Annotated in this window: 60 protein-coding genes (2 of these 60 cut by a window edge); 39 read left to right on the top strand and 21 right to left on the bottom strand. The window is 44.2% G+C overall.

Features of this window, described 5'->3' with window-relative positions:
• On the bottom strand, positions 1-538 hold the 5' portion of the coding sequence (locus tag B0I27_RS14835; RefSeq protein ID WP_106294746.1) for a lamin tail domain-containing protein. 1,040 nt of this gene lie to the left of the window's left edge; 538 of the gene's 1,578 nt are visible here — the first part of the coding sequence; the start codon lies at positions 536-538; its stop codon lies beyond the left edge, outside the window.
• Positions 539-585: 47 nt separating this feature from the next.
• Between B0I27_RS14835 and B0I27_RS14830 the strand changes: the two genes are divergently transcribed.
• The 3 genes from B0I27_RS14830 to B0I27_RS14820 all read left to right on the top strand — a co-directional run bounded on the left by B0I27_RS14830 (position 586) and on the right by B0I27_RS14820 (position 5,954).
• Entirely contained in the window at positions 586-1,581 is a 996-nt protein-coding gene (locus B0I27_RS14830) for an aspartate-semialdehyde dehydrogenase (protein WP_106294744.1), read from the top strand.
• A gap of 102 nt (positions 1,582-1,683) precedes the next feature.
• Complete coding sequence (gene dacB / locus B0I27_RS14825) at positions 1,684-3,093, top strand: D-alanyl-D-alanine carboxypeptidase/D-alanyl-D-alanine endopeptidase (protein WP_106294742.1); 1,410 nt, start codon at positions 1,684-1,686, stop codon at positions 3,091-3,093.
• Between the two features lie 86 nt (positions 3,094-3,179).
• On the top strand, positions 3,180-5,954 hold the full coding sequence (locus B0I27_RS14820; RefSeq protein WP_106294740.1) for a S8 family peptidase: 2,775 nt from the start codon (positions 3,180-3,182) through the stop codon (positions 5,952-5,954).
• On the opposite strand, the gene B0I27_RS14815 is transcribed toward B0I27_RS14820, so the two are convergent.
• Positions 5,955-6,530 carry a thymidine kinase gene (locus B0I27_RS14815; RefSeq protein ID WP_106294738.1) on the bottom strand — a complete coding sequence of 192 codons (576 nt, stop codon included), beginning with the start codon at positions 6,528-6,530 and terminating at the stop codon, positions 5,955-5,957.
• A gap of 93 nt (positions 6,531-6,623) precedes the next feature.
• On the opposite strand from B0I27_RS14815, the gene B0I27_RS14810 reads away from it, so the two are divergent.
• A complete protein-coding gene (locus B0I27_RS14810; RefSeq protein ID WP_106294736.1) occupies positions 6,624-7,538 on the top strand; it encodes a hypothetical protein in 915 nt (304 codons plus the stop codon).
• Position 7,539: 1 nt separating this feature from the next.
• On the opposite strand, the gene rodA is transcribed toward B0I27_RS14810, so the two are convergent.
• From rodA to purN, 7 genes are all read right to left on the bottom strand, one after another.
• Positions 7,540-8,799 (bottom strand): rod shape-determining protein RodA, encoded by a 1,260-nt coding sequence (gene rodA, locus B0I27_RS14805; protein WP_106294734.1) that lies wholly within the window; start codon positions 8,797-8,799, stop codon positions 7,540-7,542.
• Positions 8,792-10,726: a penicillin-binding protein 2 gene (gene mrdA / locus B0I27_RS14800; protein ID WP_106294732.1), complete on the bottom strand. Its 1,935-nt coding sequence runs from the start codon at positions 10,724-10,726 to the stop codon at positions 8,792-8,794. The genes rodA and mrdA overlap by 8 nt, the downstream gene beginning before the upstream one ends.
• Positions 10,726-11,241, bottom strand: a complete 516-nt coding sequence (locus B0I27_RS14795; protein WP_106294730.1) for a rod shape-determining protein MreD — start codon at positions 11,239-11,241, stop codon at positions 10,726-10,728. The genes mrdA and B0I27_RS14795 overlap by 1 nt, the downstream gene beginning before the upstream one ends.
• On the bottom strand, positions 11,234-12,073 hold the full coding sequence (gene mreC / locus B0I27_RS14790; protein ID WP_106294728.1) for a rod shape-determining protein MreC: 840 nt from the start codon (positions 12,071-12,073) through the stop codon (positions 11,234-11,236). Before mreC ends, B0I27_RS14795 begins: the two co-directional genes overlap by 8 nt.
• An 89-nt stretch (positions 12,074-12,162) precedes the next feature.
• Complete coding sequence (locus tag B0I27_RS14785) at positions 12,163-13,185, bottom strand: rod shape-determining protein (RefSeq protein WP_106294726.1); 1,023 nt, start codon at positions 13,183-13,185, stop codon at positions 12,163-12,165.
• 56 nt (positions 13,186-13,241) lie between these two features.
• Complete coding sequence (gene purH / locus B0I27_RS14780) at positions 13,242-14,768, bottom strand: bifunctional phosphoribosylaminoimidazolecarboxamide formyltransferase/IMP cyclohydrolase (protein ID WP_106294724.1); 1,527 nt, start codon at positions 14,766-14,768, stop codon at positions 13,242-13,244.
• Between the two features lie 513 nt (positions 14,769-15,281).
• Positions 15,282-15,869 carry a phosphoribosylglycinamide formyltransferase gene (purN, locus tag B0I27_RS14775; RefSeq protein WP_106294722.1) on the bottom strand — a complete coding sequence of 196 codons (588 nt, stop codon included), beginning with the start codon at positions 15,867-15,869 and terminating at the stop codon, positions 15,282-15,284.
• A gap of 477 nt (positions 15,870-16,346) precedes the next feature.
• Between purN and rplC the strand changes: the two genes are divergently transcribed.
• The 29 genes from rplC (at position 16,347) to rplQ (ending at position 31,179) form a co-directional block, all read left to right on the top strand.
• Positions 16,347-16,964, top strand: a complete 618-nt coding sequence (gene rplC / locus B0I27_RS14770; protein ID WP_106294720.1) for a 50S ribosomal protein L3 — start codon at positions 16,347-16,349, stop codon at positions 16,962-16,964.
• Between the two features lies 1 nt (position 16,965).
• Complete coding sequence (gene rplD / locus B0I27_RS14765) at positions 16,966-17,595, top strand: 50S ribosomal protein L4 (protein WP_106294718.1); 630 nt, start codon at positions 16,966-16,968, stop codon at positions 17,593-17,595.
• Between the two features lies 1 nt (position 17,596).
• The gene (gene rplW, locus B0I27_RS14760) at positions 17,597-17,887 is read left to right on the top strand and encodes a 50S ribosomal protein L23 (RefSeq protein ID WP_106294716.1); all 291 of its coding nucleotides are present in this window, start codon (positions 17,597-17,599) and stop codon (positions 17,885-17,887) included.
• 7 nt (positions 17,888-17,894) lie between these two features.
• Positions 17,895-18,719: a 50S ribosomal protein L2 gene (gene rplB, locus B0I27_RS14755; RefSeq protein WP_106294714.1), complete on the top strand. Its 825-nt coding sequence runs from the start codon at positions 17,895-17,897 to the stop codon at positions 18,717-18,719.
• Positions 18,719-18,985: a 30S ribosomal protein S19 gene (rpsS, locus tag B0I27_RS14750; protein WP_106294712.1), complete on the top strand. Its 267-nt coding sequence runs from the start codon at positions 18,719-18,721 to the stop codon at positions 18,983-18,985. The genes rplB and rpsS overlap by 1 nt, the downstream gene beginning before the upstream one ends.
• 3 nt (positions 18,986-18,988) lie before the next feature.
• Complete coding sequence (gene rplV / locus B0I27_RS14745; RefSeq protein ID WP_106294710.1) at positions 18,989-19,351, top strand: 50S ribosomal protein L22; 363 nt, start codon at positions 18,989-18,991, stop codon at positions 19,349-19,351.
• Positions 19,352-19,357: 6 nt separating this feature from the next.
• Positions 19,358-20,281 (top strand): 30S ribosomal protein S3, encoded by a 924-nt coding sequence (gene rpsC, locus B0I27_RS14740; protein WP_106294708.1) that lies wholly within the window; start codon positions 19,358-19,360, stop codon positions 20,279-20,281.
• A gap of 40 nt (positions 20,282-20,321) precedes the next feature.
• Positions 20,322-20,744: a 50S ribosomal protein L16 gene (gene rplP, locus B0I27_RS14735; protein WP_106294706.1), complete on the top strand. Its 423-nt coding sequence runs from the start codon at positions 20,322-20,324 to the stop codon at positions 20,742-20,744.
• Positions 20,745-20,831: 87 nt separating this feature from the next.
• A complete protein-coding gene (rpmC, locus tag B0I27_RS14730; protein WP_106294704.1) occupies positions 20,832-21,059 on the top strand; it encodes a 50S ribosomal protein L29 in 228 nt (75 codons plus the stop codon).
• 13 nt (positions 21,060-21,072) lie between these two features.
• Entirely contained in the window at positions 21,073-21,327 is a 255-nt protein-coding gene (rpsQ, locus tag B0I27_RS14725; protein ID WP_106294702.1) for a 30S ribosomal protein S17, read from the top strand.
• A complete protein-coding gene (rplN, locus tag B0I27_RS14720; protein WP_106294700.1) occupies positions 21,327-21,695 on the top strand; it encodes a 50S ribosomal protein L14 in 369 nt (122 codons plus the stop codon). Before rpsQ ends, rplN begins: the two co-directional genes overlap by 1 nt.
• 1 nt (position 21,696) lies before the next feature.
• Positions 21,697-22,041, top strand: a complete 345-nt coding sequence (rplX, locus tag B0I27_RS14715) for a 50S ribosomal protein L24 (protein WP_106294698.1) — start codon at positions 21,697-21,699, stop codon at positions 22,039-22,041.
• Complete coding sequence (gene rplE, locus B0I27_RS14710) at positions 22,038-22,607, top strand: 50S ribosomal protein L5 (RefSeq protein ID WP_106294696.1); 570 nt, start codon at positions 22,038-22,040, stop codon at positions 22,605-22,607. The genes rplX and rplE overlap by 4 nt, the downstream gene beginning before the upstream one ends.
• On the top strand, positions 22,600-22,869 hold the full coding sequence (gene rpsN / locus B0I27_RS14705; RefSeq protein ID WP_106294694.1) for a 30S ribosomal protein S14: 270 nt from the start codon (positions 22,600-22,602) through the stop codon (positions 22,867-22,869). The genes rplE and rpsN overlap by 8 nt, the downstream gene beginning before the upstream one ends.
• Before the next feature lie 98 nt (positions 22,870-22,967).
• The gene (gene rpsH / locus B0I27_RS14700) at positions 22,968-23,366 is read left to right on the top strand and encodes a 30S ribosomal protein S8 (RefSeq protein WP_106294692.1); all 399 of its coding nucleotides are present in this window, start codon (positions 22,968-22,970) and stop codon (positions 23,364-23,366) included.
• A 16-nt stretch (positions 23,367-23,382) separates the two neighbouring features.
• Positions 23,383-23,940: a 50S ribosomal protein L6 gene (gene rplF, locus B0I27_RS14695; protein ID WP_106294690.1), complete on the top strand. Its 558-nt coding sequence runs from the start codon at positions 23,383-23,385 to the stop codon at positions 23,938-23,940.
• A 5-nt stretch (positions 23,941-23,945) separates the two neighbouring features.
• Positions 23,946-24,299 carry a 50S ribosomal protein L18 gene (rplR, locus tag B0I27_RS14690; protein ID WP_106294688.1) on the top strand — a complete coding sequence of 118 codons (354 nt, stop codon included), beginning with the start codon at positions 23,946-23,948 and terminating at the stop codon, positions 24,297-24,299.
• An 11-nt stretch (positions 24,300-24,310) separates the two neighbouring features.
• Positions 24,311-24,829 (top strand): 30S ribosomal protein S5, encoded by a 519-nt coding sequence (rpsE, locus tag B0I27_RS14685; RefSeq protein WP_106294686.1) that lies wholly within the window; start codon positions 24,311-24,313, stop codon positions 24,827-24,829.
• Between the two features lie 4 nt (positions 24,830-24,833).
• The gene (gene rpmD / locus B0I27_RS14680) at positions 24,834-25,013 is read left to right on the top strand and encodes a 50S ribosomal protein L30 (protein ID WP_106294684.1); all 180 of its coding nucleotides are present in this window, start codon (positions 24,834-24,836) and stop codon (positions 25,011-25,013) included.
• Positions 25,014-25,015: 2 nt separating this feature from the next.
• Complete coding sequence (rplO, locus tag B0I27_RS14675; protein ID WP_106294682.1) at positions 25,016-25,462, top strand: 50S ribosomal protein L15; 447 nt, start codon at positions 25,016-25,018, stop codon at positions 25,460-25,462.
• 7 nt (positions 25,463-25,469) lie between these two features.
• Positions 25,470-26,810 carry a preprotein translocase subunit SecY gene (gene secY, locus B0I27_RS14670; protein WP_106294680.1) on the top strand — a complete coding sequence of 447 codons (1,341 nt, stop codon included), beginning with the start codon at positions 25,470-25,472 and terminating at the stop codon, positions 26,808-26,810.
• 9 nt (positions 26,811-26,819) lie between these two features.
• Positions 26,820-27,599, top strand: a complete 780-nt coding sequence (gene map / locus B0I27_RS14665) for a type I methionyl aminopeptidase (RefSeq protein WP_106294679.1) — start codon at positions 26,820-26,822, stop codon at positions 27,597-27,599.
• Between the two features lie 98 nt (positions 27,600-27,697).
• Positions 27,698-27,916 carry a translation initiation factor IF-1 gene (gene infA / locus B0I27_RS14660; protein ID WP_016196832.1) on the top strand — a complete coding sequence of 73 codons (219 nt, stop codon included), beginning with the start codon at positions 27,698-27,700 and terminating at the stop codon, positions 27,914-27,916.
• A gap of 1 nt (position 27,917) precedes the next feature.
• Entirely contained in the window at positions 27,918-28,034 is a 117-nt protein-coding gene (gene rpmJ, locus B0I27_RS14655; RefSeq protein WP_008506259.1) for a 50S ribosomal protein L36, read from the top strand.
• Between the two features lie 22 nt (positions 28,035-28,056).
• Positions 28,057-28,434, top strand: a complete 378-nt coding sequence (gene rpsM / locus B0I27_RS14650; RefSeq protein WP_106294678.1) for a 30S ribosomal protein S13 — start codon at positions 28,057-28,059, stop codon at positions 28,432-28,434.
• A gap of 8 nt (positions 28,435-28,442) precedes the next feature.
• Positions 28,443-28,832: a 30S ribosomal protein S11 gene (gene rpsK / locus B0I27_RS14645; RefSeq protein ID WP_106294677.1), complete on the top strand. Its 390-nt coding sequence runs from the start codon at positions 28,443-28,445 to the stop codon at positions 28,830-28,832.
• 63 nt (positions 28,833-28,895) lie between these two features.
• Entirely contained in the window at positions 28,896-29,504 is a 609-nt protein-coding gene (gene rpsD / locus B0I27_RS14640; RefSeq protein ID WP_106294675.1) for a 30S ribosomal protein S4, read from the top strand.
• 70 nt (positions 29,505-29,574) lie between these two features.
• Positions 29,575-30,567 carry a DNA-directed RNA polymerase subunit alpha gene (locus tag B0I27_RS14635; protein WP_106294673.1) on the top strand — a complete coding sequence of 331 codons (993 nt, stop codon included), beginning with the start codon at positions 29,575-29,577 and terminating at the stop codon, positions 30,565-30,567.
• An 84-nt stretch (positions 30,568-30,651) separates the two neighbouring features.
• Positions 30,652-31,179, top strand: a complete 528-nt coding sequence (gene rplQ / locus B0I27_RS14630) for a 50S ribosomal protein L17 (protein ID WP_106294671.1) — start codon at positions 30,652-30,654, stop codon at positions 31,177-31,179.
• A 179-nt stretch (positions 31,180-31,358) separates the two neighbouring features.
• Here the strand turns inward: rplQ and B0I27_RS14625 are convergent, their stop codons facing one another.
• The 3 genes from B0I27_RS14625 to B0I27_RS14615 all read right to left on the bottom strand — a co-directional run bounded on the left by B0I27_RS14625 (position 31,359) and on the right by B0I27_RS14615 (position 34,566).
• Positions 31,359-32,261 carry a nucleotidyltransferase family protein gene (locus B0I27_RS14625; protein WP_106294669.1) on the bottom strand — a complete coding sequence of 301 codons (903 nt, stop codon included), beginning with the start codon at positions 32,259-32,261 and terminating at the stop codon, positions 31,359-31,361.
• Between the two features lie 84 nt (positions 32,262-32,345).
• Positions 32,346-33,662 carry a cryptochrome/photolyase family protein gene (locus tag B0I27_RS14620; protein WP_106294778.1) on the bottom strand — a complete coding sequence of 439 codons (1,317 nt, stop codon included), beginning with the start codon at positions 33,660-33,662 and terminating at the stop codon, positions 32,346-32,348.
• Entirely contained in the window at positions 33,655-34,566 is a 912-nt protein-coding gene (locus B0I27_RS14615; protein ID WP_106294667.1) for a TIGR01777 family oxidoreductase, read from the bottom strand. Before B0I27_RS14615 ends, B0I27_RS14620 begins: the two co-directional genes overlap by 8 nt.
• A gap of 37 nt (positions 34,567-34,603) precedes the next feature.
• Between B0I27_RS14615 and B0I27_RS14610 the strand changes: the two genes are divergently transcribed.
• Complete coding sequence (locus tag B0I27_RS14610; RefSeq protein WP_106294665.1) at positions 34,604-34,936, top strand: (2Fe-2S) ferredoxin domain-containing protein; 333 nt, start codon at positions 34,604-34,606, stop codon at positions 34,934-34,936.
• Between the two features lie 3 nt (positions 34,937-34,939).
• Here the strand turns inward: B0I27_RS14610 and B0I27_RS14605 are convergent, their stop codons facing one another.
• A complete protein-coding gene (locus B0I27_RS14605; protein WP_106294663.1) occupies positions 34,940-35,368 on the bottom strand; it encodes a CBS domain-containing protein in 429 nt (142 codons plus the stop codon).
• Between the two features lie 237 nt (positions 35,369-35,605).
• Here B0I27_RS14605 and B0I27_RS14600 point away from each other — a divergent pair, with 237 nt between their 5' ends.
• The 5 genes from B0I27_RS14600 (at position 35,606) to lpdA (ending at position 44,313) form a co-directional block, all read left to right on the top strand.
• Positions 35,606-36,856 (top strand): deoxyribodipyrimidine photo-lyase, encoded by a 1,251-nt coding sequence (locus B0I27_RS14600; RefSeq protein ID WP_181276795.1) that lies wholly within the window; start codon positions 35,606-35,608, stop codon positions 36,854-36,856.
• A 97-nt stretch (positions 36,857-36,953) separates the two neighbouring features.
• Positions 36,954-39,746, top strand: coding sequence for a 2-oxoglutarate dehydrogenase E1 component (locus tag B0I27_RS14595; RefSeq protein ID WP_106294659.1), 2,793 nt, complete (start codon positions 36,954-36,956; stop codon positions 39,744-39,746).
• Between the two features lie 19 nt (positions 39,747-39,765).
• Entirely contained in the window at positions 39,766-41,313 is a 1,548-nt protein-coding gene (gene odhB, locus B0I27_RS14590) for a 2-oxoglutarate dehydrogenase complex dihydrolipoyllysine-residue succinyltransferase (RefSeq protein ID WP_106294657.1), read from the top strand.
• A 385-nt stretch (positions 41,314-41,698) separates the two neighbouring features.
• A complete protein-coding gene (locus B0I27_RS14585) occupies positions 41,699-42,859 on the top strand; it encodes a hypothetical protein (RefSeq protein ID WP_106294655.1) in 1,161 nt (386 codons plus the stop codon).
• A 50-nt stretch (positions 42,860-42,909) separates the two neighbouring features.
• Positions 42,910-44,313, top strand: coding sequence for a dihydrolipoyl dehydrogenase (gene lpdA, locus B0I27_RS14580; RefSeq protein ID WP_106294653.1), 1,404 nt, complete (start codon positions 42,910-42,912; stop codon positions 44,311-44,313).
• Positions 44,314-44,376: 63 nt separating this feature from the next.
• On the opposite strand, the gene B0I27_RS14575 is transcribed toward lpdA, so the two are convergent.
• The 8 genes from B0I27_RS14575 to B0I27_RS14540 all read right to left on the bottom strand — a co-directional run.
• A complete protein-coding gene (locus tag B0I27_RS14575; RefSeq protein ID WP_106294651.1) occupies positions 44,377-45,117 on the bottom strand; it encodes a ThuA domain-containing protein in 741 nt (246 codons plus the stop codon).
• Positions 45,118-45,285: 168 nt separating this feature from the next.
• Positions 45,286-47,259, bottom strand: coding sequence for a RagB/SusD family nutrient uptake outer membrane protein (locus B0I27_RS14570; RefSeq protein WP_106294649.1), 1,974 nt, complete (start codon positions 47,257-47,259; stop codon positions 45,286-45,288).
• Positions 47,260-47,283: 24 nt separating this feature from the next.
• Positions 47,284-50,688, bottom strand: coding sequence for a TonB-dependent receptor (locus B0I27_RS14565; protein WP_219905029.1), 3,405 nt, complete (start codon positions 50,686-50,688; stop codon positions 47,284-47,286).
• Between the two features lie 221 nt (positions 50,689-50,909).
• Complete coding sequence (locus B0I27_RS14560) at positions 50,910-51,887, bottom strand: FecR family protein (RefSeq protein WP_106294645.1); 978 nt, start codon at positions 51,885-51,887, stop codon at positions 50,910-50,912.
• A gap of 77 nt (positions 51,888-51,964) precedes the next feature.
• Complete coding sequence (locus tag B0I27_RS14555; RefSeq protein ID WP_106294643.1) at positions 51,965-52,552, bottom strand: RNA polymerase sigma-70 factor; 588 nt, start codon at positions 52,550-52,552, stop codon at positions 51,965-51,967.
• Positions 52,553-52,799: 247 nt separating this feature from the next.
• The gene (locus tag B0I27_RS14550) at positions 52,800-55,958 is read right to left on the bottom strand and encodes an efflux RND transporter permease subunit (RefSeq protein ID WP_106294641.1); all 3,159 of its coding nucleotides are present in this window, start codon (positions 55,956-55,958) and stop codon (positions 52,800-52,802) included.
• 11 nt (positions 55,959-55,969) lie between these two features.
• Positions 55,970-57,034, bottom strand: a complete 1,065-nt coding sequence (locus B0I27_RS14545) for an efflux RND transporter periplasmic adaptor subunit (RefSeq protein WP_106294639.1) — start codon at positions 57,032-57,034, stop codon at positions 55,970-55,972.
• Positions 57,035-57,098: 64 nt separating this feature from the next.
• Positions 57,099-57,671, bottom strand: partial view of a TolC family protein gene (locus B0I27_RS14540; RefSeq protein ID WP_106294637.1) — the final stretch only. 792 nt of this gene lie beyond the right edge of the window; the window shows 573 of its 1,365 coding nt (coding positions 793-1,365); the start codon falls outside the window, past its right edge — the gene reads right to left on this strand; it ends in the stop codon at positions 57,099-57,101.

The following is a 57,671-nucleotide window of genomic DNA, read 5'->3' as shown; positions in this document are numbered from 1 at the left end:
CTTTCCCCTCCAATGTAAAGGCAGATTCAGATCTGTTCTTGCTGTACAGCTGCCAGGAGCCGTCTTCCGCGCGGTTTACCAGGATACGGGTACTCAGGGTTGAAGCGGAGGCCCTCCCGTCAATGCCGTTGATCAGCAACTGTACGTTTCTCCCGGATTGCCTGTAAAGGTCATAAGAATCTTTCGATCCGTTCTCCCCAATTTCTACGAAATAGCCGTTTAATGAGCCGCTCAAATCAGCCTTTTCTGCCGCCAGGTAGACGCGTACATAATTTGAAGATGTAGGAGAGAAGCCCAATTCTACGCTGAACTCCCAACTGCATGCCGCCGGAAGGCTCAGGCTCGTCGACAAATACTTCGCCGAAGCAGAATCGTTCTTGACAGTCTGTAACTTACCACTTGAGTTCACTTTAAATGCTGTCACATCACCGGCCCAAACCGGCGAACTTGTAAAGTTCCCGTCATTAAATGACTCCTTTAACTGAGCTATAGCAAAATTCCAGTAAAAAAAAGTGAAAAGCAGTAAACATTTTTTCATATTTGCCGGATTAGTAATTATGTAACAAATATTTATACCAAAAAAAGATGAAAGTTGCAGTTGTAGGCGCTACTGGTCTTGTAGGATCGGTGATGTTAAAAGTTTTAGCAGAGCGCAATTTCCCGGTTACCGAATTAATTCCCGTTGCTTCGGCGAAAAGTGCTGGTAAGGAACTTGAATTCAAGGGTAAGAAGTATAAGGTGGTAACAGTGGATGAAGCAATTGCAATGAAACCTGACGTAGCTCTTTTCTCTGCAGGTGGAAGTACTTCGCAGGAACAGGCTCCCCGCTTTGCGGAAGCTGGTATCGTTGTTATTGACAATTCGTCTGCTTGGCGCATGGATCCTACTAAAAAATTGGTAGTTCCTGAAGTAAACGCTGATACGCTTACCCCGGAAGACAAAATAATTGCCAACCCAAATTGTTCTACCATTCAAATGGTGGTTGTATTAAAACCACTGCACGAGAAATATAAAATAAAGAGAGTTGTTGTATCAACATATCAATCAGTAACCGGTACAGGAGTTAAAGCTGTAGAGCAGTTAATGAATGAAAGACAGGGAATAGAAGGGCCAATGGCTTATCCGTACCCAATTGATCTAAACGTTATTCCACAGATAGATGTTTTTCAGGATAACGGTTATACCAAGGAAGAAATGAAAATGATCCTCGAAACCAAGAAAATCATGGGCGACGATTCTATCCGTGTTACCGCTACAACTGTGCGTATCCCGGTAATGGGCGGACACTCAGAGTCTATCAACCTGGAGTTTGAGAATGATTTTGACCTGGCCGAAGTTCGTTCCCTGCTTGCACAGCAAGAGGGTGTTCTTGTAGTGGATGATCCTGCTAACCTGGTTTATCCGATGCCAAAAGACGCACACGAGAAAGATGAGGTCCTTGTAGGTCGTATCCGCAGGGATGAGTCGCAAGATAAGGCCCTGAACTTATGGGTAGTTGCAGACAACCTTCGTAAAGGCGCTGCTACCAATGCGGTTCAGATTGCAGAGTACATGTTGAAGAACGGACTGCTTCCGGCATAATTTAAAAACACTTTAACAAAAGGCGGTGTATATAAAAACATCGCCTTTTTTGTGTGCTTTATATCTGAGTTAACGAGTTTTGAATCTTTTTCCTATTAGCCCATGAAGTCATTCTTTCTGCCTCTACTGTTGCTTGTATCACAAATTATCGTCGGCCAGACACTGGAAGAAAAAATTTCCGATGCTTACCTCCTTTTTGAGAGAGACAGTCAGCTGCAGTACGGTTTAAGCTCACTTACTGTTCTCCATGCCGAAACGGGAGATGTGATTTTTTCAAAGAACGGGTCAACGGGACTGGCTCCCGCCTCCACACTGAAAACAATCACCAGCATTACAGCTTACAGCTTGCTGAAGCCGGGATATAAATGGGAGACCTCATTGAGATATAGCGGTACGCTCACGGGAGGAGTACTAAAAGGCGATCTGATCATTAAAGGAAGTGGTGATCCTTCTCTGGGCAGCGATCGCTACAATGAAACCAAATCAACAGCCTTACTCGCCCGCTGGCTGGAAGCGGCTAAAAAGGCAGGCATCAATAAAATAGAAGGAAATATAATTGCGGACGACCTGTTGTTTGGGACCCAGACTTTACCCGATGGGTGGATATGGGGTGATATAGGTAATTACTATGGGGCAGGTTCAACAGCCATGACGTGGCGGGAAAATGAGATAGGCGTTAATTTTACTCCGGGAAGCAGGAGCGGTATGCTCACTTCATTAAGAAGCACAGACCCTCAGGTGTCGGGCGTTCGTATTGTCAATGAAGTAATTACCGGTAGTCCTGGAAGTGGAGACAAGGTATATGCTTACTCTGCACCTTTCGGCGATATCATTTATCTGCGTGGCAGCTACGGGATTGATCTCAAAAAAGAGATAAAAATTTCTATGCCTGACCCGGCTCTGTTTCTTGCTCAGGAGCTCCGTAGCCAGTTTAGCAAAGCAGGAATCGCCATTTCAGGAACAGCCACAACTGCCCGGAAAATGGGGCTGGATCAAATGCCTGTAAAGGCAGCAGCAACCATTATTGACCGTTACCAGTCGCCGGATATTTCCAGGATTGTATACTGGCTCAACCAGAAGAGTCTTAACCTGTATACCGAGAATCTGCTGAGGTCTGCCTCCATTGTGGATGGAAACACCGGCTCCTTCGACGATGCCACGAAGACCCTGGCCAGTTACTGGGATAAAAAGCTCGGCATTGATAAGAACGCTATTTCCATCCTCGACGGGAGTGGATTATCGCCCGAAAACAGGGTTACCACCCTCGCCATGGCTAAGATCCTCCATTCCGCCAGATCCGAAGCATGGTTTCCCCAATTTTACGAAAGTCTTCCGTTATATAATAATATGAAGATGAAGAGTGGCAGTATCCGCCGTGTTCTTGGCTATACCGGATATCAGAAAAGCTCCGACGGCACGCCGCTTGTTTTCTCATTTATTACCAATAATTATAACGGAGGTGCGTCTGCTATCCGGCAAAAAATGTTCAGGGTGCTGGATACGCTCAAATAGGGTGCGACTTATCAGGGGCTGAATCTTTTTTAGCAGCTGCTATTTTACATACGAAGTCTGCTATATTCGTCTATCATTTTGACTGGATGAATAGACTTATACTTCTAATCGTATTCCTTGGCTTCCACCACGCATTATATTCCCAGACCAACTATTACGGAGATCCTGCATCTGCCGGAGATGCGGCCGACAGGGCCGACTATTTGCCAAATACAGTAATTGTAAAATTTAAAGAGTCTTCTGCCACGGTTACCAAGACCCGTGCATTGAGACCACAACCGACATTAAAAGTCGCTAGAGTACAGAGCCTCGTTTCCAAGTTTCCGCAGGCCGCGCTGCGTTCGGGGATCAGCCGTCCCGCAAATACAAGCAAAATCGGCCTCGACCGCATTTATGAACTCAAATACACTGGCCCAGCCGACATCGGCAGCGTTTTGCGCGAGCTTCGCTCGATGAAGGACGTTGAATATGCTGAACCTGCCTACATCCACCACACCCGGTTGATCCCCAACGACCCCTATTATACTCCCAGACAAAGTTACCTCACACAGGTCGGAGCGCCCCGGGCCTGGGATCTCATCCGCAATGCATCCGGTGTACTCATTGGCATAGTCGACTCAGGCTCTGATCTTGATCATGAAGATCTGATGGGAAATATCATCCCACGGGGCAAGGACCTGATTGGTGCCTCTGCAGGAAATATCACAGAGGATGATGATCCGAACGTGAAATCGGCGGCCAACGATCATGGCGTGCACGTAAGTGGCCTGGCCTCAGCCCTGACGGGTAATGGAAAAGGGATCTCCAGTATTGCCGGGTCTGCACCCTTACTTATTGTAAAGGTAGCAGCAGATGACTCCCCGGAAGATATATACAATGGATATGAAGGGATCCGCTACGCCGTGGATCAGGGAGCGAAAATTATTAACTGTTCCTGGGGAACAAGTGCACGCAGCCTTTTCGGCGAGGATGTGATCAATTACGCCATAAGCAAAGACTGCCTCGTGATTGCTGCAGCCGGAAACCAGGGTAATGATGTTCCGGACTATCCTGCCGGATACAAGGGCGTACTGGCAGTAGCAAATATTTTGGACAACGATACCCGGGCCGGCACTTCCAACTTTGGTGGCTACGTCTCCATCAGTGCGCCGGGTAGTTCCATTTTCAGTACGACGTATAACAGCAGCTATGGCGTGAAATCCGGTACCTCAATGGCTGCACCCATCGTGTCCAGTGCCGCCGCACTGCTCAAATCCTACTACCCCGACCTGTCCATGGCGCAGGTAGGAGAACTGCTGCGCGTTACCGCCGATAATATCGACAATCTCAACCCATCCTACGCCGGCAAGCTGGGGAAGGGGAGACTCAATATCTTTCGTGCACTCACGCAGACAGCGCCGGCACTACGTACTACGGCTATCCGCTTCGATGATCCGGGCAGTGGAACATTCCGTGCGGGCGCTGAAATAGAAATGCATATTGATATCCGTAATTACCTGATGCCTGCTGATGGTATCGAAGTGACGTTACGCACGGAGAACCCCTACATACAAATCAAGGCAGACAGACACCAGGCGGGTGATATCGGCACCATGGAAGACCAGACCGGAATCGGTGCATTCAAATTTACAGTGGCGGCGGGCGCCCCCGATAATATGCCCGTAGAGTTTATCGTCGGTTTCAGGGCTAACAACGGACAGTATCAGGATTACGAAGCCTTTACGCTCATGGTAGCGCGGGATTATCTGAATATCATTACCGACGACCTGCAGACTACTGTCACGAGTGTAGGAAAGATCGGATACGCCTCAAAGGGCCAGAACAACGGATTGGGATTCAGTTACAAAGGAAAGCAGATGCTCTACGAATCTTCACTCATGATTGGTTACTCCGCCCGTTTGGTTTCCAATAATGCGCGCAGCACTGCGGGTGATGCCGATGCGCATTTCATCAAGCGCACTTCTATTGCCGGGACATCCCAGGAAGATCAAATCGTTGCCGAGGCAAGATTTGATGATAGTGCTCAGCCGGAAGGAGCTTTGGTAGACGTAAAGCATACCGTTACGGCCAGTAAGGATCCAGGCAAAGACAATTATATCATCGCGGAATACGAAGTCATCAACAGGAGTACGCAAAATATCGCCGGAACCTATATTGGGATGTTTACTGATTGGGACATCGACGGTGGAAGCTCCAACTATACCGCTTATGACGGGGCCGGCAAACTTGCCTATGTATCATCCAATACAACGGATGCTCCTTTCGCGGGTGTAAAGTTATTGAGTAGTTCCGCACAGCAACAGTATTATCCGCTATCCCTCACCAGCGGTATACTCGCGGACGATAATTTTACTACGGCGGAAAAGTTTCAAACGTTATCGTCCGGGGTACAGTCCCCGGGAATCGGTTCTCCAGGCTCAGGTTATGATGTTTCCTTTGTTTCCGGATACGGGCCCTATACCATCCCTTCTAACGGCTCCGTGAAAGTGGCGTTCGCATATATAGGAGCCGGCAGCCTGGAGGAGTTGCGACGTTCTTCTTTAAATGTTCAGTCGGATTATAACATAATAAACGACGACAAAGAAACAACCGAAACCCTCTCGACATATCCTAATCCGATAACCTCAAGAAATAACAGCAATATGGCGGTGGTGGTGAATCTCCCCGACGACGTCTATATAAGCCTTTCGCTTTTTAATATGATGGGCCAGAAGGTAGAAAGCCTGCTGCAGAATCAAGCTTATTTTAAAGGGAGCCATACGCTGTACTTTAACGTTGCCTCTTTGAACGCGGGAATGTATGTACTTCAGCTGACGTTTAACGGCAAAAGTTACACCCATAAAATTAGCGTGGTCAAATAACTATTTTGTATTGAAACAAGCTCTGCATCGAGGTTCGTAACTTTCCTTCTCTCCCAGGAAAAAAGTATCGCCATTGGTCGCGGTACGGTAGGAGTAAGAGGCGGGGGCGCCACATTGCGCACATATCGCGTGAACCTTGGTGACGTCTTCTGCAACGGCCATCAGAGAAGGCATGGGGCCAAACGGTTCGCCCTGAAAATCCATATCCAGTCCGGCGATGATGACGCGTATGCCACGGTTGGCCAGAGCTATGCAGACGTCTGTAAGTCCCTCATCAAAAAACTGCGCTTCGTCTATCCCAACAACATCGGTATTGGAACCATAAAGGAGAATGGCCGATGAATGTTCAACCGGGGTAGAGGCGATAGAGCTGGAGTCATGTGAGACAACCTGCGTTTCGTGGTACCGAACGTCTGTTGCAGGTTTAAAGATTTCGATGTTCAGTTTGGCTATTTTTGCCCGTCTCAAACGACGGATAAGTTCCTCGGTCTTACCGGAGAACATGGAGCCGCAGATTACCTCTATACTGCCATTACGCTCGTTTTTAGACCGGAAATGGAACTCACTAAACAACATATCCCTTTTTTGAGAGCGGCTAATATCAGAATTTAATGGTACTTTTGAGAACCTAGTTACCAACAAAACATTATCTAAATTTGTCTATTAGCCATGATCAATAAAGCAGAGATTTTTAAAAAAGCAGGTAATATCTTATCAGAGCTGACTGAACAATACCAGTATATCGAAGAAAATCCGCAGGACCTGAATGACCTGGAACTTGAGCTTCTTTCTGCTAATGCCGACTTCCTGGCCGAAAACCTGAGAGTACTTAAGAAACTCAATGCAAAGAAGCGATCTGCAGAAGCAGCTGAATCTGAAAAACCTAACGAGAATACGGATTATCTGGAGCTACCTTCTAATGATAAAGCTACGAATGAGATTTCCCTGGGCACTTTGCTGAATACGACTGTAAACAAAGCTAAGGAAGAGGAACAGCCTGTGGTTGAAAACGTAGAATTGAAATCAGTGCCGCAAATACATGATAGGCAACAGGAGAGCAAACCCTCGGCACAGGGCCCGGTACCCGGACTTCTGACGGATGTGCAAACCAGCAAGCCAGAGCCTCTGTATGTTCCTGTACCCGAACCGGTGATAGTTCCTGAAGTGCAGCCCGCACCCGAACCGGTGAAGGTCTCTGCACCCGAGCCCTCCTATCCATCCGTACCTGTCCCACCTGCTGTCGCCCCTCCGGTAAGCTACCAGCAGCCCAGAGCGCAAAGCATTAATGACATGATCTCCTCTCAAAAGGCGCAGCTCGCAGGGGCCGGCCAGTACAAGCAGCCGCCTATTACTGATCTTAAATCAGGCGTGAATTTAAACGACAAGCTTTTATTTATTAAGGAACTATTCAACGGTTACAGTCTGGCATATAGCGAAGCCATGGAGATTCTGAATCGCTTCGATACCTTCGACTCGGCAGACAACTTCCTGAAGTCTAATTATGCAGCCAAAAACAACTGGGCCGCCAAACAAGCGACCGTGGATAAGTTCTATGAAGTTCTTCGCAGAAGGTTCGTGATCTGATCTAGATAACTCCCATCCTGTTTGAATCCAGCTTTAGCAGGATGAAAAGCAGGATGGTGAAACTCCAGAGTGATGAGCCCCCATAGCTTAAGAAGGGCAGAGGGATACCAATGACCGGAACCAAACCGATTGTCATTCCTATATTGATAAAGAAGTGGAAGAATAGGATCGACGCCACCCCATAGCCATAGATCCTCGAGAAGGAAGACCGTTGCCTTTCTGCAATGTTGACAATGCGTAAAAGCATGGTCAGATACAACGCGATGACGACAAGGCTGCCTGCGAAGCCCCACTCTTCACCCACTGTACAGAAAATGAAGTCGGTGCTCTGTTCAGGAACAAAGTCATATTTCGTTTGAGTCCCCTGCAGGTAACCTTTCCCCCAAAGGCCTCCAGACCCGATCGCTATCTTAGACTGGTTCAAATTGTAGCCCTGACCGCGGGGATCGTCCAGTTTACCTAAAATCACATCAATTCTATTTCGCTGATGGCTTTGCAGGATATTCTGATAGGCAAAGTTCACACAGAAAATAAATGCGATAGATACCACTACGGAAACAGCGATAGGCTGAATGTACTTTCGGCTTTCTCTCGATAGCATCACCACCAGAATAGTCACGCAGATGATGATCCCTATCAGTATAAATTTGTTAATGACAAGGGCAAGTATAAAGAGCGCGATGAGGATAGTGCCAATAACCAGCACATAGCCGGAGAGGCCTTCCCGGTAAAGGGCAAAGATTAATGCTGTAAAGGTTAGCGCAGAACCGGTATCCGGTTGCAGCATGATCAGACTCGTCGGTATCAGCAAGATGAGCACACAGGTACCGATCATCTTGAACTCATGCATCTTCAGGTTGGTTGAGCTGATGTAGTGAGCCAGCAGCAAGCAGGTTGAGAACTTGGCAAACTCCGAGGGCTGCAGCCTGAAGCTACCTATAGGTATCCATGCCTGATTTCCACCAACATTACGGCCAACAATCAGTACGGCGATGAGCAGTAGTAGAGTTATGCCATAAAATACCGGCGAAAAAGTGCTGAAGAATTTGGAGTCGAGCAGCAAAATGATAGCACCCAGGATAACAGCAGAAATAATGAATATAAGCTGCTTGCCGTAGTTGGTATTCATATCCATAATGCCCGGATAAAGCGGGTCATAAACGGCAGCATGAATATTGAACCATCCAATAACGCAAAGGCACAGATAGATCAGAATCAGGATCCAGTCAACGTTGAAAAACAGGCTGCGTTGATTAATCATTTGTTGTCGTTAAGGTTGGAGTAATTTGTTCAACTGGTTTGAGCTCAACTTTTGGCAGGCTGTCAACCTTTGGTCGCTGCACCGGTCTCGGTTTTGGTTTTGCGCCGGGAAGCAGGTTTGCGTTATATAACCTTTCGGTATAGTATTTCGGCCGCTTGATGGTATCGGTGAGGTACTGCTCCATGATCAAACTTGCAATCGGGGCTGACCATGTTGCGCCATAGCCGGCGTTTTCAACCATCACGGCAACCGCAATTTTAGGGTTGTTCCGCGGAGCAAAGGCAAAGAAAACGGAGTGGTTCTCACCATGCGGATTTTGCACCGTCCCCGTCTTTCCACAGGCTTCGAAGCCCGGAACTTGCGCAATGGGGTAGGCTGTTCCGCCCGGCGCATTGACAGCTCTGCTCATTCCTTCGATCACCGGATCATAATACCGTGCGTCTACACCAGCACTGTTTTTCTTGGTGTATTCAGGTTTTACCACATGATCTTCTCCGATGCCTCTGATCAGGTGGGGTGTATAATAGAAACCTCTGTTGGCGACAGTAGCGACGACATTTGCCATCTGAAGAGGCGTCATCCCTATTTCGCCCTGCCCGATGGAAAGAGATATATTGTAGCCTGAGGTCCACTTATCACTCTTGAAGTGCTTAGTATAAAATTCAGCAGTGGGGAGTATTCCCTTACGTTCATTTGGCAGATCGACACCTAACTTGGAACCTATGCCGAAGCGGGTAACGGCGTCGTGCCACTTACGGTAACCATTAACAGATCGCATACCCGAATGGTCTACCATGCGGTTGTAAATATAGCCGTAGTACGTATTACAGGAGTATTGTATAGACTCGATGAGGCTGGTCGAGCCGTGCATGTGTGTACAACCCATCTTTCCTCTTCGGCCGTAGTAGTAGGCTCCGGGACAATAGAAGCGCGTTTCTGCGTTGATTTTTCCCATTTGCTGAGCAACCAGGGCGTTAACAACCTTAAAAATCGAACCCGGTGGATACTCCGCCATCGTGGGCCGGATGAAAAGCGGTTTATGAGGGTTTCTCAATAGCTTCATGTAATTGTTACCCTTATCCCGTCCAACCATCAGATTCGGATCGTAGCCGGGACTGCTGACAAATGCCAGTATCTCTCCGGTCGAGGGTTCAATAGCCACAATACTGCCTATCTTATTATGCATGAGCTTTTCGCCGAGTCGTTGAAGGTCTCTGTCCAGTGAAGAGATCAGCTTTTTTCCTGTGACAGCTAAGGTATCGTAGGCCCCGTCTGCAAAATGTCCTTTAGGCCGGTTAAAAGCATCAACCATTTGATTTTCTACGCCTCTTTGTCCCCTGAGCAATTCCTCATAGGATTTTTCGACACCCGTTCTGCCAATATAGTCTCCCGCTTTGTAGTAGCCTCCCGAACGTTTAATGTCAGACTCGACCACTTCGTTGATGTAGCCGAAGAACTGAGAAGCGATAGTATCCGGATACCGTCTGACGGATCTTTTCTGTACATAGAAGCCCGGAAATTTGGTAAGCTTTTCCTGAAAGGATGCAAAGGTATGAGCTGACAGTTGTTTCTCAAACACGGATGCCCGGTACGGAGAATAGCTGCGCGCCTTATTGAAACGCTGGTAAAAACCTTTTTTATCTAGATTAATGAGCTTAATGAATTCAAGTGTGTCGAACGGTTTTACTTCCCTTGGAACGACCATCAGATCATAGACTGGTTCGTTTTGTACCAGGATTCTGCCTTTTCGATCATAGATAACGCCTCTGGCGGGGTATATCGTTACCTTACGGATGACATTATTGTTGGCCGACAGGAAATAACTCTTGTCGATTACCTGAATATAGAACAGGCGAGACAGCAAAATAAGTGCTATTACAATAAAAATTCCCTGGACGACATATTTACGCTGAAATAAACTGTTCATTAACGCTCTTTCTTACGGAAGAATATAAACTCTGAGATAATTATTAAAAATATAGTAAAGAGAGAACTGAAAAGAAAGCGGATTAGTACATATTTAATATCAAAAAATCCAAACGACTCCAATAGGATTAACGTAAGGTGATGAAATAGAGTCAAAACCACGGTATAAATAAAGAACCACCGAAATCCCATTATGCCCAGCCGGGGTTCAGGCTCGTTCTCAAACCCCTGGCGTTCTACAGTTACGTTAATGAATATCACCCGTACCAGAGCAAGCATCGAACATGCCGCGGCATTAACACCTACCGTATCATAAAACGAGTCAACAGTGAGCCCCGTAAGTATCGCCAACAAAAAGAGCAGCCAGTTAGGTGTCTCAAATGGCAGCAGCATGATAAACAGGATATACGGAAAGGGAATTGACAAATTGTAAAATCCCATATTCTTCAGCAGAAATGTCTGAATGAAGATCAGTGCAGCAAACCGGATGATATTTGTGATAATCGTTCTACCCATCTTTTTTACTCAGCTTTTCTAAATTTTCCTTTTCCGGACCGAAAAGGTTTTTGATGACATAGACATATTGCAGCGTAGCGAAATCCGTTTCAAGGCGAACTTCAATCTCAGGGAAGCTTTCTCCACCTCTTTCTCTGGTACGAAGGATTCGTCCAACAGGCAGTCCCGCAGGAAATAAAGTCGAGTAACCCGATGTTACCACATGCTGCCCTGTCTTAATGGCGATATGGTTCGGAATGTCCTGCAAAACCGCCAGTCGCGGATTCGTATTCTCTTCACCCCATACCAATGATCCGAAAGCCTGACTTTCGGTGATGCTCGCACTGATTTTGGTGTCGCCGTGTAATAGCGAATAAATGGTAGCGTAGTCTTCAGAAACGTCTTTAACAATCCCCACAACCCCTGATGGACCTATAACCCCCATGCCGTTTTGAATACCGTGCCGTTTTCCACGGTTGATGGTTATATAATTATTCTTAAGGTGTATGGAGTTATTGACAACCCTGGCTACTATATAGGTGTATTGCTGCCTGGAAACAGTGTCTTTTATCGTCTGCTCGGCAACGCTATCGTCAAAGAATGACATCTTAAGTTCCTGTCTGAGAAGTGCATTCTCCTTTGCCAGGCTATCGTTCACTTCTGCCAGGCGTAGGTAGCGTTGAGCCTTATTGATGCGGGAGTATGTTTCGCCTATAAAGTGATTGGCCGAGTTGAATACGCCTGATCGCTGGTAGGAGTTGTTTCTAACGACTAAGGCGATGGAAATAATGAAACAGACAATGAAAAAGAAAAATGCGTTATACTTACTGATGAAAATCCAGAGATTACGCATAGACTAGTAGATGTTATATATTAAGCAAATGCCGGCCTGCGGATAAGTGCCGCAAATGCGACGCCTGTCGGCAGGCTGGCATATATATGTTATTGCATTAAGAATTTGTAACCGCCGATATTTTTTAAAGCGATACCTGTACCGCGTACAACCGCCCTTAACGGATCTTCTGCTACGTGTACCGGTAGTTTTGTTTTTGCCGCTACGCGCTTGTCCAGTCCTCTCAGCAGTGCACCTCCGCCGGTCAGATATATTCCGGTCTGGTAAATATCTGCAGACAGCTCGGGAGGTGTAATCTCCAGAGCCTTCAGGATAGCTTCTTCTATTTTCGATATCGACTTGTCAAGGCAATGAGCGATTTCAGTATAAGATACCGTAATCTGCTTCGGAACCCCGGTCATCAGATCTCTTCCCTGCACCGCAAAGTCAGCAGGTGGCTCAGACAGCTCAGGTAAGGCAGCTCCCACCTCGATCTTGATCTTCTCTGCAGTACGGTCACCGATCATGATGTTGTGCTGACGACGGATGTATTGTACAATGTCGCTATCGAAGTTATCTCCCGCAACGCGGATTGACTGATCGCAAACAATTCCCGACAAGGCAATAACAGCAATTTCGGTAGTACCACCACCGATATCGATAATCATGTTACCCATTGGTTCCTCTACATCAATACCGATACCCACCGCGGCCGCCATCGGCTCATGAATTAGATACACTTCTTTAGCACCTGCAATTTCTGCAGAGTCGCGCACCGCTCTCTTCTCTACTTCTGTAATGCCCGAAGGAATACAGATAACCATCCGGAGAGACGGAAAGAACCATCCCCGACCATTGTTGATCATTTTGATCATTCCTCTGATCATATGTTCAGCAGCGTTGAAATCGGCTATAACACCATCTTTTAGGGGGCGTACCGTGCGGATATTATCGTGGGTTTTACCCTCCATCTGCATAGCTTGTCTGCCGATGGCGATAATTTTGTTTGTTGTGCGGTCGAAGGCAACTATAGAAGGCTCATCGACGACAACTTTATCATTATGTATAATGAGGGTATTTGCAGTACCCAGATCAATTGCTATTTCTTGTGTAAACCAATTAAATAAACCCATTAAGGACATTTTAAATTGTTAAATTATGCAAATGTAGTAAAATGTTCAGTACTTGATTAATGTTTGAAATGCCGAACGCCGGTAGTTACCATCGCTACTCCTTTGCTATTTGCCATATCCACGGAAAGTTTATCTTTAATTGAACCGCCTGGTTGAAGAATCGCTTTGATACCCGCATCAGCAGCGATTTCCACACAGTCAGGGAAAGGGAAAAACGCATCTGATGTCATCACAGCACCCTTTACATCAAATCCGAAAGTCTTTGCCTTTTCCAGCGCTTGTACCAGTGCGTCAACCCTCGAGGTTTGTCCGACGCCACTTGCCAGGAGCTGTCCGTCTTTAGCGATAACAATCGTATTAGACTTCGTATGTTTAACCAGTTTATTCGCAAAATGAAGATCCTTCAGCTGCTCTTCTGTAGGCTTCAACTCCGTTACCGGGGTCATTAACTCCGGACCTTCGATAGTGGCATCCTTATCCTGCTCAATAACACCGTTCAATAAAGTCTTGAACAACCTCGCGGGCAATGTAGTTTCTTTACGTTGAAGCAAAATTCTGTTTTTCTTTTCCGCTAGAATTTCGATCGCCTTCTCACTGAAAGCAGGAGCGATAAGCACTTCAAAGAAAAGCTTGCTGATTTCGCTGGCCGTTTCGCCATCTACCTCGCCATTACAAATGATCACTCCGCCAAAGGCAGAAACAGGATCGCAGGCAAGGGCAACTTTCCATGCATCGAGTAGGTTTTCTTTGGATGCAACTCCACAAGCGTTAGTGTGTTTTAATATCGCAAAGGTGGGTTCAGTAAATTCGTCGATCAAAGCAACAGCTGCATCCACGTCAACCAGGTTATTATAAGAAAGTTCTTTTCCATTCAGCTTAGTGAACATGGCATCCAGATCGCCATAGAAGTATCCTTTCTGATGAGGGTTCTCTCCGTAGCGAAGTACCGCCGACTTCTGTTCACTAACCTTAAATACCGGAAGCGGATCTTCCTGGTTGAAATAGTTGAAGATAGCGGTGTCGTAGTGAGAGGAAGTGTTGAATGCTTTCTTGGCAAAGGCCTTGCGGTGTGTCAGAGAAGTCATACCCTGATTTTCCTCTAATAAATTATATAACTCAGCGTAGTCGTTTTTCGATGACAGAATCACTACGTCGTTAAAGTTCTTTGCTGCGGCGCGGATCAGGGAGATACCGCCGATGTCGATCTTCTCGATGATCTCGTCTTCACCAAGTCCGGCTTTAACCGTTTCCTCGAAAGGATAAAGGTCTACGATTACCAGGTCGATCTCCGGAATTTCATACTGCGCTGCCTGCGCTTTATCTTCTTCCAGATTTCTTCTTGATAGTATACCACCGAAGACTTTCGGATGCAGGGTTTTAACGCGGCCTCCTAAAATAGACGGGTAGCCGGTCAGATCTTCTACACGAACCACATCGAAACCGAGATCCCTGATAAAGCTCTCTGTTCCTCCTGTTGAATAAAATGTTACACCTAATGAGTGAAGCTGTCTGATCAGAGGTTCAAGGCCGTCTTTGTAATATACTGATATTAAAGCGTTTTTTATTTTAACAGGATGGTTCATTTATTGAAAAATTAAGGGGCAAAGATAGGATTTTTGCAGGGTAAAATCACATTCCATTTTGCGGAAAAAACGAGGAAATATGTTTTTATACGGAGATCCGATGAGGGCTCATGATAAAACACGATCGCCCCTGGTCAGCTGATGACATACTGTTAATTGGCTCTGCGTCTTCTAAAGGTTTGGTTATGGTTTGGCTAAGGCCTGCTGGTGGGTGACGCCACGGTGATGCCACGTTGCGGCCACAGTGATGCCACCTTTTTCCGGTAAAACGTGGCATCAACGTGGCCGCAACGTGGCAGAGATATGGCTGCACCCAGCAGCTGGCCACAGCCTTTCCTCAGGCTGATGAGAGGCGTATGTCCGGTCGTAAGATCTTACCCGGAACGTGATACTATTAAGAACAGGGTACACCTTATTATTGAAGGAGCAGGAGAGAGTGATATTAAACGGCACACCAGGCCCCTGATCTTTTGCTTGTTCAGTTGCGGGCCTTGATTGCTTGAACGCGGCTGCTTATAGTGATTTCATTTTCTTCAGCAGGCTTTCAACAACCTTGGGGTAGTGCAGGTGTTCCAGTTGCTGGCCTTTGAATTTGATCATTTCGATGTCGTCGTCCTTATCTATCCTGTATTTCGACTGGTGGATAATCTCGCCTTCGTCGAAGTTTTCATTGACGAAGTGGATAGTAATGCCCGATTCGGTTTCCTTGTTATTTAACACCGATTGATGTACGCGATCGCCGTACATGCCTTTGCCGCCATATTTAGGAAGCAGGGCAGGGTGGATATTGATGATCTGATTCGGGAAAGCCTTTAGCAGGTTTTCGGGGATGAGCCAGAGGAAGCCGGCCAAAACGATCAGGTCTATTTCCATAGACTTGAGCAGTTTTACGATATTGTCCGTCTGATAGAAGTCAATCTTGTCGAAAATATGAGAGGGTATCTCGAAATTGTCGGCTCTTTGGATCACGTATGCATTTGGGTTGTTACATAAAACGATGGCTACTTCCGCATCTGCGTGTTTGTTGAAGTGTTCCATTATCTTTTGTGCGTTGGAGCCGGACCCTGAAGCAAAAACGGCAATCCTCTTTTTAAGTGACATATTTCGATGGGGTAAGTCCAAATATATTATTTTAAGTCTGGAAGACGCAAATTAAGGTTCAAATTCGGCTCAAAACAGATAAGGGATTCTGCAGTTTAGGAGCTCGCCGCGCGGCCTGGTGGAGGCCGTTTTGAAAGACGGTTGTCCGCGCCTGGATAAGGATGCTCATCAGGGTGTCGGAAACAGGATTGTTTTGACGTCTTATCATAGCCCTGACAGGCAAATTTTTTAAGCCCTGAAATGGTTGATTGCTAGGAGCTTCGAGATGGGGATGTACGGTGAAATACGCGGAATTGGCCAGAATTCGACATTGGAGAGCGGGAGTCCCTCATATCTAGGCAAATATCTCGAAAAATAAATTCCTAAGTCTTTGATAATTAATTAAACATTCCTATCTTTGCCCTCCCTTTCGAGGGATTTACTTGCCTTGAGCGAAGCCCTACTGCTTCGATGGGCACAAAAACGAATTAAAAAGAAATGTCAGGTATTATTGGAAAAAAAGTAGGAATGACCAGCATTTTCGATGCCGATGGAAGGAACATTCCATGCACGGTGATTGAGGCTGGCCCTTGCGTTGTTACGCAACTTCGTACCGAAGAAGTTGACGGCTATGAGGCTGTTCAATTGGCTTACGATGAGAAGAAGGAAAAAAACACTACTCAGCAGCTGAAAGGCCATTTTTCGAAAGCAAACACTACTCCAAAGCGGAAGCTTGTGGAGTTTAAGACGTTTGAAGATGAGAAAAGTTTAGGCGACACAGTTACTGTGGAGATTTTTGCTGAAGGCGACTTCGTTGATGTAGTTGGTACATCAAAAGGTAAAGGTTTCCAGGGTGTTGTTAAAAGACACGGCTTTAGTGGTGTTGGTATGCAGACTCACGGTCAGCATAACAGACTTAGAGCTCCGGGTTCATTAGGTGCTTCTTCATGGCCTTCTCGTGTATTTAAAGGTATGCGTATGGCGGGTCGTACAGGTGGTTCACGTGTAAAAGTTCAGAATCTTCAGGTTTTGAAAGTATACGCTGAGCAAAATTTATTAGTAGTTAGCGGTTCAATTCCGGGAGCTAAAGGTTCTTACGTAATCGTTGATAAATAAGATGGAAGTTAACGTAGTAAATATCTCAGGTAAAGAAACAGGTGCCAAGGTGCAACTTCCTGAAGCGATTTTTGGTGTAGAGCCAAATGATCACGCGATTTATCTTGACGTGAAGCAATATCTTGCTAATCAGCGTCAGGGAACGCATAAATCAAAGCAGCGTAACGAAATTGCTGGTTCAACCCGCAAGTTATATAAGCAAAAAGGTACAGGTGGTGCTCGTGCGGGTAACATCAAGTCTCCTTTATTCAATGGTGGTGGTCGTGTATTCGGTCCTCAGCCACGTGACTATAGCTTTAAGCTGAATAAAAAATTAAAGCAACTAGCTCGTAGGTCAGCTTTATCATACAAAGCACAGGATAACAGCATCGTTGTTCTTGAAGATTTTTCTTTTGATTCAATCAAAACCAAGAATTACGCTCAGTTGGTATCTGATCTGAATGTTGCATCTGAGAAGACCCTATTGGTTTTAGCAGCAGCAAATAACAATGTGTATTTATCAAGCAGAAACTTGAAAAAAGCGAAAGTGATCACTGCAGATCAGTTAAACACATATGATGTGTTGAACGCAGGAAAGCTTATCCTGACTACAGGTTCTGTTAAATTATTGGAGGAGGCATTCGCCAAGTAATATGGAAATTTTAAAGAAGCCTATTTTAACCGAGAAAGCAGCTGCGTTAACTGAGAAGCTAAACAGATATGCATTCAAGGTAGACCACAGAGCTAACAAGTTGCAGATCAAAACTGCAATTGAGCAAATGTTTGGTGTTAGCATCAGTGCTGTAAACACCATGGTGGTAGATGGTAAAGCGAAGAATCGTTACACAAAAGCTGGATTCGTATCAGGCCGCTCGCCGAAATACAAGAAAGCGATCGTAACGTTAAAAGATGGTGAAACTATTGACTTTTACAGCAATATTTAATTAGAACATGGCAGTTAAAAGATTTAAACCGGTTACCCCTGGAACTCGTCACCGTGTTGGCGGCGATTATTCAGATGTTACTACAAACGTTCCAGAAAAGTCGTTAGTAGTTTCGATCAAGAAGTCAGGTGGTAGAAATAATACCGGTAAAATGACTATGCGTTATCTCGGTGGGGGACATAAACAGTCGTACCGATTGATTGATTTTAAACGCGATAAACAAGACATCCCCGCAAAAGTTGCCACAATTGAGTACGATCCAAACCGTACAGCGCGTATAGCTTTGCTACACTATGCTGATGGAGAGAAGCGTTACATCATTGCTCCTGAAGGCTTAACAGTTGGACAAACTGTAGTATCAGGTGCAGCGTCTGCTCCAGAGGTTGGAAATACATTACCATTGCAAAACATCCCTCTGGGTTCAATTATTCACAACATTGAACTTAACCCAGGTCAGGGAGCAACAATCGCTCGTAGTGCTGGTGCTTATGCACAGTTATCTGCGCGTGACGGAAAGTATGCTATTATCAAATTACCTTCAGGTGAGACTCGTATGATTCTGTCATCTTGTATGGCAACAATCGGTTCTGTTTCTAACGCTGAGCGCGCTAACGAAGTGTTAGGTAAAGCGGGTAGAACACGCTGGTTGGGACGTCGTCCACGCGTTCGAGGTGTAGCAATGAACCCGGTAGATCACCCTATGGGTGGTGGTGAAGGAAGATCTTCAGGAGGTCATCCTCGCTCTAGAACCGGTATGCTAGCTAAGGGCTACAAGACCAGAAACAAGAAGAAGAGTTCGAATCGTTACATCATTGAAGGGAGGAAGAAATAATGGCACGTTCAATTAAAAAAGGCCCTTATATCGATCATAATTTAGAGAGCAAAGTGCTTTCTATGAACGAGACAAGCAAGAAAACGGTTATCAAAACCTGGTCACGCCGGTCAATGATTTCTCCGGATTTCGTAGGGCATACATTCGCAGTTCACAACGGAAACAAGTTTATTCCGGTGTATGTAACTGAAAACATGGTTGGTCACAAGTTGGGAGAATTTGCTCCAACCAGAACATTTAGAGGTCACGCTGAAAAGAAAAAATAAGCAATGGAAGCAGTAGCAAAATTAAATGATTGCCCTACCTCGCCTCGTAAGATGAGATTGGTTGTTGACCTTATCCGTGGTGAGCGTGTTGAAAAGGCACTATATATATTAAAATATACCAACAAGGAAGCTGCACAGAGAGTTGAGAAACTTTTATTGTCGGCTATCAAGAATTGGGAAGCGAAGAACGAGGGTCAGCGCCCGGAAGAGAGTGAATTGTTTGTGAAAACAATTACTGTTGACGGAGGTCGCCAGTTGAAAAGACTTAGACCTGCTCCTCAGGGTCGTGGACATAGAATTCGTAAGCGTTCAAACCACGTTACTCTAGTAGTGGACAGCAAGAATCTTGAATCACAAACTAATTAATCAGAAATGGGACAAAAAGCACATCCAATAGGTAACAGATTAGGAATCATCAAAGGTTGGGATTCTAATTGGTTCGGTGGCAACAACTATTCTGAGAAACTAGTTGAAGACGAAAAGATCAGAAAATACCTTTCTGTACGTATAGCTAAAGGAGGCGTTGCCAAATTGGTTATCGAGCGTACATTAAAGCGTATCACTGTCACTGTACACACTGCCCGCCCAGGTATCGTTATCGGTAAAGGTGGACAAGAGGTTGATAAGATCAAGGAAGAGTTGAAGAAACTGACTAAAAAGGAAGTTCAGATCAACATTTTCGAAATCAAACGCCCTGAGCTTGACGCACAATTAGTTGCTGAAGGTATCGCAAAACAACTTGAGGCTCGTATTTCATTCCGTCGTGCGATGAAAACATCTATTGCATCAACAATGCGTATAGGAGCTGAAGGTATCAAGATTATGTGTTCAGGTCGTCTAGGTGGTGCTGAAATGGCACGTACCGAGCAATACAAAGACGGTAGAATTCCTTTGCACACATTTCGTGCTGACATTGACTATGCTTTAGCAGAAGCTCTTACTACTTATGGTAAGATTGGTGTTAAAGTTTGGATCTGTAAAGGTGAAGTTTACGGAAAGCGTGATCTTTCTCCTAACATCGGTCAAACAACTGGTGTAAGAGGCAGAGGCGGAGAAGGTAATTCTTCATATGGTGCTGGCGAAAGAGGAGATAGAAGAGGCGGAAACGACAGACGTGGTGCTAACGACAGACGTGGTGGAGCTGGAGACAACAGAGGTGGAAATCGTGGTGGTGGAAACAACCGTGGTGGAAACGCTGGAGGCCAGAGCCGTCCCGGAGGTCAGGGAGGCAACCGTCCTGGAGGTCCAGGTGCTAACCGCGGTGCGGGTGGTGCAGGATTTCGCGCAAAGAAATAATTGAAGTTCAGACATCGTAAAGATATAAATACAGAAAAAGATGTTACAGCCAAAAAGAACGAAGTTCAGAAAGATGCAAAAAGGTAAGATGAAAGGTTTAGCTTCTCGCGGAGCAGAGCTTTCATTCGGATCTTTCGGAATTAAATCGCTGGAACCGGCATGGATCACCAGCCGTCAGATTGAAGCTGCACGTATTGCGGTTACACGTTTCATGAAACGTGAAGGCCAGGTGTGGATTCGTATATTTCCTGATAAGCCTGTTACCAAGAAGCCTGCGGAAGTACGTATGGGTAAAGGTAAGGGAGCTCCAGAATACTGGGTTGCAGTTGTTCGCCCGGGAAGAATGCTTTTTGAAGCAGAAGGCGTACCTTTGGAAATTGCCAAAGAAGCACTACGTTTAGCCGCTCAAAAGTTACCGGTACAAACAAGATTTGTAGTACGTAGAGATTACGTAGAAGCATAAAAAAGTCGTAGGTTGTGAGTTGTTTTGTTGTATTGCTTTATAACGATCACTAAACAACTTACAACCAACAACTAAGAAAAAGAAAAGATGAAAACCTCAGAAATATTAGAGCTATCAACTGAAGAGATTGTTTCCCGCATTGGCGAGGAGAAAAGCAATCTTACTAAATTAAAATTTGCGCATACAGTTTCTGCCATAGAGAATCCATCTCGTATAAGCAAGGTGAGAAAAGAGATCGCACGTTTGAACACAGAATTGACTAAACGTAAAGCGGCTGCTGCTGCTGAGAAAGAGTCCGCTTCTGAAACTGAATAATTTTAGAGTCGAAATGGAAAGAAAATTAAGAAAGACCCGTACAGGGTTGGTAGTGAGCAACAAGATGGATAAATCTATCGTTGTTGCTGTAGAAAGGAAAGTAAAGCATCCTATCTACGGTAAGTTTGTTCACAAGACTACCAAATTTATGGCTCACGACGAAAGCAACACTTGTGGTATCGGAGATACTGTGTTGATTATGGAGACTCGTCCTCTGAGTAAAACTAAGAACTGGAGATTAGTTGAAATTTTAGAAAGAGCTAAGTAATGGTACAACAGGAATCAAGACTAAATGTCGCAGACAATAGCGGAGCTAAAGAAGTTTTAGTTATCCGTGTTCTGGGAGGTACCGCTAAACGGTATGCTTCTCTTGGTGACAAAATTGTTGTTACCGTAAAAAGTGCTATTCCTTCTGGAAACGTTAAAAAAGGAACTGTTACTAAAGCAGTTGTTGTTAGAACGAAGAAAGAAGTGAGACGCAAAGATGGCTCATATATCCGTTTCGACGATAACGCAGCAGTTTTATTAAATAATCAGGACGAGCCGAGAGGTACCCGTATCTTTGGTCCGGTTGCGAGAGAGCTGCGTGAGAAGCAATTCATGAAAATCGTATCATTAGCACCGGAGGTATTGTAACATGGAAAAGAAAAAGAACATCTTGCCTAAGCTTAAGATCCGTAAAGGAGATTTAGTACAGGTAATAGCAGGCGACTCAAAGGGTAAGCAAGGTAAAATCGTTGAGGTTTTATTAAAAGCTAACAGAGTTGTTGTAGAAGGCGCGAACATGGTATCACGTCATACAAAACCAAATGCTGCTAACCCTAACGGTGGCATTATTAAGAAAGAGGCCGCTCTGCATGTTTCAAACGTGATGTTAGTGGACGCTAAAACTGGCAAACCGACCCGCGTTGGAAAACAAAAGAACGCAGAAGGAAAATTTGTTAGAATCGCTAAAAAATCAGGGGAGGAAGTTAAGCAATGAGTTACGTACCAAGATTAAAATCCAAATATAAGGAGGAAATCCGCACAGCACTGAAAGAGAAATTTCAGTACAAGACTGTGATGCAGGTTCCTAAGCTTCAGAAGATTGCAATCAACCAGGGTGTTGGTGCTGCAACTACTGACAAGAAGCTAATTGATAACGCTATTGCAGAGCTTACTACCATTACCGGTCAGCAGGCTGTAGCAGCTAAATCAAAGAAAGATATCTCTAACTTCAAATTGCGTAAGGGAATGCCGGTTGGTGTTCGTGTAACTTTACGTGATAACCAGATGTATGAGTTTCTAGACAGATTGATCGCTGTTGCTTTACCTCGTATCCGTGATTTCAAAGGTATCAACGATAAAGGTTTCGACGGGCATGGTAACTATACTTTAGGTGTTACTGAGCAGATCATTTTCCCAGAGATTAACATTGATAAAATCAATAAGATTATGGGTATGGATATTACTTTTGTAACTTCCGCAAAAAATGATGTTGAGGCGTTAGAGTTATTAAAACAATTCGGTTTACCGTTCAAAAATCAATCACCAGTAAATAATGGCTAAAGAAGGTATAAAAGCACGTGAAGTTAAACGTGCAAAGTTGGTTGCCAAGTATGCTGACAAAAGAGCTGCTTTGAAAGCAGAAGGAGATTTAGTTGCTTTAGATAAGCTACCTAAAAACTCTTCGCCTGTGCGTTTACACAACCGTTGTAAACTGACTGGCCGTCCTCGTGGATACATGAGACAGTTTGGTATTTCACGTGTTACATTCCGTGAAATGGCTTTAGCTGGAAAGATCCCCGGAGTAAAGAAGGCAAGCTGGTAATATAAAGTTGGGAGCATGGCTCCCAACCTCCATATAAAATTTAACCGATAGCAGGTCCGCATATAAACAATGGAAACCACTATCATAACAAACAAGTAATGAATACAGATCCAATAGCAGATTATCTTACAAGAGTAAGGAATGCCATTAAGGCCAACCACCGGGTTGTGGAAATTCCTGCATCAAACCTTAAAAAGGAAATAACTAAAGTTCTTTTTGATAAAGGTTACATCGCGAACTACAAGTTCGAGGACAATACCGTACAAGGCGTTATCAAAATCGCTTTGAAGTACCATCCCGTAACTAAAGTTCCTGCTATTCGCACTCTAACACGTGTGAGTAAGCCTGGTTTGAGAAAATATTCAGGTGTAGACAGCATGCCACGTGTATTAAATGGTTTGGGAATTGCAGTTGTTTCAACTTCTAAGGGAGTGATGACTGACAAGGAGGCCCGCAACCTTAACATCGGTGGTGAAGTATTATGTTACGTTCATTAATCAAAAGGATTAAACGATGTCAAGAATAGGAAAAGCCCCGATAACAATCCCTTCAGGTGTTACTATCTCGGTTTCTGCAGAGAATGTAGTGACAGTAAAAGGCCCTAAAGGAGAATTAACACAAAGATTAGACGGTGATATCACCGTTTCTCAGGATAACGGAATTTTAACTGTTGAACGCCCTACAGAGCAGAAGCGCCACAAAGCACTTCACGGATTATACCGCTCACTTATAAACAACATGGTTATAGGTGTGACTGAAGGTTACAAAATTCAGCAGGAGTTAGTTGGTGTTGGTTACCGTGCTACAAACACTGGTAATACATTAGACCTTGTATTAGGTTTCTCTCACCACTATGTGTTTGAGTTGCCTAAGGAAATCACAGTAGCGACTACTGCTGATAAAGGTAAGAACCCAACTATCATTTTAGAAAGCGTAGACAAACAGTTGTTAGGACAAGTTGCTGCAAAGATTCGTTCATTACGTACTCCTGAGCCATACAAAGGAAAAGGTATTAAGTTCGTAGGTGAAGTATTGAGAAGAAAAGCAGGTAAATCAGCAGCTAAAAAATAGTAATCATGTCAGGAATTAAATTATCTCGCAGAGAGCGTATAAAAAAAGGTATAAGAAAGAGACTGTCTGGTTCTACTGATCGTCCTCGTTTGTCTGTATACAGAAGTAATAAGGGCATTTATGCTCAGGTTATTGATGATACTACAGGAAAAACTCTAGTTTCAGCATCATCTTTATCAAAGGATTTTTCTGCAGATGGAAACAAAATTGAGCAGTCTAAGGCTGTTGGAAAGCTTGTAGCAGAAAAAGCTATCGCTGCTGGTATTAGCCTGGTAGTATTTGATAGAAATGGTTATTTATACCACGGTCGTGTAAAGTCTCTTGCAGAAGGTGCACGTGAAGCTGGGTTAAACTTTTAATCTGAGAATAAATGTCAACAATCAATATAAAGAGAGTTAAATCAAGCGAAATTGAACTTAAAGATCGTTTAGTAAGCATCCAGCGTGTTGCTAAGGTTACTAAAGGTGGTCGTACTTTCAGTTTCTCAGCCATCGTTGTTGTAGGTGACGAGAATGGTGTAGTAGGATATGGTTTAGGAAAAGCAAAGGAAGTAACTGAGGCGATCGCTAAAGGTATTGACGATGCGAAGAAAAATTTGGTGAAGGTTCCAATTATCAATGGAACAGTTCCTCATGAGCAATATGGTAAATTTTCAGGTGGTTTTGTATTGATCAAGCCAGCTGCTAACGGTACCGGTGTTATTGCTGGTGGTGCGATGCGTGCGGTTCTGGAAAGTGCTGGTGTGCATAACGTATTAGCGAAATCAAGAGGATCATCTAACCCGCATAACGTGGTTAAGGCAACTGTATCTGCTTTATCTCAAATGAGAGATGCTTATACTGTAGCTCAGCAACGTGGTGTGGATCTTAATAAAGTTTTTAACGGATAAGAACATGGCGAAGATCAAGATCACTCAGATTAAAAGCGTTATCGACAGAAGCGAGCGCCAGAAGAGAACAATGCAGGCTCTAGGTTTGAAAAAAATTAACCAAGCTGTAGAAGTGGAAGCTACCCCGTCTATTATCGGGATGGTAAGGAAAGTTAATCATCTAGTAGCAGTAGAAAGTATTTAATCATGAACTTAAGTAATTTAAAACCTGCAGAAGGTTCAACTAAAAATAAAAAACGAATAGGACGTGGTACGGGTTCTGGTCGTGGTGGAACTTCCACCCGCGGTCATAAAGGTGCGGGATCTCGTTCAGGATATTCATCTAAGGTAGGTTTCGAAGGTGGTCAGATGCCTTTGCAGCGCCGTATACCTAAGGTTGGTTTCAAAAACATCAACCGCGTAGAATACGTAGGTATCAACCTGGATGTTCTTCAGAGTCTTGCTGAGAAGTTCAGCTTAACAGCTATCGACTTCGCTGCATTGAAGGAGCACGGACTGGTTTCTAAAAATGACCTTGTGAAGATCCTTGGAAGAGGTGAGCTAAAGGCGAAACTGGATATTACTGCTCATGCTTTTACAGCTACGGCTCAGAAAGCAATCGAAGCAGCTGGTGGTGCAATTGTTAAATTATAATTAATTAATGAAGAAGTTATTCACTACCCTTTCCAATATCTGGAAAATTGAAGACTTAAGAGTGCGTATTTTAAACACACTCTTATTTCTTTTAATTTACCGTGTAGGATCATTTATTGTGCTTCCGGGCGTTAGCGCTACAGCATTGGATAATCAACAAGCCAGGGAAGGTATCCTTGGGCTTTTAAATATGTTTGCCGGAGGTTCATTTGCCAGAGCATCAATATTTGCCCTTGGTGTTATGCCTTACATATCTGCGTCGATTGTTGTGCAGCTTTTAGGTATTGCTGTACCATACTTTCAGAAGATGCAAAAGGAAGGGGACAGTGGCAGGAAGAAACTTACTCAGCTTACCCGTTATCTGACAGTAGCGATTACGTTATTGCAGGCGATTGGGTATGTACGTACGCAAATTACTCCTGATGCCAGATTACTGGCGGAGCCTTTGTTCACCATATCCTCCATGGTTATCCTGACTGCCGGTACGTTATTCGTCATGTGGTTAGGTGAGAAAATCACGGATAAGGGTATTGGTAACGGTATCTCGTTAATTATCATGATTGGTATAATCGCGCAGTTACCGGGGGCATTTATTACTGAGTTCGACTCAAGGATTAATGGACTTGGAGGGATCATTCCTTTCATTGTAGAGATTGCAGCATTATTCTTTGTTGTGGTATTTACTATCCTGGTCGTCCAGGGTGTCCGGCGGATTCCGGTTCAGTATGCGAAGAAAATCGTTGGTAACAAGCAGTACGGCGGTGTTCGTCAGTATATTCCTTTAAAGGTTAATGCTGCCGGAGTTATGCCGATCATCTTTGCTCAGGCACTGATGTTTATCCCGACTACCTTAGGGCAATTCTTCCCTGCGGCGCAAGGTCCGGTACTGGCTTCGTTGAGCAACTATACTTCGGTTGCCTACAATCTGACTTTCGCATTGCTGATCATAGCATTTACGTTCTTCTATACAGCCATTACAGTTAACCCTGTTCAGATGTCTGACGATATGAAAAAGAATGGCGGTTTTATTCCGGGTATTAAGCCGGGTATTGCTACAGGAAACTACATCGATTCGGTGATCTCCAAGATCACGCTACCGGGTTCCATATTCCTTGCATTTATCGCTATACTTCCTTCTATCGCGATCGTACTTGGTGTAAACAGTAACTTTGCCCATTTCTATGGCGGTACATCACTGCTTATTCTTGTGGGTGTTGTTTTGGATACATTACAGCAGATTGAGAGTCATCTCCTGATGCGTCATTACGATGGACTGATGAAGACAGGCAGATTGAAAGGTCGCACACCAGTAGCTGCCGACACCGGCGCCTCAGGGTCTGTGATTTAATCAGAACTAATGTCTAAAGTAAAATTTAAAACGGACGAAGAGATTGAATTGATACGAGAGAGCGCGCTCCTCGTATCAAAAACTCTCGCCGAAGTTGGACGCCTGGTTAAGCCGGGCGTTAAAACTATAGAGCTGGATCGGGTAGCTGAAGCATTCATCAGAGATCACAAAGGCGTTCCTGCTTTTCTTAACTACAACGGATTTCCATATTCTCTTTGTATTTCGACTAACGAAAGGGTAGTGCATGGTTTTCCGGGAGATGATGAACTAAAAGAAGGTGATATCATTTCTATCGATTGCGGAGTTGTGTTGAACAACTTTGTTGGAGACTCTGCTTTTACGTTTGCTGTTGGAGAAATCGACCCATTGGTTCGCCAGCTGTTAGACGTGACGAGAGAATCATTATACCGGGGTATAGAAAAGGCGGTTGTCGGTTCGAGGATCGGTGATATCGGTTATGCTGTTCAAGAGTATACCGAGAAGCATGGATATGGCGTGGTGAAAGAACTTGTTGGTCATGGTGTTGGTTTCAAACTTCATGAGAAGCCAGAAGTACCGAACTACGGCAAGCGGGGAACAGGCATGAAGCTGGAAGAGGGAATGGTTATCGCTATTGAGCCGATGATTAACCTTGGAAAGGCTGGCGTCAAGTTTTGGAAAGATGGGTGGACTGTAAGTACAGTTGATAGCAAACCGTCTGCTCATTTCGAGCATACAGTGGCGATACGCAAAGGAAAAGCGGATATTTTATCGACATTTGACTATGTTGATGAGGTTTTAAGAAGTTAGTATATAAAAATTAGTATAATAACTACAATAAACTAAATATTTTATTTAATTTTGCAACCCCAAATGTTTGGAGTTAATTAAATAGAAATCAATAAAATATGGCTAAACAGGCCTCTATTGAACAAGACGGGATCATAAAGGAAGCATTGTCGAACGCAATGTTTCGTGTGGAATTGGAAAATGGTCATGAGATCATTGCCCATATTTCAGGAAAAATGCGGATGCACTATATCAAGATTTTGCCTGGTGATAAGGTAAAGCTCGAGATGTCTCCATATGATTTGTCAAAGGGTAGAATTACTTACAGATATAAATAAGATGAAAGTTAGAGCATCCATAAAGAAGCGCAGTGCGGACTGCAAAATAATTCGCCGTAAGGGAAAACTTTATGTAATTAACAAGAAAAACCCTAAGTATAAACAACGCCAGGGATAAAATAATTTGTTGACAAAGAACTATGGCAAGAATAGCAGGTATTGATTTACCAAGAAACAAAAGAGGAGAAATCGGACTTACTTACATTTTCGGTATCGGAAGGTCTACTGCGCAGAGCATTTTAGACCAGGCTGGTATTAGCCGTGATGTAAAGGTTGAAGAATGGACCGATGAGCAATTAACAGCGATCCGTACGATCATCAACGACGAGGTTAAGGTTGAAGGAGCTTTACGTTCTGAGGTTCAGTTAAACATCAAACGTTTAATGGATATCGGATGTTACAGAGGCTTGCGTCACCGTAAGGGACTTCCTGTTCGTGGACAAAGAACCAAGAACAATACTCGTACCCGTAAAGGAAAACGTAAAACAGTTGCTAACAAGAAAAAGGCTACTAAATAATACCAATAATGGCTAAGAATAAAAAAGTAACCAAGAAGCGTCTTGTTGTAATCGAACCAATAGGTGAGGCACACATCAACGCTACTTTCAATAACATCATCATTACCTTAACTAACTTACAAGGTCAGGCTATATCATGGTCATCAGCTGGTAAGATGGGTTTCAAAGGTTCTAAGAAGAACACTCCGTACGCTGCAGGTCAAGCTGCTGCTGATTGTGGTAAAGTGGCTTTTGATTTAGGTCTGCGTAAAGTAGAAGTATTTGTAAAAGGTCCTGGATCTGGTCGTGAGTCGGCTATCCGTACGCTTCAGAACACAGGTATTGAAGTGACTACAATTAGAGATATCACTCCTCTTCCTCACAACGGATGTCGTCCTCCAAAGAGAAGAAGAGTTTAATTAATCGATTTTAAAGATAAGATTCTGCGGCTACAGGTCGCATGATACTTTAAACAGAACAAAATGGCAAGATATACTGGTCCAAAATCCAAAATTGCACGTAGGTTCAGAGAGCCGATCTTCGGTCCTGACAAAGCATTAGAAAGAAAAAATTATCCTCCTGGAATGCACGGTGCTTCAAAGCGTCGTGGAAAGCAGTCTGAGTACGCTGTCCAGCTGATGGAAAAACAAAAAGTAAAATATACATACGGAGTATTAGAGCGTCAGTTCGAGAACCTGTTCCACAAGGCGTCTGCCAGAGAAGGAATTACAGGTGAGTTACTGTTAAAATTGCTTGAAGCCCGTTTAGATAATACAGTTTACCGTTTAGGTATCGCTCCTACACGTTCAGCTGCACGTCAGTTGGTAGGTCACAAGCATATCACTGTAAACGGTGAAGTGGTTAATATCCCTTCATACTCGCTGCGTGCTGGTGATGTTGTTGCTGTTCGTGAGCGTTCACAGTCTCTAGAAGCAGTTACAAATTCTGTTGCCGGACGTAAGCTAAATAGATATCCTTGGTTAGATTGGGATGCAAATTCTTTCACTGGAAAGTTCCTAAACTACCCAAATCGCGATGAGATTCCTGAGAACATCAAGGAAAACCTGATCGTCGAGTTATACTCTAAGTAATAATTACAGCAGTCCTGATTATATCGGGACTGCTTTATACATACAGTTCAAAACATTTAACTGAATATAAATGGCAATTTTAGCATTCCAGAAACCAGATAAAGTTATCATGCAGAAATCTACGGATTTCGACGGTACGTTTGAATTTCGTCCGTTAGAGCCGGGTTTCGGTGTTACCATCGGTAATGCTTTACGTCGTATTCTATTGTCTTCTCTAGAGGGATATGCAATTACGTCTGTACGTGTTTCAGGTGTTTCTCATGAGTTTTCAACTATCAAAGGTGTTGTAGAAGATGTTACTGAGATCATCCTGAACTTAAAGCAGGTGCGTTTCCAGAAAACAGGTGATGCCGGTGATAACGAGAAGATCTACGTAATCATTAATGGTCAGGAGCAGTTTAAAGCAGGTGATATTACCAGGTTCTCTACTAATTTTACTGTTTTAAATCCTGAACTTGTATTATGTAATATGGAATCGTCTGTAACTCTTGAAGTAGAGCTTACAGTTAACAAAGGTCGCGGTTACGTTGCTGCTGAAGAGAACAAGAATCCGGATGCCAATGTTGGTGTTATCGCTATCGATTCTATTTACACTCCGATTAAGAATGTTAAATATACTATCGAGAACTACCGGGTTGAGCAGAAAACGGATTATGAGAAGTTAGTTCTTGATATCACAACCGATGGTTCAGTTCATCCTGAGGATGCCCTTAAAGAAGCTGCTAAGATTCTTATTCACCACTTCTTGTTGTTCTCTGACGAGAATATCATGTTAGAGGCTCAGGCTAAAGAGGAAACTAAGGAAGTAGATGAGGAAATTCTTCATATGCGCAAGATCCTTAAGACTGAATTAGTTGATCTTGATCTTTCAGTTCGTGCGTTAAACTGCCTTAAAGCAGCTGATATTCGTACACTAGCTGACCTTGTATCTTATGACGTGGCAGATATGCTGAAGTTCAGAAACTTTGGTAAGAAGTCACTAACGGAGATTCAGGATCTGGTAAAATCAAAAGGTCTTTCTTTTGGTATGAACCTATCCAAATACAAACTAGACGAAGAGTAATCTTCTCTTTATTATATACATAAGCGACGTGCTTATAATTCCTCCTGTAACAGGAACGGTATAAGCACGGAAATTTAACAAACAATGAGACACGGAAAAAAAATCAATCACTTAGGCCGTACTAACAGTCATCGTAAAGCGATGATGTCTAACATGGCTTCTTCGCTTATCGAGCACAAGCGTATTGTTACTACTTTGGCTAAAGCTAAAGCTTTGCGTACATACGTTGAGCCGTTAATTACAAAATCTAAAAACGATACTACTCACTCTCGTAGAACAGTATTTAGCTACCTTCAGAATAAAGAAGTGGTTACTGAGCTTTTCCGTGATGTTGCAGCTAAGGTTGCAAACCGTCCAGGTGGTTATACTCGTATCATCAAGTTGCAAAATCGTCTGGGTGATAACGCTGAGATGGCTTTGATCGAGTTGGTAGATTACAACGAAACATACAAATCTGAAGCTCCTGCTGCAGCTGAGAAGAAGTCTACTCGTAGACGTGGTTCTTCTAAAGCTAAGAAAGCAGAACCTGCTGCTGAAACAGCGGTAGCGACTGAAGAAGCTCCGGAAGCAGAAGCTCCAGCAGCGGATTCAGCTGAAGAGCCTGCGAAATAAAAAACAGGGAACTTATTGTTTCTCTCTAGCAAAAGCCGGTCGGATTTATTTCGGATCGGCTTTTTTGTATTTAAACCCTAGTGGCAAGGAACGGGTAATAGATAGTCTTTAAGCAAAACAGGCTGCTCCGGTTAAGGAAGCAGCCTGTTTGCGATATACGATTGATATAGTGGATTGTATTATTTCCACAGCTTAGACGGATAAGTTCCATCTTCTACCAGCTTAGAAAGACTTTCCTGTACGATAGGCTTGTCTTCTTTGTAAGTTACACCGAACCATTTGGAAGAAGTAGGGATAACCTTGAATACGGCAGTACCACTTTTAGTGAGTGCTTCAGCCATTAAAGGAATGAAAAATTCTGCTTTCGGGTTGCTCTCATTTTCTTCGACAAACGCCTTAAACAATGGTTTGGTCTGCTCAAATACCGCAGGAGTGAATCCCCAGAAGTTCATGGAAGCCCTGGCATCATCGTGTAGTGGAGTAGTCTTTCCGCTTTCGTCTTCAAAAACGATGACGCCGTCTTTAGCGTATACTTTTGTTCTCTCGTTTATCTCTTGAAGGTTGCCTTCGCTGTTAACGAGGCAAATACCTCTTGACACGGCTCCGTGCTCGGAGAGTGTTTTGTCTACCTCATAACCGATAAGTGAATACTTCTCGTCGCTTACTTCGTTTGTAAGGAAGTCTGCCATTTTCTTGAAAGCGTCGTAACCGTAGAAGTCATCTGCGTTAATCACACAAAAAGGCTCGTTAACTTTACCTGCGGCCTCAAGCACTGCATGACCTGTACCCCATGGTTTTTGTCTCTCAATTTGCTTGTCGATACCGTATTTAGTGAGGTCAAAAGTCTGGAAGATATAGTCAGTTTCTACAACACCTTTTAATTTTGGCTCAAAGATACCCTTGAAGCTTTCTAAAAACTCTTCGCGGATGATAAAACATACTTTACCGAATCCAGCACGAACAGCATCGTAGATGGAATAATCAATAATAGTTTCGTTATTGGGTCCGAATCCATCAACTTGTTTCATGCTTCCGTAGCGGCTGGCCATGCCAGCGGCTAGTATAAGTAATGTGGGTTTCATTCGTCTAAAATAATTATTATGGTTCCAAGTATCAAGCACTACTGGCTTGTTGTTTTAAAATTGATGAAAATCATCTTTTGTGAATCAGGGTTCTGCGAGTGCTCTTTTGTATTCTGTGAGGACCCGTGCCCTTGCCTCCTTATGGTCTACTATAGGTTGCGGATAGGCGAAGGCATCATCGTATTCCTTTACCCATTGCCGCACATACCGAAGCTGCGGGTCGAATTTCTTCATCTGTAGCTCGGGGTTAAAGATGCGAAAGTAAGGAGCAGCATCGTTGCCACTTCCTGCTGCCCATTGCCATCCACCAACGTTACTTGCAAGGTCGTAATCGAGCAGCTTTTTTGCGAAGTAGGCTTCTCCCCATCTCCAGTCGATCAGAAGATGCTTGCAAAGGAAACTGGCGGTTACCATCCTGACGCGGTTATGCATCCATCCGGTAGTGTTCAGTTGCCGCATTCCGGCATCAATGATAGGATACCCCGTCTTACCAGCGCACCATGCTTTAAACTCCTGTTCGTCATTTCTCCATCGGATGTTGTCGTACGCTCTTTTAAAGGCATGATCTACCGTTTCTGGGAAGTGCCAGATGATCATAAAGTAAAAGTCACGCCAAATAAGTTCGCTTAACCATGTATGAGCGTTGTTCTGAAGTGCATGGGAGGCTACTTCTCTTATGCTGATGGTTCCGAAGCGAAGGTGGACGCTTGTTCTGGCGGTACCTTCGATGGAAGGAATATCGCGGGTTTCGGCGTAGGTCTTGTTTATGTTTTCATACTTGATGACGGGTATCTGGAGCGAACTTGGCTTGAACCCGAACGTCTCGAGATCGGGAAGGGGATAACGGCACTTAAAGAAGTTCCGCCGCTCTGCTGCAGATGTCGAGCTTTTAAGAGAGTACTCGTCTGCTAAAAACTTTTCCAGCCATTTATTCTTGTAGGGCGTGAAGACGGTATAAGGCTCCCGGGTGCTCTTTAAGATTTCGTCTTTCTCAAATATTACATGGTCTTTATATTCAGAAAAGTTAACTGACCGACTTTTTAGCAGCTTAGCTACTGCTTCATCTCTTGATCTGGCATAGGGCTCATAGTCAGAATTTGTAAACACAGTGTCTATGTGGTAGATATTCGAGAGATGCTGCCAGGCTTCCAAAGGCTTCTGATGTAGTACAAGGAGGGACGAGCCTAGTTTGTTAAGCTGCTGGTTTATGGCTTGCAATGATTTATAGATAAAGCTTACCCTTGCATCTTCGCGATCTTCAAGCTTATCGAGAATCAGCGGATCGAAGATGAAGACAGGAAGTACAGGAAGGCCCGATTGCAGGGCCTTTGAAAGAGCAGTGTTATCGTCTATCCTCAGGTCTCTTCTGAACCAAAATACATTAACGACTTGTTTATCCATAAAGATCATGTAATGCTTCGGGAAGGAAATGGAATTTGAATTCGAATCCGCTTGCTTGAAGTTCGCTTGAATCAGTACGATTACTGCTAAGCACTATCGCTTTCATCTCACCTAAAGCAATTCGTAGTGCTAGTTCGGGAATATGTGGAAGCCAGATTTTTTTTCTGTGAATTGCCGCCAAAGTTTCCGTGAAGGTCTTATTTGTTACGGGATGAGGACTGCTCAAGTTATAGACGCCTTGCATTTCTTCGTTAGTCAATGCATGAGCATAGGCATGAACGGCATCGTGTATATGCACCCATGGCATCCACTGTTTGCCTGAACCGAGGACCGCTCCAAATCCTAATTTGATAGGGAAGGCGATCTTGGGCAGTGCGCCACCTTCTTTGGCAAGAACTACTCCGGTACGTAATTTAACGACTCTGAGGCCTGAGGCTGCAAGCAAATCTGCAGAGTGCTCCCATTGTACGCAGGTTTCAGCCAGAAAGCCTTTTCCCGGGTGACTTTGCTCGGTGAGAATTTCATCTTCACGGTCGCCATAGTAGCCTACAGCGGATGCGGATATAAACGTTTTGACTCTTGCGTTTTTAGCGGTACTTATCGCCCTGGCAAGCAGCTCAAGCGACTTCGTGCGACTGGAGATGATTGTTTGTTTGCGTTTATTGGTCCAGGGTTTCGCTCCGATATTTTCACCGGCAAGATGTATGATAGCATCCACGCCTTCCACAGAGCGTTCGTCGATGCTGCCATTTTCAATGTCCCAGCCAAACTCCTTAACAGCAGCATTTTTATTGGTAGGGTTGCGGCTCAGTGTGCGAACTACATAGCCTTTCGAGACAAGAAATTTGGTAAGAGGAACTCCTATTAGTCCGTTTGCACCTGTGATAAGAACTGTTAAAGACATAGTAAAATCTTAACTTAAGAATTGTACATTTGTTTTTATGCTGTATTCAAAACACGTTTTTATCTGCACAAATCAACGGCCTGAAGGTTCGCGCGTATGTTGTGGCGAGCTGCATGGGCTTGCTTTGGTTGCTGCTTTTAAGAAGCTAATCAAAGACAGGGGACTTCAGGTAGAAATACGTGCTCAGCGGACTGGCTGTTTGGAAGCATGCGAGATGGGACCAGCGCTGGTTGTTTACCCCGAAGGGGTGTTTTACGCCCATGTGCAGCTGGATGACGTTGAAGAGATCGTAACTGAGCATCTGGAAAACGACCGCGTCGTGAGCAGGCTTGTTATGGACTATGATAAGCTGAAAGCACTTAAGTCTTAAGTGCTAGCTGTTAATATAGCCTTCCAATTGCTTGATCGTGTCTTTCTGAGATTCGATTATAGCCTTTACCAAATCCCCTATAGAGATCATCCCAACAACCTTTTCGTCTTCAATAACCGGAAGGTGCCGGATGTGCTTGTCTGTCATCAGGTTCATGCAGTAGTCCAGATCATCATTTAGTTTGATTGTTAAAGGATCTTTCGTCATCACATCAGCTATTGTTGTTTGTCTGGATGAGAGTCCCTTAAGAGCAATTTTGCGGGCGTAATCACGCTCGGTGAAGATACCTGTTAGCTTTCCGTCATCCACAACAAGCAGGGCGCTGATGTTTTTCTCCATCATCTCCATCAGCGCATCGAAGACTGAAATGGTCGAGTTAACCGAAAAAACATGGGACGATTTTTGTTTGAGAATGTCATTTACTGCTTTCATAATTTGGCTTTTACCTAAATTTAGCTTAAATAATTAAAAAAAAGAAGGCTTTCCTATTTCTTTCGATCTACAGTTCCCGAAATAATCGCTAATCTGTTTTCTGTTTTCGCACTCCATCCTTAGAAAGTATTTGAGCTAGGTGCTTGATTCTCTTTATTTTGTTAAATTGGTGTAAAGATCCTGAGAGAAAAAGATGGCTCTTAAATGAGCGGCGATTTTTTAAGTAAATTGCATGCTATGTCATTTGATACGGTTATGAGCGGAAAAACCATATTAATTTGGTTTCGAAATGATCTGAGAATTCACGATAACGAAATGCTTATAAAAGCAATAGCCAAAAGCGAAAATGTGCTTCCAGTTTATTGTTTTGATCCTAGATATTTCGGAAAAACCAGTTACGAAACTCAAAAGAGCGGCTATTTAAGGACGCAATTTTTGCTTCAGAGCATTGCCGCCCTTAAGAGTGATTTACAGCGCCTGGGGGGCGATCTGCTGATACAGATGGGCAAGCCTGAGGATGTGTTGCCTGCCCTCTGTCGGAGATACAAGGTTTCAGAAGTTTATCACCATCGTGAGGTCGCCGAAGAGGAGACTTCTATATCGGGAATGGTGGAAACCATGCTGTGGAAGGATAAAATCAACTTGAAGCACTTCATTGGTCATACCTTGTTTCATAAGGAAGATCTTCCTTTCCCGATCAAAAATATTCCCAATACGTTCGTAGCTTTCAAAAGAAAAATTGATCGTGAAAGTATCGTTAGATATCCTTTCAAAGCTCCTGAGAAACTGGAAGTACCTCATGATGTCGATTGGGGAACGCTGCCTGTTCATGAAGAGCTTGGTGTCCAACGGAGCGGGACGGTTGAAGAAACTGGCCTTGTTGGAGGTGAAAGGGAAGGTGTAAAAGCCCTGATGCAACTGATTCTTTCTGAGACGTCGAAAGAGCCGGCTCCAGATCCTATTCTCAGTCCCTGGTTGTCGCTGGGCTGTTTGTCACCAAGGATGGTTTACTGGACGGTCAAAGACAAGCTTTCTGTCAGGTCTAACCTGGCTGTACGAATTGTCACTGAGTTGCTTTGGAGAGATTATAACCGGTTTATGCTAAAAAAGCACGGTTCGCCCTTGCTAAATGATGAGATTAAACTGACGTCAGCCGAACGAAGCCGCTTCAATAAATGGAGAGAAGGAAACACTGGGGAGCTTCTGGTAGACGTTTGCATCAGGGAGCTAAATGAAACCGGGCATGTAAATGATCGCTGCGAACTGTTCCTTTCTTCCTGCATGATGAATAAGATGAAGTTGAAATGGCCCGTAGAATACGCCTATTTTGAGGAAAAGGCTATCGGCTTTGCTCCTGCTTTAGCATGGGGTCGGCGGGCAATGGCGCAGGGGATTTTTTCCTTCGGGAAGCGAGCAGATCAAAATTTTGACGATATTATGCATGATCCGCAGATTAAACGTAGATTAGAGATCCTGGAAGCGGGATGACGTCTTTAATAATGTTAAAAAACAATATTAGGAGTAAATACTTTCTCATATATAAGGTTAAACTTTTATTTTTGACCTATCTTAAGATTTGATATTCATGGACAATCTGTCATACCTAAGTAATGCACACGCATCTTATATAGATTCTCTGTACCAGTCATATAAGGAAGATCCAGAATCTGTAGATTTTGGCTGGCAGAAATTTTTTGAAGGTTTCGATTTTGGAAGAGAGTCGGAGCCTGTTAGTGCCTCTGAAACACCTCAAAATCTGTTGAAGGAGATCAATGTAATGAACATGATCTACGGTTACAGACAGAGAGGGCACTTGTTTACGAATACCAATCCGGTACGTGAGCGTAGGAAATATTTTCCTGGAAAAGAACTTGAAACCTTTGGTTTAAGCGAAGGTGATCTGGATACCGTTTTCAATGCAGGTGTTGAGGTAGGGCTTGGTCCCGCAAAACTTCGGGATATACATGCCTTGCTTGAACAAACGTATTGCCAGTCTATCGGTGCCGAGTTTGTTTATATCCGGAACCCGGAAAAGGTGGCCTGGTTTAAGAAAAGAATGGAATCGGAGCGTAATACCCCGAACCTTCCTCTGGATACAAAAAAGAGGATTCTTAAAAAGCTTAACGAGGCAGTTGTATTTGAGAATTTCCTTGGAACGAAGTTTTTAGGGCAGAAGCGTTTCTCTCTGGAAGGGGCGGAAAGTCTTATTCCTGCTTTGGATTATGTTATTGAGCGGGGTGCTGATCTTGGTATCGAGGAGTTTGTTTTGGGAATGGCACACCGTGGCCGTCTTAACGTTCTCGCTAATATCATGAACAAGACTTACAAGGATATCTTTGCTGAGTTTGAAGGTAAGGGATATGATGAAACGAAGTCATACGGTGGGGATGTAAAATATCACCTGGGCTTCTCTACTGATGTGGAAACTAAGTCGGGGAGAAAGGTTCATCTTAGCTTGTGTCCGAATCCTTCGCATTTGGAAACTGTTGATCCCATTGTTGAGGGAATCAGTCGTTCCAAGATAGATTTTAAATATGCCGGAGATAATACGAAACTGGCTCCTATACTGATTCATGGGGATGCCTCAATTGCTGGTCAGGGTATCGTATATGAAGTTCTTCAGATGGCTAAGCTTGATGGTTACAAAACCGGCGGAACCATTCACCTGGTTATTAATAATCAGGTTGGTTTTACCACTAACTTTAAGGATGCCCGCTCTTCGACCTATTGTACCGATATCGCTAAGCTGACGCTTTCCCCTGTATTTCATGTCAATGGAGACGATGTCGAGGCGCTGATCTATGCAATCAATATTGCGGTGGAATACCGCCAGAAATATAAGAATGATGTGTTCATCGACATTCTGTGCTATCGTAGATACGGTCACAACGAGTCGGATGAGCCAAAATTCACTCAGCCACTTCTTTATAAGGCTATCGAGAAGCACCCTAATCCAAGAGAGATCTATAACAAGAAACTCATGGAAAGTGGTACGGTTGATGCCAATCTGGCGAAGGAAATGGAAAAAGATTTCCGTAACCTCTTGCAGGAGCGTTTGAATGAGTCGAAACAGAGCAATGTTTATGAACCTAACCCAATGTATTCAGGTTCATGGTCAGGCTTAAGATCTTCTAATCCTGAAGATTTCGAAGTGTCTGCGGATACTGCCGTCTCCAGAGAACAATTGCTCTCAATCGCCGAAACCATCACTACTCTTCCAACCGACAAAAAGATTTTCCGTAAGATTGAGAAGCTTTTTGAGGAAAGGAGAAAGATGGTGAAGAATAATTCACTTGACTGGGCTATGGGCGAATTGCTTGCCTATGGAACGTTGCTAAGCGAGGGCTCCCGGGTTCGTCTTAGTGGTCAGGATGTGGAGCGGGGAACTTTTTCTCATCGTCATGCTGTGGTTAAAGTAGAAGATTCGGAAGAAGAATTTGTTCCTCTGTTGCAGATCAAGAATGGCGACAAACCTGTAAAGTTTGATATATACAACTCTCACTTATCTGAATACGGTGTTTTAGGCTTCGAATACGGATACGCGCTGGCCAATCCGCAGGCTCTGGTCCTTTGGGAAGCCCAGTTCGGAGATTTTGTTAATGGCGCTCAGATTATACTCGATCAGTATCTGGTCAGTGCAGAAACGAAGTGGCAACGGTCGAATGGCGTTGTTTTGTTATTGCCTCATGGGTATGAAGGACAAGGGCCGGAGCACTCATCAGCAAGAATGGAGCGTTTTCTTGAATCTTGTGCGGAATATAACATTCAGGTTGCAAATTGTACAACCCCTGCCAACTACTTCCACATGTTGCGCCGGCAGTTGAAACGCGACTTCCGCAAGCCTCTCGTTGTATTTACTCCAAAGAGCTTATTGAGAAACCCATTGTGTGTATCGTCTATAGAAGATTTTACCGATGGTCAGTTTCAAGAGGTTATTGATGATACGAAAGTTAAGGCTGAAGACGTAAAACGTGTCGTTTTCTGTACTGGTAAGATTTATTATGACTTGCTTGAAAAGCAGAAGACAGATTCGCGTATGGATGTGGCAATTGTTCGTCTGGAGCAGATTTATCCTCTACCAATCAAGAAGCTTGAGGCTATTCAAAATAAATACACAAAAGCGGCCGAATACTATTGGGTACAGGAAGAGCCTGAGAACATGGGTGCATGGCCTTTCCTTTGCCGCAAATTCAGAAATATTGATATCGACTTGAAGGTCATCTCCCGCAAGGAGAGCAGCAGCCCCGCTACAGGCTATGCAAAGCAGCATGTTTCTCAGCAGCTTTACATCATAGGCAAAGCATTTGAGGATACAGCCGGCAAACAAGTAAAGAAATCAGTAATAAGAACCACTAAAAAAGTGGTAAATGTAGATTAGAAGTAAAAAAATAAAAATTATGAGTTTAGATATCAAAGTTCCGCCGGTAGGAGAGTCGATTTCAGAAGTAACCTTGTCGCAATGGAAAAAGAATAATGGTGATTATGTTGAAATGGACGAAGTTATCGCTGAACTTGAATCTGATAAGGCAACCTTTGAATTAACGGCATCAGCCGCAGGAACACTGAAAGTGATCGCTGCGGAAGGGGATACTCTTGAAATTGGCGCTGTTGTATGTTCCATCGAAGAAGGCGCTGCGTCTGAAGCAAAAGCTGAAGAGGTTGCACCTGCAGAGGCGCCTGCCGCTGCTGACAATGAAGAATCTGATGAAAAGCCAGCGCAAGCCGGGAAGGAAATTGAAATTAAGGTTCCTCCCGTTGGCGAGTCAATCACCGAGGTTACGTTATCAAGATGGATCGTTGCAAACGGCGAATCCGTTGAAATGGACCAACAGATCGCTGAGCTGGAGTCTGATAAGGCTACATTTGAACTTACTGCGGAAACAGCAGGGGTTTTAAGCCATATAGCAGAAGAGGGGGCTACCCTGGCTATTGGCGATACGGTTTGTAAGATCGCTGCCGGTGGAGGTAAGCCTGCGGCTTCTAAGCCAGCTGCACCAGCTTCTGATAACTCAGGCGAGACAAAGGCTGCGGCTGACAAGTCGCCTGGATATGCGGCGGGGACGCCATCGCCATCAGCGAGTAAGATCCTTGCTGAGAAGGGCATTGACGGGGCTTCTGTGAAAGGATCAGGAGTGGCTGGCCGCATCACCAAGGAGGATGCTTTGAACGCTCAGAAGCCGGCTCCTCAGCCTGCGGCTAAGAAAAGTGAAGCTGCAACATCTCCGGCTGCGGTTGCATCGGGATCCCGTAATGAGCGTCGGGTCAAGATGACTTCCTTACGTAAAACAATTGCCAAACGATTGATCGCTGTCAAGAGCGAAACAGCTATGTTGACTACGTTTAACGAGGTCGACATGAAGCCTATTATGGACCTTAGGGCTCAGTACAAAGACAAGTTTAAAGAGAAACACGGTGTGGGTCTTGGATTTATGTCTTTCTTCACTAAAGCAGTATGCGAAGGTCTTAAGGAGTTTCCGGCGGTGAATGCCAGAATCGAGAATGAAGAGATTGTCTATAGCGATTTCGCAGATGTGTCAATCGCGGTATCGGCACCAAAAGGACTGGTTGTTCCAGTTATACGAAATGCGGATGCGATGAGCCTGGCTGAGATCGAAAAGGCCGTGTTGGGCTTAGCATTGAAAGCACGCGAGAATAAACTTACGATCGAGGAAATGACAGGTGGTACGTTTACGATCACTAACGGAGGTGTTTTCGGGTCCATGATGTCTACCCCGATTATCAACGCTCCTCAATCTGCCATTCTGGGAATGCACAACATAGTCGAAAGACCGGTAGCTATAAAAGGTCAGGTTGTTATAAGGCCAATGATGTATATCGCCTTGTCTTATGATCATCGTATTATTGATGGCAGGGAATCGGTGAGCTTCCTCGTAAGAGTAAAACAATTACTGGAAGATCCCGCTAGACTTCTATTAGGCGTTTAACGAGAAATCAAGAATAAAAAGGAGGCTGTTTCTAAACGATTCAGTCTCTTTTTCGTTAATGAAGAAAATTATCTTTGTGATATAGCATTTGTTTAAAGGGGAGTGTCCTCGCCATCTCTGATACTGTAGTGACCTGTATCGAAATTTTGGCAGCTTGTATCAGGGGTGACAGTATCTGCTAATGCCTGAATTTTTTGAAAAAAGAAAGCTCCGGGCCGCACCGCCCGGAACTTGGTGGAAATAAATAAGTGTGTAGCTATATTTAGACGAAAGTTACGAAATATAAGTTACACCGGAATAAAGAAATTCTGTAGATATCAGATATTTTAAGTTATTTTCAACAGTGTGATGGTTTTATTTTGTGAATTTTAAGATCCTTTTCTGAATGGAGTTAGTAGTAGTAAAAGATCCTGCTCATGTCAAAGAGTTTTTACAATTTCCCTTGTATATATATAAAAATGACCCCAATTATATCCGTCCGCTGGACAACGATGTCGAGTCTGTCTTTCATAACGAGACAAACAAGTTCTACGAGGCGGAAAACTGCATAAGATGGATCCTCCGTGATTCTAAGGGACAAACGATAGGGCGTATAGCGGCATTTATTAATCGTTACACTGCTTATACATTCGATCAACCTACCGGAAATGTGGGTTTTTTCGAATGTATAAACAACCGCGAGGCGGCATTTACACTTTTTGATGCTGCACGCAACTGGCTGAAGGCAAAAAATATGCAGGCAATGGATGGTCCTGTGAACTTGGGAAGCAGAGAGAGATGGTGGGGGCTTCTGGTAGACGGTTTTCATCCTCCGTCGTACTGCTGTAATTATAACTCGCCTGTTTATCAGTCTTTCTTCGAAGATTATGGGTTTAAGGTATTTTTCAAGCAGCATACGTACCTCCGTAACGTAATGGAAAAGCTTAATAAGGTATATTATGCCGTAGCAGACCGAATCTTTAAAAACCCCGACTATGAGTTCAGGACTGTAAATATTTCCCGACTCGATGATTTTATTGAGGACTTTCGGACAGTCTATAACACTGCATGGGTCAATCACGAAGGCATTGGAGAGATGACAAAGGAGGAGGCTGACAAGACAATCCGGTCGATGAAGCCAGTAATTGATGAGGATATTGCATGGTTTGCTTATCATAAAGGTCAGCCGATAGGCTTCTTTCTCAGTATTCCCGAATTAAACCAACTGTTCGTTAAATACGCAAACGGGAAACTTACCCTACCGGTTAAACTTCGTCTGCTGTATAATAAGCTGACCGGCAAATGCAAGACAATGTACGGATTGGTTTTTGGCGTAATTCCCCAACATCAGAAAAAAGGAGTTGAAGTGGCAATGATCGTGTCCGCATCAAACGCGCTATTGAAGAGCCGGGCATACGAGGAAGTTCAGATGAACTGGATCGGCGATTTTAACCCCCGCATGATGCACATTGCGGAGCAAATAGGCGCGAAGATTTATAAAACACACCACACGTATCGCTATTTGTTCGACAGGGAGGCAGAATTTAAAAGACATCCCCTCATTTGATGCGTAATTTCATCACAGGAACCTTAACTTTGTAGTAAACAAACTCAACTATGCAATACGATGTTACAGTGATAGGTAGCGGCCCTGGCGGATATGTAGCCGCTATTCGTTGCGCCCAGCTAGGACTCAAGACCGCTATCATTGAAAAATACGAAACCTTTGGTGGTACATGCCTTAATGTGGGTTGTATTCCTTCAAAAGCACTACTCGATTCGTCCGAACATTTTTATAATGCTGCTCATACCTTCCAAACGCATGGCATAAATCTGAAAGATCTTCAAGTGGATCTTAACCAGATGATTGCCAGAAAGAACCAGGTTGTCCAGGAAAATACCTCAGGTATCACCTATTTATTAAAGAAAAATAAGATTACGTCCCATATCGGTGTTGGATCTTTTCAGGATAAAAACACTATTGTTGTTAAAAAGAACGATGGTTCGGCGGAGACGATTACTTCAAAAAATGTAATCATTGCAACCGGATCGAAGCCGACAGCACTTCCTTTCCTTCCTATCGATAAAAAGAGAATTATTACCTCTACAGAAGCCTTAAATCTAACAGAAATTCCTAAACATCTTATCGTTATTGGCGGGGGAGTGATTGGCTTGGAGCTCGGCTCTGTTTATGCGCGGCTGGGTGCTAAGGTAACTGTCGTGGAGTTCCTTGACTCCATTATTGCGACGATGGACAGTACTATGGGCAAAGAGCTTCAAAAATCCCTCAAGAAAATCGGTTTTGAGTTCTTGCTGAGTCACAAGGTTACGGGTGCAACGGTCGAAGGTGAAAAGGTCACAGTTACGGCAGAAAGTCCGAAAGGGGAAACTATCAGTCTTGAGGGCGACTACTGTATCGTAGCTGTAGGTAGAACAGCTTACACAGAAGGTCTGGGCCTTGAGAAGATAGGCCTTCAGGTTGAAGACCGGGGAAAGAAAATCTCAGTAAACGAGCACCTGGAAACCTCTGTAAAAGGGATCTACGCGATCGGTGATGTTGTTAAAGGCGCAATGCTTGCTCATAAGGCGGAGGAAGAAGGGGTTTTCGTTGCTGAAACGATTGCCGGACAAAAGCCTCATATCAATTATAACTTAATTCCTGGCGTTGTATACACATGGCCTGAAGTGGCGAGTGTAGGGGCAACAGAAGCAGAATTAAAGCAAAAAGGCTCAAAATTCAAAGTGGGATCGTTTCCATTTAAAGCTAGCGGCCGCGCGCGTGCAAGTATGGATACCGACGGGTTAGTAAAGGTTCTTGCGGACTCAACTACTGATGAGATTCTTGGAGTTCATATCATCGGTCCCCGGGCTGCTGATATGATCGCAGAAGCCGTTGTTGCCATGGAATTTAGAGCATCGGCAGAAGATATTGGTAGGATCAGCCATGCTCATCCAACTTATACAGAAGCTTTCAAAGAAGCAGCTCTTGCTGCAACCGAAAATAGAGCTATACATATTTAAGCGATCCGCTTAGGTATTGCGTTATATCATAAGGCTATCACATTACGGGATAGCCTTTTTTGTTTACTGTCCTATGGCGTATTTGATTCCTCCAAGTATGTGTCTCAGGAAAAGTGGTTCAGAATAGCTCTCGTCTGTATGTCCTCCTGCAGTGTAGAATGACCTCCCCCCATCAAAATTATGATACCAGGCAATTGGATGGTTCTTCCCGTTTTTACCTCCCGTATAGCTTGTTTCATCAAGTTCAGCCAGCACGTTTATTCCTTCATAAATATCTTTGAAGTTGTACCATTCATCTCTTCGTTGCCACACATTCGGTAGAAAGTTCGTTGATGGATGACTTTCCTTTGTAACGTGTATAGTAGCCGGTTGTATTTCAGGGTGATCAGCGAAATAGGCACCTACCAGTTTATTATACCAGGGCCAGGAGGATTCGGTGTCAGTTGCAGAATGAACGCCAACGAAGCCTTTTCCCGATCGGATGTAATTCTCAAATTCTCGCTGTTCTGCATTATTCAAAATGTCGCCCGTTGTATTCAGGAAGATCACTGCATCATATTTCTTTAAGTCAGCCGATGTAAATATCCCGGAGTTCGCAGTCGTATCTACCTCCAAATTATTATTCAGACACAGCGTTTGCAGTGCACGAATTCCGGCAGGTATGGATGTATGATAAAACCCGGCGGTTTTATAGAAGACAAGAACACGAGCATTTTTCTTGACACCCTGCTTAGGTGCAAAAGAAGAATACGATGTGGAAATCGTCAGGAGCACGGCTATCAATAATGTTGATTTCTTAATCATATAGAAAACTGTAGCTTAAATATAATACAATTACTTTAAGGTCCATATTCGTATGAACTTAGTGATTTGGACTTGAATAAATCACTTTTTCTCAGGAGCGCCCCGGAACTCAATGAAAAAGGCTGCCCAATTTCGGGCAGCCTTCAGGACGAATGATGTCAGTAATGATTACCAGCCAGGATTCTGCATTGCCTGCTTTTCAGCCGCAGTTAAAGGTTTTCCGTCCTTCCTTATAGCGTCCAGGAAGTTTTGCGGTATCGGACGATAGTAGTGCTTATTTGGATCGGGTTTTGCTTCCTCATTGAACGCTGTAGCACGAGCGACAAGCGTTTTGGTTCTGGCGAGATCTTCCCATCGCATTAATTCTCCAATTAGCTCTCTTGAACGCTCATTCAACAGAAAGTTGATAAACTTCTGTTCATTCGATGTTGCCCCGACTTTAGTATAGAACTCATTATTTTTATTAAAAATTTCGTCCACACTGTTGATGTGCATATTTGAGAGCGTTGCTGCCGTACTAACAGGAATATTGTTTGATTCGTAATAGGTGTTCTTATCTGAATACGAAACAAATTGCGCAGTGTTGGCGGCAGTATTGTTCTTATATGCAACTCCACCATCTGCATAACTTGCACGGTCTTCGCCTTCTTTATAGGCTGCACGGTCGCGAACCTTATTGATGTATGTCAACGCTTGTGCATATTGACCGAGACGACCGTAAGCTTCTGCTGCGATGAGATAGGTTTCTGCCAGACGTGCAAGTATGCCGTCTCTCATGCCAAACTGTGAAGCTACGTTTATTCTTGATCCATCCATGAACTTGGAAAGAGCAACAAAGCGGCTCGGGTCATAGTTGCCATGTCCGCCTAACATATTCTCGGGCTGACCTGCAAAGTATCTCACGAACATATGTGGGGCCCTGAACTTGATACTTTCCGCGGTGTAGCGGGCGTCGCCGGCGTCATTGACAATATACAGGATAGATTCCTCGCCACCGGCAAATTTCGGTTGGTTTTCCAACGCAGGAGTAGGAGCATAGGCTTTCTCCCACTTAGGAGCTGCGGCAGGTCTGTTGCTCAGATATCTCGTCTTGAAGCTTTTCCAGAACCTTGAATCGTTGACCCGATCAAACACATCGAGTGCGTAGTCTGTAGAGCGTAAACGCTGAAATTCCCGGTCACCAGGGATGTCGCGTTGCATACCCGCCAGGTTCTGGTACACCGATGGATAATATAAATGAACCTGGTTGCCGTACCTGCCTTGTGTGGCTGTATTTTCAGAGAACTGTGCAGCCAAAATAATTTCCTTCAACGTTTCATTGGGCCCGTCAGGCTTGGTATATTCCCAAATCTCACGGAAGTTGTTAGCCAAAGTGTGTTGACCACTGTTGATTACGAGGTCTGCGTATTTAACTGCATTTTCCAGATCGCTCTGTTTTGTTGCGCCATTCCACTCACTATACAGTTCACTTGCTCTGAAAAGATAGGCCTTAGCGAGGAAGTGAGCTGCAGCCCACTTGGTGATTCTTCCTGTTTGAGCAGGTGCGGTGGGAAGAAGTTCATAGGCGGCGGTAAAGTCGCTGATGATTTGTTCATACACTTCCTGTGCCGTATTTCTTTGAAATTCAAACTCTACGGTCGTAGATGGAATGAGCTTTAATGGAACGCCTCCGTATTGCTTCACTAGCTTGAAGTAATCAAATGCCCGCATAAAGTGCCCCTCACCAAGACGAGTATTCTTATCTGCATTATCGCTATAAAACTTAGGAACATTTTGAATCACGATGTTGGCAGAATTGATATTGCCGTACATGTTATTCCATACGTCGGTCACATGCGCCGTCAACGAATTTAAGTTGGCATCGTAAGAGTTCCACATCTGCATGCCTCTGTCTCCGCCGACGGCAAACTCATCTGCTCCATAGTTCGTCGTTGTATAAGCCCACTCATAATTAAAGTGGAACTTCAAGCCCTGATACATCCCAATCACAAGTCCATCCAATCCATCCTGTGTTTCAAAATCGCCTGTATTCCTGGATGTAATAAGTTCCTCTTTCAGGAAATCTTTTTTGCAGGAACTGGGCAGTACCAAACATCCTGCTACCAATACTATACTATATATTACTTTTGATATCTTATTCATGATTTATCCTTTAAAAATTACCACCTAGAATCCAACATTCAATCCAAATACAAATCCTCTGTTGAAAGTTGAACCACCTAAATCCGGATCGATCCAGTCGATTTTCGAATATATCAAGCCAGGGTTCAAAGCCTGAGCGTATAGCTTTACGTTCGACAAGCGAAGTTTCTTGTTCCATGCTTCAGGCAGGTTATATCCTAAAGAGATATTCCTTATTTTGATAAATGACGCATCCTGGTAGTTCATGGAACTTCTGTATGGATCCCCGGCAGCGCTGTTATAGTTTGGAGCCGGATATTCATTTGTTGGATTGCTTGGAGTCCAGTAATCAACTTTTCTCTGGGCAAATCGTCCCTGTAGAGACTCTTGTCCGGTTCTGATTGTGAAGTTCCATCTTGAATACATAAAGATAGAGAGATCCCAATTCTTGTAATTGAAGGTATTCGTTAGACCCGCAGTCCAGTCAGGATTTGCTCCTCCAACGATCTTACGGTCGTCGTTTGCATTAATTTTATAATCGCCATTCAGGTCTGCAACTTTGATGTCCCCTGGAACGAAAAGGTTTCCATTTGCCTGAAACTTGGCAATTTCAGCTCTGTCGGCCTCGGTGTCCTGCCATATGCCCAGTTTTTCATAGTCATAATAGGTCGTCAGACGATTTCCGATGAACCAACCGTTACCAATATCATCTACCTTGCCATTAGCTAACTCAACAATTCTATCGCGGTTAGCCGAGAAGTTTAGGTTCGATGTCCAGGTGAAGTCACGCTTTTTGATGTTAACGGTGTTTAATGAAACGTCGACCCCCCGGTTAGCAGATACACCTATGTTGACTAAGGATTTGGTGTATCCGGTGATACCCGGTATAATCATTTCCATTAACAAATCAGTAGTTCTGGAAGTATAGATGTCGACCGCACCACTTACTCGCCCATTGAAGAAGTCAAAGTCAGCTCCAAGGTTCCATTGCGTGGTATGTTCCCAGCCCAGATCCTGGTTGGGCATCAAGATAGGATTTGCCAGTGATGCATCGGAAGAAACATATCCTGGTTGTACCACTGGACCCCATGTATAATATAAGGTTTCAACGGCACCTCTGGTTGAATATTCGCGAACGGCCGAATTACCGGTACTACCTACCCCAACGCGCAACTTCAGCATATTTATCCAACGTGTATTCTTCAGGAAATCTTCCTGATCCATCCTCCAGGCAAGGGCGGCTGAGGGGAAGAAGTCCCATTTGTGACCGTCGGCAAGCTGTGAAGCTCCATCCCAGCGAGCTGAAGCCGTCAACAAGTAGCGGCTACTAAAATCGTAATTTACACGAGCCATGTAAGACGATAAAGTTCTTTCGGTCAATCCGCTCCCAAAGTCATCTAGCTCACTAACGGAGTTCAGCTGATGCCACTTCTGCGAGTTCCATGGAAGATCAGTAGCAGTCATGGTCGATGTTTCTTCTCTGTATGATGTAGCACTTTGTAATAAGGTCACACCGAAATTATGCTTGGCGATGGACTTATTGTAGTAAAGGAGGTTATCCATTGTCCACGCAAGTCTGGACGTTTGATCCAAACGCGCAAAGTTGGAAGAACCTGGTTCGCCGCCGCCTCTGTTGATGGAATTTTCATCCATCCATCGGCCATTTTTCCAGTTGTAGAAGTCCGGACCAAAGTTAGCGCGATATTTTAAGCCCTTAAAAAGGTCAACCTCAGCAAAAAGGCTTCCAAGGGTACGTAATGTCTTACGCTCATTCACGTTGAAAACATCTTCACCAACCGGGTTCAGAATGTTGATATCTCCGCCGGGAAGGTTGATTCTGTTGCCGTTATCATCGAAGGGTACGGTATATGGTAGCATTCCCTGGGCTGCAAAGTAGAGATTTCCGGGACCGGTTACGTTTGACGTCGCAAATCCGTAATTCTGAATTCCGTAAGTAGCCGTCAGATTGCCGCCGAATGTAAACCAACTTGTAGGTTTCACTTCAGCACTGAACTTGCCGCTGAAGCGCTCAAAATCTTGTCCTAGTTGGGTGCCTTCCTGAGACAAATAGCCAAAAGAACCGTAACCTTTCAAAGTTTCAGTACCTCCACTGGCACTAAGTGTTTGGTCTACTGTCAGACCCGTATTAAGCATTTGGCCGGTCCAGTCAGTAGTTGGCACAAGACTACCATCCCATGTGCCGTTTTGCCATCCCTTGAGCACGTTGTTCAATGCATATTCATCCCCTCCGAAAATTCGGCGATCTGCTGCTTCTGTTGCTACTTCAGGGTATTTATTCGTGTTAGACGCAGGCAAGCGACGGTAAGCGTCCCGTCTGAAGTCAATATACTCCGCTGAGTTCATCATCACTGTGCGGTCGTACATCTTTTCAATTGTTGAAGTGCCTACATAGTTAAGGGAAAGACTTCCCGATTTACCTTTTTTTGTTGTTACTAATACTACACCGTTAGCACCTCTTGATCCGTAGATTGCCGTTGCTGAAGCGTCTTTTAGGATGTCGATCGCTTCTATATCATTGGGGTTGATGGCTTCGATACCTCCGGCAGCCAAAGGAATTCCATCAACTACGTATAGTGGGTCATTCGTTGCGGTTAGGGAACGGGCACCTCTAATCAGTACTCTTCCCATCTCACCAGGTCTCTCATTAGACGTAATATCTACCCCCGCAGCCTTGCCCTGCATTGCCTGCAGCGCATTCTGCACAGGCCTTGACCGAATTTCTTCAGCTCCTACACTCACAACTGCACCTGTAACGTCAGACTTTTTCACGATGTTGTAGCCAACTACAACCACTTCATCAAGCGCTTTTACATCTTCGCTCAATACGATGTCAATTCTTGTCTGGCCATTAATCGGCACCTCCCTGGTCGTAAAACCCATATAAGACACTACCAGCGTTCCATTAACGTTCGCAGTCGGAACTCTTAAAGAATAAGAGCCGTTTACACTCGTTGCTACTCCAATATTTGTTCCTTTGATTTTGATACTGACGCCGGGAAGCAACTCTCCTTTATCGTCAGTGACTTTCCCCGTTAAGGTGATGTCAGCAGCTGCTGTGCTTCTCAGGCCCGTTGAAGAAAGCTCAACAACTCCAGCGGTCAACTTATCCGCAGCCTTATTCAGAACGATCTGATCGTTGACTACCTCATAAGCGATACCTCTGTTCTGAAAGAGATCAGCCAAAACCTCCGATAGCATCTCAGAATCAGCAGAATAGGAAACCTCCTGGCTCGCATCAATAATGTTCTCGCTATAAACGAACTTAACACCGGCTGACTTTTCAATCCCTGATAGAACCTTTTTCAATTTTGCAGATGTGTAGTGGATCTTCACCGGGTTGTTCAATACCCCCTGAGCTTTGCCAGGAGCCGCGTAAGTAACGCAGCAAAAGATCATTAACGCCATCAACTGACTTAGTGTAATCTTCATAATGTACCAAAAGTCTTTGGAAGGGTGTAAATAAAAATTCATACTTTTAATTGTTTTATTTAGCTATAAATGAGACAATAAAAACCCTATGCACTACACGTGCACATGTTTTCATGATTGGTTTTGGGCTAAGAAGTGCCCACACACTTCTTAGCCTTTTTTACTGGTTAGTTTGGTTGAGTTTTTAGATCATATACAATAGGTTTATAATTAATAGATGACTATTCTTCACTGAGAATGATCGTCTCATCTTCGAATCCAAGGTTTATATTCAAAGATTTGTTCATCAACTCCAGTATAACAGGTAGGTTAAGTCCGGTAAAATCAGCGTTTAATGTTAAGTCGTTTACCAACGAATTGTCTATTGTGACTTTCACGTCGAAGTTGGTTCGCAATACGTCCAGCACTTCACTCACCGGTGCATTGTTAAATACGAACGATTTGCGATCCCAGATCCGGAGTGCAGCTTCGGTGCCGTTGCTTTTCTCTAACTGCTTCTTGTTTTCTTTATAAATAACTTTCTGCTTTGGCAATACATACAACCCTTCAGTCTGACTCTTCCTTGGTGATGGAGCATACACAAACACTTTTCCTGATACCACAGATAGTCTTGACGGATCTTTCCCGTTTGCGCGGATACTGAAACTGGTACCGAGAACACGTGTGTCGAATTGTTCCGTGTGGATGATGAACGGGTGGAGGGTATCCCGCTTAATATCAAAAAAAGTCTCTCCCTTCATCGATACTTTCCTGTATTTGTTAACAAATGGAAGAGTATACCGTATAGTTGTCTCCGGCTCAAGCCAGAGGCTACTGCCGTCAGGTAAAATATGGTTCTTAAGTATATGAGTATTGTTAGTAATAACAACGGTTTCAATTGTCTCAGCGGCCGAATCTTTTAAGAGTATCTGGTTAACAGCAGAAAATGCGATAATCAAAGAAGCCGCAACCAATCCAACGGCATAGTAAAAACGGCGGCTGGAACCACCCACTTTCACGCCCTCCTCGTTCCTGCTGATTTCCGACCGTACATTCTCAAGTATCCGCTTCCGGATAGAATCCCGTTGATCGCTATTTAGCAATTCAGCCGGCTCTTCCTTGCTATCAAAAGAGTCATACCAGTCCCGCACAAGTCGCTCCTCTTCAGGGCTGCATTCGCGGTTCAAATACTTATTAATAAGCTCAGGTGAAATATTCATTAGGCTCTAAGGTTATAACTGGTATATAAGTACAGTGAGCTAACCCAGCCTTTACCCCCAATCGAAACCTAAAAAATTTAAAAAAAAGATAAAAGGGAGCTGAGCAGGAGAGTCCCCACCTGCTTTAGGTTTACGCGCAGAGTACGCAGAGCGCGTGTGAGATGATTCTCTACAGTTTTTTCAGAGATACCCAAGGAAAAAGCGATCTCTTTATTCGAGCGGAATTCCTTCCGGCTTAACTCATAAACTTTGCGGCACTTTTCAGGAAGCTTTTCTACTTCAGTGCCCACATTTCGTGTCAGTTCATTCCAGTCAATGGCCTCAACTGTCGAATTATCAATGTCTTTATGAACATGGGCCACGTAGTTTTCATAAGTCTTCCTGTTGCTTTCTTTCTGAAATGACGCGAAAACCATGTATTTAACAGAAGAATAAAGGTAATTTTCAAATGAAGAATTGACCACTAGAGAAGAGCGTTTAATCCACAAAGAAGTAAATATATCCTGCACGATCTCTTCCGCTGCTTCCCGGTTTCCCAAACGTTTGTACCCCGCTGAATAAAGTTTAGACCAGTATCTTTCATATAATTCCTCGAACGCAACTATATCACCCTGCTTCAGCAGAGCCAATAGATTGGAATCTGAGAATTTAATATACTGTCTCATGTTATAACTGGTTGGCGTTAATCAGCATTCAGGCTCTGAAAAGGTAGTTAAACTTAACAGTTTTAGCATTGTTACGCAACCCGTACTATCCTGCTCTGTAAGTACATTGCCTATGTACCAAATTAAATAAAAAAAGCTCAGAAAAGGAACAACATCCTATCTGAGCTTTTTTGTGTATTAAGTGAGCTGATTTGTTTACCTCACCAGACCAGTCACAACTATTATTATGCTGTATAATTAAGGCACGCTAGTGAACTACTTCCAGTTCCTTTTCTTCTTTTTCAGGTTCTGTCATCATCGCATCGATGTCATCTCCCTTTTTATCCCAACCCCAACGATGCATGATATTATCAAATGCCTCATAAATCACCGGTACAATCACCAGTGTAAGGAATAGTGAGCTAATCAGACCACCGATAATTACCCATGCCAGACCATTTTTCCACTCAGCACCCGCACCCGATGCAATAGCAATCGGAAGCATCCCAATAACCATCGCAATTGTGGTCATCAGGATAGGCCTTAAACGGGCGTGGTTAGCCATGATCAGCGATTCACGCGTAGACTTACCTTCCGCCTTCTGCTGGTTCGTAAAGTCAACCAGGATAATCGCATTTTTTGCCACCAAACCGATCAGCATGATCAATCCCAGAATGGTGAATATACTTAGCGAGTTGTTGGTTAAAGCCAATGCTAGTAATGCGCCGATAATCGACAACGGAATAGAGAACATTACCACAAATGGGTAAATATAGTTGTCATACAAGGCCACCATAATCAGGTATACCATGATGATGGACATCATCAAAGCCATTCCCAGGGTGCCAAAGCCTTCCGACTGATTCTCCATATCACCTCCAAACAGATAGCTCACTCCGGTTGGTCTCTTCAGATCCTTAATCTGGGTCTCAATATCTGCGAAGACAGTTCCCGTCGGACGTCCCACCACCTGCGATTGAACCGACACCTTCGTGCTTTTATCCTGACGTTCCAACTGACTAGGGCCTGATCCTTCCGTTACCGTTGCAAACTGCTCCAGGCGGATACGTTCATCTTTGGAGTTAATAAACGTCAGACCACGCACATCGTCTATGCTCTGTCTGTTGTAGTCATCGAGCCTGATATTGATATCATACTCATACTCACCCTGGCGAAACTTGCTGTCAGTGTTCCCACTAAAAGCGGTTTGCATCGTCGCACCTACGGTTTGCAAAGACAGACCTAAAGACGACATCTTATCGCGGTCCACCTGAACCTGAACCTCCGGATTACCACTTTCAACTGAAAGTTTGATTCCCGTAGTTCCCTCGATCTTCTCAACCTTTCCACGTACCACCTCAGCAAACTCCATTACACTTGGCAAGTCAGGTCCCATTACGATAACTTCAACCGGGGCTCTTTCCGCACTACCCAGAATACTCACTGGTGTAGTCGTAATCTTAGCGCCGGCAAGGCTCTCCGTGAGTTCCTTCCTAACCTTGGCAGCATAAACGTCAGACTGGTCAGCTCGCTCTTTACGTTCCACCAGCTGAACCGTGATTTCCGATTTATACGCGGTCGACTGGCTAGCACCCATACCATCACTTGTCTGACCCACGGTCGTGATCATACGGGTGATTTCAGGCTTTTGATTAAGCATATTTTCTGCCCTCGACGTCATCAGGTTTGTCTGCTCGATAGAAGCATCTTTAGGCATTTCTATCTGCACAATAAACTCACCTCTGTCGCTCTTAGGGAAGAACTCCGTTCCGATATATCCGGTTGCGAGTAACGCGATAGAAGCAAGCAGCATAACAAATGTTCCGGCCAGCACAGTCTTCTTATGGGCCAGAGACCAGTTTAATATACCTGTAATCCAGGCTGTAAACTTGTCCAGGCCTCTTTCAAAGCGAAGGATCACGCGTTCGAACATATTCTTGCCCGTAAGGTGCTCCAGTTTTCCAAAGCGCGAAGACAGAAGCGGTACAATTGTGAAGGAGGTTAGCAAACTGAGCAAGGTAGCGATAATAACCACCACGCAGAACTGTCTCAGAATGTCCGAAACTAAACCGGTACTAATGGCGATAGGGAAGAACACCACCACAATTACCAGAGTAATCGAGGTTACCGTAAAGCCAATTTCCTTCGTTGCCTCAAAGGCAGCTTTCACCCGGTTCTTGCCCATTTCCATATGCCTGTAAATATTCTCCAATACCACAATAGCATCATCCACGAGAATACCCACCACCAGCGAAAGACCCAGAAGAGACATCAGGTTCAGCGTATAGCCGAACATGCTGATTCCTATAAAGGTGGCGATCAAGGAAGCCGGGATTGACACCATTACAATGGCTGCGTTTCTCAAACTATGCAGGAAGAAAAGCATCACGAAAGCAACCAGAATAACAGCCAGCACAAGGTCATGAATAACCGCGTCGGCAGATTCGAGTGTGTATATGGAACTGTCGGACGCAATCACCAGGTTAAGACCTACTTTCTCGTAGTCCTGATGCAGCTTTTCGATGATCGTATGGATTCCCTTACTAACATCTACCGCATTTGCGTCTGATTGCTTGATCACCTGCAATGCAATGGATGCTTTCCGGTCTACACGAGCCAGCTTCTCAACGTCCTTTTGTGCATCCTGAACGTCTGCCACGTCTCCAAGCCTTACCTGAATGCCATTCTTATCCGAAATGACCAGGTTGCGAAGCTCCTCGACAGTGCTATATTTTCCTGCCAGACGTACCAGGATATCGCGGTCTTGTGTTTTCACAGATCCCGTTGGAAAGTCCAGATTGGATCCCTGGATAGTCTGTTGTACAGTGAGTAGCGATAAATTATAAGCCTGTAACTTATTATCATCAATACTTACCTGAATTTCGCGTTCACGACCACCGATGATATTTACCTGTGCCACTCCGGTCACCCTGGAGATGCTCGGAACAACGCGGTTGTCCATCAAATCAAAAAAGGCGGCATCATCCATTGTCGAAGTAGCCGACATGGTAATAACCGGAAGGTCGTCCAATGAGAACTTGTTTAGCGATGGCGCTTCAGTATCCTCCGGAAGTTCCGAAAGGATAGCATTTACCTTCCTTTGCGCATCGTTCAGTGCCAGATCCACATCCGTTCCACTATGCAGGGTAATTACAACTGAGGAAAGGCTCTCGTAAGAAGTTGCATTTAGCTTCTTGATGTTCTCCATCGAAGCCACGGCGTCCTCAATTTTCTTCGTCACCGTATTCTCCACCTCACTTGGCGATGCCCCCGGGTATATCGTCGTTACCGAAACAACCGACGGCGAGAACTTAGGTAAGAGCTCGTAACTGAGCGAGGTATAACTTATATACCCAAGGAGTGACAATACCGTAAACAGTACAACCACTACGGTGGGTCTTTTTATTGATATTTCAGCAATTTTCATCAGGGAATTTTTTATTTAACGTTTTCCACCAAACTTCCGTTCACCAGATTGATCTGACCACTTGTAATGACCAATTCGCCTTCGCGGAGCCCATCCAGTACTTCTACTGTCTCACCAAAGATTCTACCCGCAACGATCTTCCGCTCAACTGCCTTATCGCCATTCATAACAAACACACTGTTGCTGTTTACGCTACCCACAAAAGCTGATCTCGGAATTGTCATTATCGGATCCTGCTTCGGGAACTGGAATACAGCTGTTCCGTACATCCCTGCTCTAATCTCGGAAGTTCCGGTATTAGCCAGCTCGATTTCAATAGGGAAGTTCAGGCTGTTATCTGCTTTTGCAGCGATGAAGGTGATCTTGCCTTTAAACTCCTTATCAGGGAAGATATTCGACTTAATAGTCACTTGATCTCCTTTTTTCAGGTTCACCACCTGCGATTCATTCGCGGTAACTTTCAACTTCAGTTTGGATACATCAACAATCTCAAACAGAGCAGTGCCCGGAGATACATAAGAACCCATCTCAATTGACCGTTTGTTTATCACCCCCGAGAAAGGTGCTTTGATATTTGCGTCACTTGACTTTCTTTTCGATGATTGTACCGCAGCCTGTGTTGTCTTCACCCGCAGGCGTGCGTTCTCCAGCGCTTGCTGAGTCACACCGCCAGTCTTGAAAGAACTTTCATAACGTGCCAGGTCACGTACAGCATTCTGATAGTTGGCTTCGGCAGTTTCTGTATCCACAACCAGTAGCTCATTATCAATACGTGCCAAGACCTGACCTTTGCTTACGCGATCACCTTCGTCTACGGCAATACGTGTCACACGCCCCGAGTTCTCCGCAGAAAGTGTCAGCTCCTGGTTGGAGGAGAATGTACCATTAGAAGAAAAGTTAAGATCAATATCGGTCCGGCTAACCTTAGCCGTTTTTACGGCTACCGCACCCTTACTTCCTTCCGCAACAACAGCCGTCTTCTCGGCGTTCTTCTTTTTATTGCCTTGAAGTACCCAGCCAATCAGAACAAGGGCTGCTACTACTGCTATAATTGTAATTACTGTATTCTTTTTCATCGACTATATTTCTTTTGAGGATCACAAACTTTACCGGCGGGTATATCGTCCGCCGTTCAGTTCTTTAGTTTAAGAGAGATTTAATATTTCCGTTCGATTTCATGAGCTGTATTTCAGCAAGCTTGTAGTTCAACAATGCCTGCGTATAGCTGTTCTGAGCATCGGTCAACGCTGTTTCTGCATTCAGCAGATCTGTAAGCGATGCCAAACCATTATTATAATTGTTCTGGGTGCTGCTAAACACCTCGCGGGCAAGACGCATATTTTCATTTTGGTTTCTGATCGTACTCACACTGGTCCTTAGTTGCAGCCTTGCATTGCTGTAAGCCAAATTTAATGCTTGTCTGTTGTCCTTCAGATCCTCTGAGATCTGCTCTATTTCAATCTGTGCCTGCCGAACTCTTGACCTTCTTCCAAAACCGTCGAATATCGGGATCGAGATATTCAGCCCGATTGCCGAAGCTTCTGCCCAGTTCGCTGTTCCGTTACTCTTGAACAAGTCAAACTTGTTACTGAACCCGTTCTGTGAGTAATTGGTGATAAAGGAAAGTTTTGGGTAGTACTCCGCTACTTTAGACTTCTTCTGGTAAATTAAAAGTTCTTCCTGTTTCTTCAGCAACGCATATTCAGTCAGTCC

It is taken from the genome of Arcticibacter pallidicorallinus, from assembly GCF_003002875.1.
GTDB lineage: Bacteria > Bacteroidota > Bacteroidia > Sphingobacteriales > Sphingobacteriaceae > Arcticibacter > Arcticibacter pallidicorallinus.
Note: the sequence above shows the minus strand (reverse complement) of the source record. Positions and strands in the feature narration are given on the sequence as shown.

Coding starts and splice junctions, on each gene's coding strand:
- rpsK (WP_106294677.1), top strand. CDS start 28,443: ATGGCTAAGAATAAAAAAGTAACCAAGAAGCGTCTTGTTGTAATCGAA.
- odhB (WP_106294657.1), top strand. CDS start 39,766: ATGAGTTTAGATATCAAAGTTCCGCCGGTAGGAGAGTCGATTTCAGAA.
- B0I27_RS14545 (WP_106294639.1), bottom strand. CDS start 57,034: ATGAAAAAGAATACAGTAATTACAATTATAGCAGTAGTAGCAGCCCTT.
- rplQ (WP_106294671.1), top strand. CDS start 30,652: ATGAGACACGGAAAAAAAATCAATCACTTAGGCCGTACTAACAGTCAT.
- mreC (WP_106294728.1), bottom strand. CDS start 12,073: ATGCGTAATCTCTGGATTTTCATCAGTAAGTATAACGCATTTTTCTTT.
- rodA (WP_106294734.1), bottom strand. CDS start 8,799: ATGATTAATCAACGCAGCCTGTTTTTCAACGTTGACTGGATCCTGATT.
- rplE (WP_106294696.1), top strand. CDS start 22,038: ATGAGTTACGTACCAAGATTAAAATCCAAATATAAGGAGGAAATCCGC.
- B0I27_RS14795 (WP_106294730.1), bottom strand. CDS start 11,241: ATGGGTAGAACGATTATCACAAATATCATCCGGTTTGCTGCACTGATC.
- rplC (WP_106294720.1), top strand. CDS start 16,347: ATGTCAGGTATTATTGGAAAAAAAGTAGGAATGACCAGCATTTTCGAT.
- rpsH (WP_106294692.1), top strand. CDS start 22,968: ATGAATACAGATCCAATAGCAGATTATCTTACAAGAGTAAGGAATGCC.
- rplX (WP_106294698.1), top strand. CDS start 21,697: ATGGAAAAGAAAAAGAACATCTTGCCTAAGCTTAAGATCCGTAAAGGA.
- rpsQ (WP_106294702.1), top strand. CDS start 21,073: ATGGAAAGAAAATTAAGAAAGACCCGTACAGGGTTGGTAGTGAGCAAC.
- B0I27_RS14605 (WP_106294663.1), bottom strand. CDS start 35,368: ATGAAAGCAGTAAATGACATTCTCAAACAAAAATCGTCCCATGTTTTT.
- B0I27_RS14635 (WP_106294673.1), top strand. CDS start 29,575: ATGGCAATTTTAGCATTCCAGAAACCAGATAAAGTTATCATGCAGAAA.
- B0I27_RS14615 (WP_106294667.1), bottom strand. CDS start 34,566: ATGTCTTTAACAGTTCTTATCACAGGTGCAAACGGACTAATAGGAGTT.
- mrdA (WP_106294732.1), bottom strand. CDS start 10,726: ATGAACAGTTTATTTCAGCGTAAATATGTCGTCCAGGGAATTTTTATT.
- rpsD (WP_106294675.1), top strand. CDS start 28,896: ATGGCAAGATATACTGGTCCAAAATCCAAAATTGCACGTAGGTTCAGA.
- map (WP_106294679.1), top strand. CDS start 26,820: ATGTCTAAAGTAAAATTTAAAACGGACGAAGAGATTGAATTGATACGA.
- rpsS (WP_106294712.1), top strand. CDS start 18,719: ATGGCACGTTCAATTAAAAAAGGCCCTTATATCGATCATAATTTAGAG.
- B0I27_RS14575 (WP_106294651.1), bottom strand. CDS start 45,117: ATGATTAAGAAATCAACATTATTGATAGCCGTGCTCCTGACGATTTCC.
- lpdA (WP_106294653.1), top strand. CDS start 42,910: ATGCAATACGATGTTACAGTGATAGGTAGCGGCCCTGGCGGATATGTA.
- rpsN (WP_106294694.1), top strand. CDS start 22,600: ATGGCTAAAGAAGGTATAAAAGCACGTGAAGTTAAACGTGCAAAGTTG.
- B0I27_RS14595 (WP_106294659.1), top strand. CDS start 36,954: ATGGACAATCTGTCATACCTAAGTAATGCACACGCATCTTATATAGAT.
- B0I27_RS14555 (WP_106294643.1), bottom strand. CDS start 52,552: ATGAGACAGTATATTAAATTCTCAGATTCCAATCTATTGGCTCTGCTG.
- B0I27_RS14815 (WP_106294738.1), bottom strand. CDS start 6,530: ATGTTGTTTAGTGAGTTCCATTTCCGGTCTAAAAACGAGCGTAATGGC.
- rplO (WP_106294682.1), top strand. CDS start 25,016: ATGAACTTAAGTAATTTAAAACCTGCAGAAGGTTCAACTAAAAATAAA.
- rpmC (WP_106294704.1), top strand. CDS start 20,832: ATGAAAACCTCAGAAATATTAGAGCTATCAACTGAAGAGATTGTTTCC.
- dacB (WP_106294742.1), top strand. CDS start 1,684: ATGAAGTCATTCTTTCTGCCTCTACTGTTGCTTGTATCACAAATTATC.
- rpmJ (WP_008506259.1), top strand. CDS start 27,918: ATGAAAGTTAGAGCATCCATAAAGAAGCGCAGTGCGGACTGCAAAATA.
- rpsM (WP_106294678.1), top strand. CDS start 28,057: ATGGCAAGAATAGCAGGTATTGATTTACCAAGAAACAAAAGAGGAGAA.
- rpsE (WP_106294686.1), top strand. CDS start 24,311: ATGTCAACAATCAATATAAAGAGAGTTAAATCAAGCGAAATTGAACTT.
- B0I27_RS14570 (WP_106294649.1), bottom strand. CDS start 47,259: ATGAATAAGATATCAAAAGTAATATATAGTATAGTATTGGTAGCAGGA.
- B0I27_RS14620 (WP_106294778.1), bottom strand. CDS start 33,662: ATGGATAAACAAGTCGTTAATGTATTTTGGTTCAGAAGAGACCTGAGG.
- B0I27_RS14550 (WP_106294641.1), bottom strand. CDS start 55,958: ATGAAAATTGCTGAAATATCAATAAAAAGACCCACCGTAGTGGTTGTA.
- B0I27_RS14625 (WP_106294669.1), bottom strand. CDS start 32,261: ATGAAACCCACATTACTTATACTAGCCGCTGGCATGGCCAGCCGCTAC.
- secY (WP_106294680.1), top strand. CDS start 25,470: ATGAAGAAGTTATTCACTACCCTTTCCAATATCTGGAAAATTGAAGAC.
- rpmD (WP_106294684.1), top strand. CDS start 24,834: ATGGCGAAGATCAAGATCACTCAGATTAAAAGCGTTATCGACAGAAGC.
- rpsC (WP_106294708.1), top strand. CDS start 19,358: ATGGGACAAAAAGCACATCCAATAGGTAACAGATTAGGAATCATCAAA.
- rplP (WP_106294706.1), top strand. CDS start 20,322: ATGTTACAGCCAAAAAGAACGAAGTTCAGAAAGATGCAAAAAGGTAAG.
- rplW (WP_106294716.1), top strand. CDS start 17,597: ATGGAAATTTTAAAGAAGCCTATTTTAACCGAGAAAGCAGCTGCGTTA.
- infA (WP_016196832.1), top strand. CDS start 27,698: ATGGCTAAACAGGCCTCTATTGAACAAGACGGGATCATAAAGGAAGCA.
- B0I27_RS14830 (WP_106294744.1), top strand. CDS start 586: ATGAAAGTTGCAGTTGTAGGCGCTACTGGTCTTGTAGGATCGGTGATG.
- rplD (WP_106294718.1), top strand. CDS start 16,966: ATGGAAGTTAACGTAGTAAATATCTCAGGTAAAGAAACAGGTGCCAAG.
- B0I27_RS14785 (WP_106294726.1), bottom strand. CDS start 13,185: ATGGGTTTATTTAATTGGTTTACACAAGAAATAGCAATTGATCTGGGT.
- B0I27_RS14560 (WP_106294645.1), bottom strand. CDS start 51,887: ATGAATATTTCACCTGAGCTTATTAATAAGTATTTGAACCGCGAATGC.
- purH (WP_106294724.1), bottom strand. CDS start 14,768: ATGAACCATCCTGTTAAAATAAAAAACGCTTTAATATCAGTATATTAC.
- B0I27_RS14585 (WP_106294655.1), top strand. CDS start 41,699: ATGGAGTTAGTAGTAGTAAAAGATCCTGCTCATGTCAAAGAGTTTTTA.
- B0I27_RS14820 (WP_106294740.1), top strand. CDS start 3,180: ATGAATAGACTTATACTTCTAATCGTATTCCTTGGCTTCCACCACGCA.
- rplN (WP_106294700.1), top strand. CDS start 21,327: ATGGTACAACAGGAATCAAGACTAAATGTCGCAGACAATAGCGGAGCT.
- rplB (WP_106294714.1), top strand. CDS start 17,895: ATGGCAGTTAAAAGATTTAAACCGGTTACCCCTGGAACTCGTCACCGT.
- B0I27_RS14810 (WP_106294736.1), top strand. CDS start 6,624: ATGATCAATAAAGCAGAGATTTTTAAAAAAGCAGGTAATATCTTATCA.
- B0I27_RS14600 (WP_181276795.1), top strand. CDS start 35,606: ATGTCATTTGATACGGTTATGAGCGGAAAAACCATATTAATTTGGTTT.
- B0I27_RS14565 (WP_219905029.1), bottom strand. CDS start 50,688: ATGAAGATTACACTAAGTCAGTTGATGGCGTTAATGATCTTTTGCTGC.
- B0I27_RS14610 (WP_106294665.1), top strand. CDS start 34,604: ATGCTGTATTCAAAACACGTTTTTATCTGCACAAATCAACGGCCTGAA.
- purN (WP_106294722.1), bottom strand. CDS start 15,869: ATGTCACTTAAAAAGAGGATTGCCGTTTTTGCTTCAGGGTCCGGCTCC.
- rplF (WP_106294690.1), top strand. CDS start 23,383: ATGTCAAGAATAGGAAAAGCCCCGATAACAATCCCTTCAGGTGTTACT.
- rplR (WP_106294688.1), top strand. CDS start 23,946: ATGTCAGGAATTAAATTATCTCGCAGAGAGCGTATAAAAAAAGGTATA.
- rplV (WP_106294710.1), top strand. CDS start 18,989: ATGGAAGCAGTAGCAAAATTAAATGATTGCCCTACCTCGCCTCGTAAG.